This window comes from Flagellimonas sp. (assembly GCF_965222555.1).
In the GTDB taxonomy this organism is placed as follows: Bacteria; Bacteroidota; Bacteroidia; order Flavobacteriales; family Flavobacteriaceae; genus Flagellimonas.
Genome location: NZ_CBDCUG010000005.1, coordinates 1,441,173 through 1,498,843, shown reverse-complemented (window position 1 = coordinate 1,498,843; position 57,671 = coordinate 1,441,173). Strand labels below are relative to the sequence as shown.

The following is a 57,671-nucleotide window of genomic DNA, read 5'->3' as shown; positions in this document are numbered from 1 at the left end:
TTGCGTAGTAATTTCTACTTCCCTCATATTTACCCTGCCCGATAAATAAAGGTATTTATTGAGCACATCACCATGCCTGTTTTCTTCTGCGGTCCATGCTCTTACCCATTTGCTCCAGCCGTTTTCACGTCCATCATGTTGATCAATCCCTTCAACATCCATCAACCATGATTCATAGGTTGGCAATGCTTCCTCGGTTATGGTATCTGCCACAAGTGTGACCCAAAAATCATATCCCAACTCTTTGGCTTCTTCCCTTATTTGCTCTATCTCAGTAAAAAAATCATCACTTTGGGAGTCTGGTAAAAAATCGCTTGGTTGCCATATTTTTTCTATAGGAACAAGGAATGAATCCATAAAGCCCTGTACCTGAGGTTCAATCGCCTGCATCACCTCCAAGCGGACATTTTTTAACGCCATAAATTATTTTTTGCAAAGGTCTTTATTAATATTCGATAATCTAGTGGATTGTTTTAGTTTCTTCCCTTTTCTTTTGGGTAGAAAGTATGAACCGGGTCACTTTGCCAAAACTCCTTGGTTTCCACATCCATTGCAGTCAATGCTCCCATAAAAGCAGCCCCAGTATCAACATTCCAAACATTAGCTCCCTTTTGTGGTGCTACTACCTCTTTTTTAGATATCGGAGTATGTCCAATGAATATCTCCTTGTAATGAATCAACCTTTTAGGGAAATCTTTGTGGTTGATTGATAGCGTAGGGTCCAATGCTCTCGCCAATTCCCACAACGTACGGTCCCAATAGAAAAGTTGGTCAAAATATTCATATTCGACTCCATTTAAATTGGTGTACCCTGCATGAAGGTAAAGTCTATTGTCACTATCCAAAAAATAGTTTTCCAGTCCTGCGTAAAACTCCAAATGGCCCTTCCAATTTTCTCTTTTATCCTTGAGATATGAATCTCTGGTTGCCATACCCCCATGGGCCAACCATTGCGGATTTTCCTTTTTGGTCAACAACCATTCCCTGCAAAGTTCATCATGGTTTCCACGGATAAAAGTACACTTGTATTCTTCTTTTAATTGAATTAAAAAATCAACGGTCTCAACAGCAGTGCTCCACCCATCCACATAATCTCCTAAAAAAATTAGATGGTCTTCCTGTTTAACATTCGCGCGGAGCAACAGCTGCTCCAATGCTTTTAATCCGGAATGCACATCACCAATAACTAATGTTCGCATGGTAAATTTTTCGCAATGATACATACAAACCAACTTATTCAAGAAAAATTAATGTAAAGTTTTGGTATTATCCACAGGTGTTTGCTCAATAAAAAACAGATAACTTTTGGTTGCTGGATGATTTTCTGTGTACATTGTAATACTGTATTTATAGTATGAAGAAGGTTTTTTGTGTTGGGGAACTGCTCATAGACTTTGTGGCAGAAAAACAGGGAAGCGATCTTTCCAGAGCAACTGAATTTACCAAAAAAGCTGGAGGTGCACCCGCCAATGTTGCCTGCGCAATAGCAAAACTTGGAGGAAAAGGGGTTTTTGTGGGAAGTGTAGGCAAAGATCCTTTTGGGAGTTTTTTATTGGACACACTTAAAAAAGAAGGTGTCGATATTTCTTTGACACAAGTTTGTGACACATTTACCACGCTGGCCTTTGTTTCTTTAGCAGAAGATGGCGAGCGTGACTTTGTTTTTAGCAGAGGTGCGGATAAGGAACTAAGCTACGACCCACTGGTTAGAAAAACTTTTCAGGGAAATCTTTTGCATTTAGGTGCCGCCACAGCCCTTTTAGGAGGTTTTTTGGAAAAAGCATACAGCAAATATTTTTTTGATGGACTTATGAAGGAAATGTTCATAAGCTTTGACCCCAATTTTAGGGTTGATCTATGGAAAAATAACCAACAACAGTTTATTAAAAAATGCATGCCTTTCATTGAAAAATCCCATTTGTGCAAATTCAGCCTTGAAGAGGCGCAATTGCTTTCCGGGAAAACCGATCTTGATGAAGCTTGCGATTTTTTTCATGAAATGGGCGCTAAAATTATAACAGTCACCCTTGGCGGGAAAGGCACTTTGTTGAGTGTTGAAAATTTCAGGGAAATTGTGCCCAGCACAAAAGTAAAACCCATTGACACCACAGGTGCCGGTGATGCATTTATTGGATGTTTGTTATATCAAATTGCTAACCTGGATAACTTCGATAAAGCGCTAGAAGATTATCAATTACTGATAAAAATGGTGGAAACAGCCAACAAAGCAGGAGCCATTACTACAACCAATTATGGGGCCATTCCCGCTTTGCCAACCAAAGCCCAGCTTGAGACCCCATGAACCAGGCAACAGCACATAGACTGATTTCCTCAACAGTGGAAGAAAAAAACCCCGGGAATCTTTTTGACCTTAGGTTTTATGCCAATCTGGGTTATGTGCAACATCTGTTTTATTCGTTGTATCCGGAAGAAAAATATAAAGCTGTATTCCAGGACTTACTTTCCCTACTTCCAAAGCTATTTGCATCAAGACCGGAAGAATTAAAATTTCAGGATTTACAGAGACTTTCTGATGGAAATTGGTATCAATCTGAACAAATGGTAGGCATGCAACTTTATGTTGAGCATTTCAACAAAAACCTGAAAGGACTAAAAGAAAAGCTCCCTTACCTTAAAGATCTGGGCATAAATTTTCTTCATCTCATGCCAATTTCTCCGCGACCAAAAGGGGAGAACGATGGAGGTTATGCCGTAAACAGCTATCATGGTGTAGATAAAAAATATGGCACAACAAAAGAGCTTTTGTCCCTTACAAAAGAATTAAGGAAACAAGATATGTTTCTGATGTTGGATTTTGTGGTAAACCATACCTCCGATGAATTTTCTTGGGCAAAAAAGGCCAAAGCCGGAAATAAAAAGTATCAGGAGTACTATTATACCTTCAGTGATGATACTATTCCCAAAGAATATGAAAAATGCATGCCCGAGGTCTTCCCCGAAACTTCTCCAGGAAACTTCACCTATGATCTAGAAATGAATAGATGGGTCATGACAGTATTTAATAGCTATCAATGGGACCTAAATTATACCAATCCCGAAGTTTTTCTGGAAATGCTGACCAATCTGGTCAAAATGATTAATCAGGGAGTAGATGTGGTTCGTTTTGATGCCCTCGCTTTTTTATGGAAAAAAATGGGAACCATTTCCCAGAACCTTCCAGAGTCCCATACTTTGATTTCCTTGTTCAGAATGTGCCTTCAAATAATTGCCCCTGGAACAATATTCTTGGCCGAAGCAATTGTAGCTCCAACAGAAATTGTAAAATATTTTGGAGAGGATTTTGGCGCTGGAAATGAATGTGAGATTGCTTACAACGCATCTTTAATGGCTCTTCTGTGGAATTCCATTGCCACTAAAAAAACGGGGTTACTTTATGAGAGTCTTACCAATATCCCCAACAAACCTCAAGATTGTACGTGGATAAACTATATCCGTTGCCATGATGATATTGGTTTGGGTTATGAAAATGACTTTATTAAAAAGATGGGATGGGACCCACAACAGCACCGTACATTTTTATTGGACTATTACTGTCAAAATCTGGATTGGTCCCCTGCAACGGGCATGCTGTTTATGTACAATCCAAAAACTGGAGATGGAAGAATAACGGGTAGTGCTGCCTCGCTTTTGGGATTGGAAAAAGGAATTTCCTCAAAAAACGGGGAGCTTATTGAAGAAGCTGTTTCAAAAATTATACTGCTTCATGGCATTGTACTGGCCTACGGAGGTATTCCCATGATCTATGCAGGGGATGAGATTGGCACTTTAAATGATTATTCCTTTCAAGAGGATGCTGACAAAAAGGGCGATAGCAGATGGGTGAACAGGCCTAAACAGGATTGGAACATGATTTCAAACCTTGATGATAAAAAACTGCCCCAGTCCAAAATATTCCATACTCTTAAAAAGTTGATTGCCATACGGAGAAAAAATTCTGTTTTTGCGGATCAAAACAATTTGGTCATTCACCACACGGGCAACAATCATGTTTTTGCTTTTGAAAGAACTGGCGAAAATGATGGTTTATTGGTCCTATGTAATTTTGATGAAAAACAGCAAGTAGTGGAATCTAGTTGGATGATGAAATTGGGTTATTTTACCAAAGGTGAACCAAAAGATTTGGTTTCGGGAAAGAAAGTTGCCTTTAATAGTGGTTTGTTCACCTTAAGTCCTTATCAAGTTTTATGGTTGAAAAGGGACTAATTGTATCTCACTTTTCTGAGCACCCTTAAAGACTCCTTCAAAGATGCATACACCTTTTTATTGCTTGCCTTTAAAATTGGTCGCGCCAATTCCATTTGTTCTTTTGCCTCCTCAAATCCGTTTAGGTAACATATAAGGTATGTTGCGGGTAAGTGGGCAAGATCTATTTCTTCCGCTTTACTTAAAGTAATTTGTTTTTCAACCTTTTGTAAAAGTGAATTGTTTGAGTTCAATACGTGGTGAAGTGTCTTTTTATCGTATTGCGGAGGTTCAAAAATCAATTCGTTGTTAATGGTATAATTTCCATTTTCAGAAAACGTAATGACCATCTCTTCCAAAGGATAGTACTTTTGCTGAGCGCCCAAACCAAGTTGTACAAATTCCAAAGTGGTAAAAGAATCTTCATCATAGGTAATGGTAATCTCATCCAAAGCGGAATAAAAAAGTTTTACCTGCTCATTGATCAATTCAATATCTACCCTAGAATAGTAGGTTTTGTTTTTAATGGTTTTTTTGTTTCCTGCCCAACAGACCACAAATTGTTCTTTAAAAACTTTATAATCACTTGTTAAATCTGCATGCCTGTTATTGATAAAGTCAATCACTCCATCCAGTGTCAATTCAATATTGTTGCGGGCGTGCTGTTCAATGGTGGCAACGATCTCCGAATTTATATCCCTTAACTCAATATCGAACGCTTTGGGCAGGCTAATACTTCCTTCCCTAAAAAATACCGCCCCTCCATAATACTTCCATATATTTTTTCTGAGGGCACACACTTTACCATTAGATCTAATGGTCACCAGCCCAACAACCTTCCCTTCGGGAAGATGTGGAAAGGGTATGTTTTCATAAGAAATTAACGGTGGATTGTCCAGATAGGCGTTGACCAAATTTTGGATTTTACTATCATCAAAAAAATCGACCCCAACAATTTCATTATCGGCATCCTCAACCCCTATAACAATGAAAGAATTGTTTTTTGGATTACTATTTGCGAGTGCGCAAACGTGCTTTAAAAATTTGGCCTTCCCTTCCTTTTCACCTATTGATATAAATCTTTTTTTGTCATAAAAACTGTTCTCATCATTATGCGCTAAAAGATTTTTTACCAGTAGGCGTTTATTGATCATAGTTCTTTCTTCACAATGGTACTGCTGGCTTGTGCGGTGGGCATAACAACCAAATCGGCAATGTTAACATGATAGGGACGGGTGATGGCAAAATATATAATATCGGCAATATCTTCTGGTTTTAGGGGCTGATATCCTTGATACACTTTTTCGGCCTTATTGGAATCTCCCTTAAAGCGAACATCACTGAATTCAGTTTCCACTAAACCAGGATTAATTGCTCCTACTCGTATCCCATGTGCATTCAGGTCCAAGCGCATTCCTTGGTTAATCGCATCCACCGCATGCTTGCTGGCACAATACACATTCCCTTTGGGGTATACCTCTTTTCCCGCTGTGGAGCCAATATTGATAATATGCCCAGATTTCCGTTTCACCATTTGCGGAACTATTGCTTTTGAAACATACAATAGCCCTTTAACATTAATATCCAACATCGCATCCCAATCGTCCATACTCCCTTCATCAATGGTGTCAAGTCCGTGGGCATTTCCTGCATTATTGATCAAGATGTCAATTTTAGAAAATGGGATGGGCAATGATTCAACAGCTTTGAACACAACTTTCTTGTCCCTAACATCAAAATTTAGGGTGTGAACTTCGGTAAGGCTCCCAAGTTGTTGCTGTAATTCATCCAATCGTTCCTGTCGCCGTCCGCACAGCACCAAGAAAAATCCATGTTTGGCCAACAACTCCGCAGTAGCTTTTCCTATGCCGCTCGTTGCGCCCGTAATCAGTACTGTAATTTTATTTTCCATTTTGTTGTATTCTAAGGCATCGTCTATCTCTAACCAGCCTTCAAAAATTCAAGTCAATTTACCAATGAATCTCCTTAATAAATATCTGCATATTCCAATAAAACCACCTCGCCCTAAATTCAGTGGTGCATTGAATCAATTATTTTATTTATAGGAAATTTTATCCCAACTTACTCAGATTATGCCTCCAGCTATAATTCTAGAATATTTATCTGTATTTTGCATTAGGAGTGAAAGTATAAAATTAAACCCTTAAATCCTTCACAAAACTGGGGCTTCAGCGTTTTTTTTAACCATTAATTAACAGACGGATTTTAAATAAATTTTCATTTTGCACTTCTAGAAAAAAACTAACATTAACATTTAACGATAAAAGTTAATATGGAAGAAAACACTACTATTGATATTAGTGCTGTGAATGAAAAAATTGAAAAGGAAAGTGCTTTTATTGATTTGCTTACCCACGAAATGAACAAGGCCATTGTAGGTCAAAAACATATGGTGGAACGGTTGCTGATCGGTCTTTTGGGCCAAGGCCATATTCTTCTTGAAGGTGTTCCTGGGCTTGCAAAGACCTTAGCAATAAACACTTTGGCAAAAGCAGTAAAAGGTAGTTTCAGCAGAATACAATTTACTCCTGACCTTTTACCCGCAGATGTTGTGGGTACATTGATCTACAACATAAAAGAAAATGATTTTTCCATTAAAAAGGGACCCATCTTTGCAAATTTTGTGTTGGCAGATGAGATAAACAGGGCCCCCGCCAAAGTACAATCCGCGCTACTTGAAGCCATGCAGGAAAAGCAAGTGACCATTGGAGATGAAACGTTTAAATTGGCACCTCCTTTCTTGGTAATGGCCACCCAAAATCCGGTAGAACAAGAAGGGACCTATCCATTACCTGAAGCACAGGTTGACCGTTTTATGCTAAAAACGGTTATAGATTACCCTAAACTAAATGAGGAGCAGCTTATTATAAGACAAAATCTAAAAGGTGCAACCGAACCGGTAAAACCTGTAGTGACCCTAAAGCAGATATTGAGTGCGCAACAAGCCGTACGTGAGGTCTACATGGATGAAAAAATAGAAAAATACATCTTGGATTTGGTGTTCGCTACCCGATATCCGGAAAAATATAATCTTGAAAATCTTAAACCCCTAATCAGCTTTGGTGCCTCCCCAAGGGGAAGTATCAATTTAGCAAGTGCCTCCAAATGCTATGCATTCATTAAACGAAGGGGATATGTTGTTCCTGAAGATGTTAGAGCCGTTGTTCATGACGTGTTAAGGCATCGTATTGGGATAACCTATGAGGCCGAAGCTGAGAACATCACTTCTGAGGAAATCATTAACAAGATTGTCAACGAGGTAGAAGTACCTTAAAAAGTTGATATTTGGCATCATGGAGTGATGGCACCTCCCTAAACAACCCACCACTTTGAAACATTGATTGCTGAACACTGTTTGCTTGCAGATGGATACAAAAGAGTTACTAAAAAAAGTACGCAAAATTGAGATAAAGACCAGGCGTCTTTCCGACCATATTTTTGGTGGGGAATACCATTCTACCTTTAAAGGTAGAGGTATGACCTTTAGTGAAGTACGACAATATCAATTTGGGGATGATGTAAGAAATATTGACTGGAACGTAACTGCCAGATACAACGAACCTTTTGTAAAAGTCTTTGAAGAAGAACGGGAACTCACCATGATGTTAATGGTGGATATTAGTGGTTCAGAACTCTTTGGAACCTCCAATCAGTTCAAAAAAGAGGTCATTACCGAAATATCTGCAACCTTGGCTTTTTCGGCATTACAAAACAATGACAAAGTAGGATTGATTCTGTTTTCCGATGAAGTGGAGTTGTTCATTCCTCCAAAAAAAGGAAAAAGCCATGTCCTGCGAATCATCCGTGAACTTTTGGAATTTACCCCAAACAGTAGTCAAACCAATATTGCGGAGGCATTAAAGTTTTTGACCAATGTAATGAAGAAAAAGGCCATTGTCTTTATGCTCTCCGATTTCATTGCCGATGATTATGACAATACGTTGCGCATTGTGGGCAACAAACATGATGTTACGGGTATTCGAATTTTTGATGAACGCGAAGAATCCATCCCTAATTTGGGAATGGTGCAGATGCAAGATGCAGAAACTGGCGTGTTGCAATTGGTAAATACGCGCTCCAAAAAAGTACGTAATGCCTATGGGCAATTTCATAAGGACAAGGTCGCATACTTTATGGATTCATTTACCAAATCTGGTTGTGGTGTAATCAACTGCCGAGTAGATGAGAGCTATGTGAAAAAATTGTTGGGCTATTTTAAACGCAGAGGGTGATGCAGATTGAAAAGTTACATATCAAACACTTGCTGGTAATAGCATCTATAACATTGCTGATGCTTTTACCCTTTGCCGGGTTTTCTCAGGATGATTCCAAAATCACCTCAACAATTGATACCACTTCCATAAAAATTGGGGAGCAGATACAATATACCATTACCGTTGAAACAGATTCCCTGAACGTTGTCCATTTTCCGGAAGGGCAAACTTTTTCTCCCTTGGAAACCGTAGAGGCCATTATGCAGGACACGGTCAAAAACGATAATAAAGTCATTCTTCAACGTGTTTATGCCCTTACACAATTTGATAGCGGAGCATACACTATACCTGCTCAACGGATAGCAATCAATGAACAACCTTTTTTCACTGATTCGTTCCGCATACAAGTTGCCGATGTAGTAGTGGATACCACCAAACAGAAAATGTTCGATATAAAGCCCCTCATCGAAGTTGAAAAAAGCAATGCCAAAATTTGGAAAGCTATCCTATGGATACTTCTTGCTCTTTTGATCATTGGCGGGTTGGTATATTGGTTCTTCCTAAGAAAAAAACCGCTTACCGAAGAGGAAAAAGAAGCTTTGCTCCCTCCCTATGACAGAGCCTTATTGGAGCTTAAAAAATTGGAAAACTCCAAATATCTCATCCATGATGAGTATAAAAAATACTATTCAGAGCTCACGGATATTGTCCGTTCTTATTTAGAGGAAGATGTTAATGTTTCTGCCTTGGAAAGCACCACTGGACAATTGATCACAAAATTGGAAATGCTCAAAGATTCTGGAGAACTCAACCTGGATGATGATACCATAATCCAGTTCCAGAAAATATTGCAGACAGCAGATTTGGTCAAATTCGCCAAATCAAAACCTCCAACTTCCATTGCAGAGCAAGATCGCAAAGCCGTGGAACAAATTGTGGTTAAAACACATGATGCCCTGCCGGAACCCACTGAAGAAGAGTTGTTGCAAAATGCAGAGTATTTGGAAGAACTCGCCAAGAAAAAGCAACGTAAAAAAATCTACTGGGCTGCTGCCATTTTTGTTGGCGTCCTGCTTTTAGGAGGCGCGTTCTCTGTGGCTTATTTTGGATTTAAAGAAGTCAAGGATACCGTTTTTGGTCATCCCACAAAAGAATTATTGGAAGGCGAATGGGTAGCCAGTTCTTATGGATTTCCGCCAATAGATATTGAAACACCGGATGTACTCCTCCGCCAAAAAGTAGAACTCCCCCAACAGATACTGGACAGTATTCAGGATATACAAACTTTTGCTTATGGCAGTTACCTTCAGAATTTCTCTGTGAGCAGCACCTCAGTAACTTTCAAAAACCAGGGAGATCCTGATTTTGAAGGAGCCATTGGTTCCGCCCTAGGTATTTTTGAACAGGTGGGTGTAAGGAACATCATTACCAAACAAGAGGAATTTACCACCCAATCTGGTGTCAATGGGCTCAAAGTGTATGGCTCAGGTAATTTTAAGAATCCTCTAACTGAAAAGTCAAAAAAATTAAAGTATAATATTCTAATGTTCGGCGGCAAGGGGTTCATACAGCAAATTGCCATTACCTGGGAAGATGGCGATGATTATGCAGAACAGATCGTGAACCGAATATTGAACACTTTGGACGTAAAAACGAAGACATAAATGTTTGAGAATATAGAATTTGCAAATCCACAGTTTTTTTGGTTGCTGCTTTTGCTTCCGTTGGCTTTGCTATGGTATTTTTTCAAACGAAAAAATGAAGTGGCATCTTTAAAGATTTCGAGCATAAAAGGATTCTCGGTGAAAAATATTGCTTCGCAACTTAGGCCTGTCCTTTTTGCACTACGTCTTTTGGCTCTTGCGGCCATTATTACAGCATTGGCAAGACCTCAGACGGAAGACATATCAACACGCACCAAAACCACCAAGGGAATTGATATTGTAATGGCCATTGATGTTTCGTCGAGTATGTTGGCTCGTGATTTAAAACCAAATAGGCTCTCCGCACTTAAAGAGGTGGCCGGGGATTTCATCAAACAACGCCCCAATGACCGTATAGGACTTGTGGGTTATGCTGGCGAAAGCTATACCAAGACTCCAATAACAAGCGATAAATCCATAGTATTGGGAGCGTTGAGGGAGATAACCTATGGCGAGCTGGAAGATGGCACCGCCATTGGGATGGGGTTGGCAACCGCCGTAAATAGATTAAAAGAAAGCAAAGCCATAAGCAAAGTCATTATTCTTTTAACAGATGGGGTTAACAACTCGGGGTTTATAGAACCTAAGACCGCTGCAGATTTAGCAGTGGAATTTGGCATAAAAGCCTATACCATTGGACTTGGCACCAATGGGAATGCACTTACCCCTATTACTTACAATCCTGATGGGTCGTTTAGGTATGGAATGCGTGAGGTAAAAATTGATGAAAAGCTGTTGAAAGAAATTGCAGAGGTGACGGGCGGAGAATATTTCCGGGCTACGGATAATGAGAAATTGGAGGAGATCTATGATGAGATCAATAAATTGGAAAAGACCGAGATAGAAGAATTCAAATATTATAAATACGAAGAAAAGTTTAGACCCTTGATATTATTGGCAGGAGCCTTATTATTGATCGAATGGGTGTTGCGAAACTCAATTTTTAAAAGTTTTATTTAGAGAAGAATGATTCAACTTGATGAAAAAATGTATTTCTACCTATTGGCCATCATCCCGGTTATGGTCATGGCTTTTTTCTTTCTTCAAGTTTGGAAAAAAAGGACCCAACGCCAGTTTGCGGAGACCAAGCTTTTAAAAAGATTGGCGCCTAATAGGTCTAGTTTCAAATCAGCTTTAAAATTAATTTTCCTTTTAATAGGATTGGCCTTTTTGATTATTGGTCTGGTCAACCCAAAAATTGGAACCAAACTGGAAACCGTAAAACGAGAGGGAGTGGACATTGTTTTTGCAGTGGATGTTTCCAAAAGTATGTTGGCAGAGGATATTGCTCCAAACCGATTGGAAAAGTCCAAAAGATTGGTTTCGGAAATCATTAACCAACTGGCCAGTGACCGAATTGGTATTATTGCCTATGCCGGCCAGGCATATCCACAATTGCCCATCACCACTGACTATGGAGCTGCCAAAATGTTCCTGCAGGGAATGAACACCAATATGCTTTCCTCACAAGGAACAGCCATTAATGCGGCAATAGATTTGGCAAGTACTTATTATGACGATGATGACCAAACCAATAGGGTCTTGTTCATAATTTCGGATGGAGAGGATCATTCAGAACAATCAACCATCGGCGCTGTGGAAAATGCCGTGCAAAATGGCATACGCATCTTTACCATTGGGGTGGGAAAACCTAAGGGAGCTCCCATTCCCATCAAAAGAAATGGTGTTGTCCAAAGTTTGAAAAAGGACAACCAAGGCGAGGTTGTCATCACAAAATTGAATGAGACGGTTCTTTCAGAAATCGCCAGTGAGGGCAATGGGGAATATATTGAAGGCTCCAATACGGAAAATGCGGTAGAATACATAAAAGAGCAGCTGAACCAGATGGACAAAAAGGAATTTGAGGCCAAACAGTTTGCTGAATATAAGGACCAATTTCAGTGGTTTCTGGGCTTAGGCCTTTTATTTCTATTTTTGGATATTTTCGTTTTGGACAGAAAAACGAAGTGGTTGAAAAAACTAAATCTTTTTAATGAACATGACGATGTATAAGATAAGATGTGTGTTTGGTCTATTGCTGTTTATCGGTTTAGCTGGTCAAGCACAGGAAGACAAAGTAATCAAAGACGCTGAAAAAGCCCTTCAAGCCTCTACAAACCTTACTTGGGAGGCCAATAAGGAACTTACCACAAATGACTTTACCACAGCAGAATCCAACTATAGAAGGGCCATTTCAAAAAGTGGTGAAAATACAGTGGCCCCATTCAATTTAGGTACGGCCTATTATAACAGGGAAAGTTATGGTGAAGCTTTTGGTCGATTTAAGCAAGCGGGTGAGAAAACCACTGAAAAACCCAAAAAACATAAGGCATTCCATAATATGGGCAATGTTTTTATGAAGAACAAAGAGTATCAAAAAGCTGTTGAAGCATATAAGGAAGCTTTACGTAACAATCCAACTGATGAAGAAACCCGTTATAATTTAGCATTGGCCAAAAAGATGTTGGAAAAACAACAGGACGAGCAGAAAAACGATCAGAACCAAGACAACAAGGACAAACAGGATCAGGAAGATCAAAAGGATCAAAATAAGGATCAGAACGACGAAGGAGACCAGAACAAGGAAAATGAAGGAGAGCAAAATGAAGATGAGAACAAGGATAAGGGAGATGAAGGTGATAATGGAGAAAATAAGCCTGAGGAGAACACCGAAGGAGATGGTGACAAAAAGAAAGAACAAGAGAAAAAACCTAGTGAAGGAGATCAACCCGAAGAACAAAAACAACAACCTAGACCCAACCAGCTTTCCAAACAGCAGATTCAAAATTTGCTAGAGGCCATGCAAAATGAAGAAAAGAAAGTACAAGAGAAAATGGAAGCAAAAAAGGTAAAAGGCAAAAAGATTAAAAACGAGAAAGATTGGTGATGCAAAAGGTTTGGGGTAAATTTTTGTTGTTTTTAAGTGTGTCCTTATTTTTTGGACTCTCTTCCTACGCCCAAGAAAATGAGGTCACTTTCGAGGTAAAGGTCAGCAAGGAAAAATTGGGTATAAATGAACGTCTGCGAGTAGAGTTCACAATGAACAAGGACGGGGACAACTTTAACCCTCCTCCCTTTGAAGGTTTCAAAGTGGTCATGGGACCATCACAATCCATAAGTTCATCATGGGTCAATGGAAAACGAACTTTTTCCAAATCATATATCTATATATTGGTGCCTACGGCAAGAGGCCAGTTTACCATTAAACAAGCTACTATTGAAATAAGTGGAGAAACCTATAAAACCCTCCCAAAAACTATAGAGGTCACCGCTGCGGTAGATAAGCCCAATGATCAAAAAACTGTGGATGATGTTGCAGATGAAAGTCTTCATTTGGTTGCAGAAGTTTCCAAAGGAGGTCCATATTTAAATGAAGCGGTAACTGTTATTTATAAATTATACGTAAGTCCCAACATCAGTGTTACCAATTATCGTCAGTTGGACAATCCCAAGTACCATAATTTTTGGAGCCAAGAAATCCCTGTTACCAAACACACCGCCCAAAATGGAACCTATAAAGGAAAATCATATCGTTACGTAGTCCTAAAAAGGGTGGTACTGTATCCGCAAAAATCCGGAAACCTGGAAATTGAACCCCTTTCTTTGGAAATATTTGTGGACGTTCCAACGAATAGAAGAGATTTCTTTGGAGGTCGTATTTATACGCAGACCAGTAAAACTGTTTCCGCAGGGAGGCGTACCATAAATGTTAAACCATTACCGGAAGCTGGCAAGCCTGCCAATTTTGGGGGAGCCGTAGGAGATTTTGACTTTTCGGTTACAACAAGCAAGAAACAGTTAAATGCTTCAGAATCACTCCAGGCAAAGGTACAGGTTACCGGAAAGGGAAATTTGAAACTCTTTCAATTGCCAGAACCGGAACTCCCCAGCGCCCTGGAAGTTTACGAGCCGGAATATGATGAAAACGTCCGAACCATTAGTTCAGGAATGGAGGGTAAAGTAGCCAACAATTATACCATCGTGCCCTCTTACAGGGGGAAATACCCCATTCCAAGTATTTCCTTTAGTTATTTCAATCCTAAGACTGCCAAGTATGTTACACTAAATTCCGATGAAATCAATATTGAAGTATTGGAAGGACCTCTTGGAGCTTCGGACAACGCGGTAATCCCATCAAGCAGTAAGCAATTTGTGGTGCCCACTGGAAAGCAGTTCCATTTTATAAAACTAAACCCTAATTTAAGTAAGATAGGAGTCAACTATTTCTTTGGTTCAAGCAAATTCTACCTCATGCTTTTTGCGCCTTTATTGTTGATTCCCATAGCAGTTTTCTTTTTTAAGAAGCGAGAGGCCATAGCTAGTGACGTGGTTGGAAATAAGATAAAAAGAGCCAATAAACTTGCTAAAAAATACCTGTCAACGGCAAAAAAGGAATTGGGCAACAAAGAAGCGTTTTATGTGGCTTTGGAGAAAGGTTTACACAATTACTTAAAAGCGAAGCTCAAGATTGAAACTTCAGAGTTCAGCAAGGAAAAAATCACGACTATTTTAACGGATAAAAATGTTGAAGCCTCATATGTCGAAAGCTTTATTAGCCTGTTAACAAGCTGCGAAATGGCTCGTTACAGTCCTTTTTCGGATGTGCAAATGCAAAATGACTATGAAAAAGCAAGTGAAGTAATCTCTAAAATGGACAAGCAGTTATGAGCATTAAAAAACTAAGCACATTTCTTTGTCTTTTTGCGTTCTTTTTTGGGGTGTCGCAGAACAACTCCGTATTTGAACAAGCTACGGAACACTACAATAAAGGCGAATATTCAAAGGCCATTGAAAACTACGAGCAAATTTTAAAAAATGGAGAACACTCTGCGGAGGTATATTTTAATTTGGGTAATTGCCATTACAAGTTAAATGCCATTGGCCCAAGTATCTATTATTATGAAAAAGCCCTCCTTTTAAAACCAAATGACGGTGAAATCTTGAACAATTTAGGATATGCCCAAAACATGAGATTGGATGCCGTGGAAGAAATGCCAAAAACCGAAATTGCACAACTATATGGCAACTTTGTAAATATTCTCTCCTTTGACCAATGGGCCTATTTGGCTGTACTACTGGTTATTTTATTTGTTTTGGCTTACTTGGCCTATTTCTTTTTACGTTTCGCATCCAAAAAACGTATTGCATTCATTGCCAGTATCGTTTTCTTATCGGGAGGAGCCTTAAGTGTTTTATTGGCCTATCTGCAGTACCAGGATTTTAAAAACGATAATCCAGCGATCATCTTTAGCAAGGAGGTAAAAATCAATGCGGAGCCGAACAACAATAGTGAGGTTGTCTTTATGTTGCATGAGGGGACCAAGGTAAATGTTCTGGATCAGCTCAACGATTGGAAAAAAATCAGACTGGCAGATGGGCAAACCGGCTGGCTTCCCAAGAATAATTTAAAATTGTTGAAAGATTTTTAAAGTTTCCTTAACAGAAAAAATATTGTTTCACCTTATTTTTGTCGCAAAGTGCCCAAATGCTTAAAACTATAGCACATCCTCTAATCTGTCTTATGTTGATATTCTCCATATTGACTCCATCCATTATTCCATTATTAGACAAGGATTGTGCGGTTGCTGTTCTTTTGGACACCAATGACGAAGAAAAAAAGGAAAAGGAAGCTGAAAAAAAAATAGGGGAAAAAGATTTGTTCTCTGGACCCTTTTCAATGGACGGTGATTTTTTTCTTCAACTAGCAAATGCCGAAAATACTGAATATCTTTTCCTCCATTCGGATTTTATGGCCGAAATACTACTTCCTCCCCCAGAGAAATTGACTTAAACCCTCATTTTTTTAATCAATTTCTAATCGTCTCCAACCTAAAAACATTGTTGGGGGCAAAACTATTTTATTATTATGTTCAAGCATATTAAAAACGACTTGCCTGCAAGTATCGTTGTATTTTTTGTAGCCTTACCCCTATGTTTAGGAATAGCATTGGCCAGTGGAGCTCCTTTATTTTCAGGTTTAATTGCCGGAATTGTTGGAGGAATCCTTGTAGGCTCCCTAAGTGGGTCTCAAATCGGCGTGAGTGGTCCAGCGGCAGGTTTGGCAGCAATTGTATTGACAGCTATAGGAAGCTTGGGAGGTTTTGAAAACTTCTTGGTTGCTGTTGTTCTCGGTGGCCTGATTCAAATTGTTTTTAGCATTCTAAAAGCAGGGGTCATTGCATATTATTTTCCATCTTCAGTCATCAAGGGAATGCTTACGGGAATCGGGATTATCATTATTCTAAAACAAATCCCTCATTTCTTCGGCTATAATTCCAATTTTTCCTTTTTCCAAACAGATGGCGAAAGTACTGTTAGCGGCATTGTCAATGCTTTCAGCTATATCAGTCCAGGAGCTACTTTAATTGCAGTAATCGCTCTTGCAATCCTTATTTTATGGGATAAGGTTTTGAGCAAAAAATCGAAAATATTTCAGCTGATACAGGGTCCTTTGGTGGCCGTAGTGCTCGGGATATTATATTTTGTGTTCACCAAGGACAGTGCTGCATGGGGAATAAATGAGAAGCTATTGGTAAGTGTTCCTATTCCAGAGAGCATAGAATCTTTGGGCGGTTTATTGAGCTTTCCAAATTTTGCTGTAATAGGTAATTCTGAGGTATGGATTACCGCTTTTACCATTGCCTTGGTAGCGAGTTTGGAAACTCTTTTGTGTGTTGAGGCAACGGATAAGCTAGATCCGCACAAAAGAATTACCCCTACCAACAAGGAGCTTTTTGCCCAAGGAGTAGGCAACAGTGTCTCAGGTCTTTTGGGAGGATTGCCCGTTACACAGGTTATCGTTCGTAGTTCAGCAAATATTCAATCAGGTGGAAGAACAAAAGCATCTGCCATCATACATGGCTTCTTCCTGTTGATTTCTGTCCTTTTGATTCCAAGATTACTCAATATGATTCCTTTGTCTGTGTTGGCATCTATCCTATTGATTGTCGGTTATAAATTGGCCAAGCCTGCTTTGTTCAAAAAAATGTATGATCTAGGTTGGAAACAGTTTATCCCTTTTACGGTTACTGTTTTTGGTATTGTCTTTACCGATTTGTTGATCGGTATCGGACTGGGTCTTATGGTGGGTATTGTTGTGATTTTATTGAAAAGTTACCAAAACTCACATTTCCTTCATATTGAGGACAAAAGCAATGGCAAGCACAAAATAAAAATGACCTTGGCTGAAGAAGTGACCTTTTTTAACAAGGGAGCTATTCTAAAGGAGTTGGACAGTCTTCCGAATGACACTTACTTGGAGTTAAATCTTTTAAACACAAGATTCCTTGATAATGATATCATCGAAATTCTTGAAGATTTTGCATTAAAGGCCAAGCAGCGGAATATAGATATTCAGTTGGTCTCTAAGCGTGGGGTGGAAGAAAACCCTTCAAGCTATATTGAGTTCTTTAGAACTCGTCCAAAATCAAAACTAAGTTTAAGTTAAAACATAAAATCATGGAAACTAAAAATTATAGAATACTGGTACTCTCAGAGTTGAGAAAGACCACAGAAACAATTCTGAAAAATACCGCTAGTTTAGCAAAAATGATTGGTGGTGAAATTGCGCTATTGCATGTAAAACAACCTCTGGGTGTAATAAAGCAAGACAATCAACTATCTGCCGTTAGGTCCATTAACGATACTTATACGTCAACCAAAAACCAAATCAATGCTTTGGTAAATCCAATTACTGAAGAGTATGGGGTAGACATCAGCACCACTTTTAGGGTAGGTAACGTCAAGGAGGAAATCAACAAAAAAATAGAAGAATTCCATCCTGACATTATCGTTTTGGGGCAGCGAAAATCCTCCCCAGTAAAGTTTTTAGGCAACAACATAACAAAACATATTATGTCAACTTTTGATGGTTTGGTTATGATCGCATCCCATGAGCAAGTGATTGGAAACAATAAGGACCTTTCCCTAGGCACTTTAAATGGCTCAAAGAATTTGATGAAAATGGAGCTAATGGAGCAACTGATGAAACAAAGCTCCCAACCCTTAAAATCATTTAAAATCAATCATGGTAAAAGTGAGTCCATTCAAGAAGAACCTTCCAACAAACGTATGGTAGAGTATGTTTTTGAACCACAAGATAATGCCATCAATAATATGTCAACATATCTCACCAGAACAAACGTAGATCTTTTGTTCATGGATTTAGATGACGAGGTCAACGCCAACATCAATGTTAAAAATGTAATTGGTAAATTTAATGTACCTTTTCTCTTGGCTGGAAAACAAAGATCAAAAATTAATAACTCTTTAAACTAAGAACAATATGAATGCACATACCAAAGAAACGCAGGCCGCCATATCTCCCCAAAACGCTCTCGAGCTTTTAAAGGATGGCAACAAACGATTTGTAGAAAAGAATCAAGCGGATAGGGATTTGTTAGAACAGGTTTCACAAACTGCCTCAGGACAGTACCCTTTCGCCACTATACTAAGCTGCATTGACTCCAGAGTTTCGGCCGAATTAATTTTTGACCAAGGGGTTGGCGATATTTTCAGTGCCCGTGTAGCTGGAAATATTGTAAACGAAGATATTCTTGGTAGTATGGAATTTGCCTGTAAATTGGCTGGCACCAAGATCGTTGTTGTCTTAGGCCATACCGCTTGTGGTGCTGTTAAAGGAGCTTGCGATGATGCAAAAATGGGTAACCTAACCGAGTTATTGAGCAAAATAAAGCCCGCTGTAGATGCTGTTCCAGAGCCTGCCGATGCTTCACAACGAAATTCAGGTAATATTGATTTTGTAAATACCGTGGCAGAAAAAAACGTTCAAATGACCATTGACAATATTAGAACCCAAAGTCCTGTGCTCAAAGAAATGGAGAACAATGGAGAAATCTTGATTGTGGGTGGTATGTATGATATTTCCAATGGAAAGGTTAGCTATATGTAAGCTATAAATCATATGAAACTGATGATTAAGGCCAGTGTTTAACATTTCATTGGCCTTTTTTAATTTCCTAAAATTAGTATCTTACCTGTGCTACAATAAATAAACCACAAATAAACCATCACCATGTTCAAACATTTTAGAGGAGATTTATTCGGTGGCATCACCGCAGGTATCGTTGCATTGCCATTGGCCCTTGCTTTTGGGGTAAGTTCAGGATTAGGCCCAAGTGCAGGACTTTATGGAGCAATTTTTATCAGTTTTTTTGCTGCCCTTTTTGGTGGTACAAATACCCAAATATCGGGGCCTACAGCGCCAATGACCGCTGTAAGTATGGTCATCATTGCTGGTATTTTGGCGGTTCATGATGGCGATGTGGGCAAAGCCCTTCCCATTATATTGGCAGTTTTTCTTTTAGCTGGATTAATGCAGATTGGGTTGGGACTCATTGGCCTTGGAAAGTACATCAAATACATTCCATATCCAGTGGTATCTGGGTTTATGACCGCAATTGGCGTCATTATTCTAGTGACCCAGATTCTTCCAGCAGTGGGATATTATCCCAAGGAAGATGCCGAATATGTGAATGAATTCAAAGCCGCGGCCGAAGAAGAAATTTTGGAAAACATCCTCAAGGAAGAAGCCGGAGAAGGAATTTTAGTGCTCGAAGATTTTGAAGAGACCATCCGAAGAGCAGGGAAAATCACTGAGGCGGATATGCAAAAAGAAGCCAAAACTTTGGCTGCCAAGGATGCCTCTGGGGTTTTGGGAACCATAAAAGTACTCCCCAAGGCGCTACAAAACATCAATTGGTTGGAACTAGGTTTAGCTCTGGCCACCATTATTATCATCTACGGCTTTAAACGGATAACCACGGCTGTTCCCAGCACTCTAGTTGCCTTAATTGTCGTTTCTGGTGTGGCTGTAGGATTTGGTCTGGATTATAGGCCCATTGAACAAATCCCAGAAGGCCTCCCGATTCCTCAGCTTGGAATTTTTACAGAATTTAAGTTTTCAGCCCTTACCCCCTATATATTTACAGCTCTTACGCTGTCGCTTTTAGGTGCCATTGATTCGTTGTTGACCTCAGTTGTAGCAGATAACATGACCCAAACCAAGCACAAACCGAACAAAGAACTCGTAGGACAAGGTATTGGTAACAGTATCGCTGCCGTATTCGGAGGAATCCCGGGAGCAGGTGCAACCATTAGAACCGTCGTCAATATCAACTCAGGTGGAAAAACACGTTTGTCGGGTATGATTGCGGGTATACTTTTACTTGTTATTCTTTTGGCACTTGGACCGATAGCTTCCCAAATTCCAGCAGCTGTGCTGGCAGGAATCTTAGTCACAGTGGGCATTGGAGTAATGGACTATAAAGGTCTTAAGGCCATTCCATATTTGCCAAAAGACATGAAGCTTGGTCCATTAAAATTAAGTTCAGAGGTAATCATTATGCTAACTGTTTTAGTCCTTTCCTCTATTTGGAACCTTGTTTATGCTGTAGGTATCGGACTGGTAATCGCATCGTTGATGTTCATGAAAAAAATTGGGGACCTTACCGCTACACGATCCAATGTTAAGCCATTAAAAGAACAACCTTGGGCAGATGAGAAAGGCTTTCCTTCAAAGTTGAAGGAAGAAGTTTTTATCAAACACATTAAAGGTCCTTTGTTCTTTGGTTCAACCAGTGAATTTCAACAATTGGCAGAGCAAATCCCGGACACGGCTTCAACAGTGGTCATAAGATTAGATCGTATGCAATATATGGATCAGTCAGGCTTATATGCCATGGAAGATATTTTGCAAGACTTGAACAAAAAGAATATTAAGGTATTGTTTGTAGGTCTTCTTGACCAACCTAAATACATGATGCAACGTATTGATATTATTCCGGATCTTATACCGAAGGAAAATATTTTTGAGGACTTTCAGCACTGTATGGACTGGATCTTAGCCAATATTGAAGACACCCATGCAAGTTGATTCCTTTTTTTGGCAACAATGTGATGCTTTTTTTCAAGTTTCCAAATGATTCAGGGCCCATTTACTTGGAGACCTTAGAGGGAAGGTTCCCAGTGGAACCCTTCAATACCTATAGTAATTTGGTCTTTGTTGCCCTCCTAATTTATTGGGGAATAAAAATCTACAAGAACCCAAGACAACACCTTTTCCTGTCTTGGGTTCTTCCCATTATTGCCATAAGCTATATTGGTGGTACGGTCTTTCATGCAACCAGGAGCCATGAATTTTGGCTTAGGCTGGATTGGATGCCTATCATGCTTTTATGTTTTGCGGTCGTTATCTATTTTATTTTTAAACTGACATCCCATTGGTGGAAGCGTGTTTTACTTATCATTCTCATTTTTAGTGCTTCGTTTCTACTCAGAATCCTTCCCATTCCTATTGCACTCCGTATTTCTTTGGGCTACATAATTACAGCGGCAACCATTCTTTTGCCCCTAGGTTGGTACTTGGCAAAAACCAAATGGCATAACCTTAACCTCGTGCTTTTGGCCTTTTTCATTTTTGGTTGTGCGGTTTATTTTAGAAGTATCGATTTAACCCAAAGCTTTTTGAGTATGGGAACCCATTGGCTGTGGCATCTTTTTGGCGGTATTGCAGTACATTTTCTGATTGCCTACATATTCAAAGACAATTTGCTAAATTTGTCGGCCAATAGCGCCAATAACAATGATTGAGACCATTAAGGAACATTTGGTTGAAGTAGAAAGTTTTACTTCAACTTCAAAAGATGAAATAGAAGCTTTCCGAATCAAGTATTTAGGAAAAAAAGGGCTGTTGAATACCTTCTTTGCAGAATTCAAAAATGTTCCAAATGAGCAAAAGAAAGAGTTTGGGCAGGTTATCAATCAATTGAAGGGTGCTGCCACGGAAAAGGTAAATTCACTAAAGATCGCTCTTGAGAGCCAGGCAGATTCCAAGGGAAAATTTGGAGATCTTACCCGGCCGGGTGAACCCATAGAAATTGGAACAAGACATCCTATTTCCATTGTGAAAAATCAGATTATCGATATTTTTTCACGAATAGGTTTCAATGTTTCTGAAGGTCCCGAAATTGAAGATGATTGGCACAATTTTACAGCATTGAACTTGCCGGAATATCACCCTGCTCGCGATATGCAGGATACTTTCTTTATCCAGACCGATCCGGATATTTTGCTTCGCACCCATACTTCTTCGGTACAAGTACGCTATATGGAGAACAACAAACCCCCGATCCGTACCATTTCTCCCGGCAGGGTGTACAGGAATGAGGCAATTTCAGCTCGTTCCCATTGTTTTTTCCATCAAGTTGAAGGGTTGTATGTGGACAAGGATGTTTCATTTGCCGATTTGAAGCAGACGCTACAATATTTCACCTCACAGATGTTCGGAAAATCAAAGATCAGACTAAGACCTTCCTATTTTCCGTTTACGGAGCCCAGTGCAGAGGTTGATGTGTACTGGGGATTGGAAACCGAAACCGATTATCGCATGACTAAGGGAACCGGATGGTTAGAGATCATGGGTTGCGGTATGGTTGATCCCAACGTGCTTCAAAATTGTGGTATAGACCCTGATGTATACTCAGGTTTTGCGTTTGGAATGGGTATTGACCGCATTGCGCTGTTATTGCACCAGATATCCGATATTAGATTGTTGAGCGAAAACGATATTAGGTTCTTGGAACAATTTAAAAGTGCACTTTAGCATATTGTTCTATGCAGCCTAGCATAAAATTGCTCGAGGAAAAGAAGTTGGTCGGCATGCATCTTGGTATGAGCCTAGCCAGCAATAGAACCTTTGAACTTTGGAGCAATTTCAGACCTCGAGCACATGAAATTAGAAATAGGGTTTCTGCTGATTTCATCTCCATGCAGCTTTATGATGCTTCCCATTTTATAAACTTTGACCCCTCCAACCAATTTACGAAGTGGGCCGCGGTTGAAGTTTCAAACTGCGATACTATTCCGGAAGAAATGGACTGCTTTACCCTTGAAAGCGGAACCTATGCCGTATTTCACTATAAGGGTTCCAGCGCAGATTCGTCCATTTTCCAATACATTTTTACCCAATGGCTTCCCAATTCGGAATACCAATTGGACCATAGACCGCATTTTGAAGTTTTGGGCAGTAAATACAAAAACAACGACCCTAACTCTGAAGAAGAGATTTGGATTCCAATAAGGAACCGTAAATAAAAACCGTATTTGCTGTTCCGTATCAACAGCAACCACATGCTGTTTTATGGTTATATTTATCTAGTTTATCCCAACCGTTTGATGTTTTTCAATCAGTTAACCCATTAAAATTCACAGTATGGCTGCTAGACTAATCCTGTTTTTGTTTTTGTTCCCTTTTAATATTGCCATCGCTCAAAAGACACATCTTAGAGTTGATCAAAACCGTTTGGAAAACCGAATTTTGGAACTTGCAAAATTTGGGCTTCAAGAAAATGGTGAGACGGAACGGGTTGCTTTTAGCGACGCAGATATTGAAGCTAGAACATGGATTATGAACACTTTGGAGAGTTTTGGTCTAGAAACATCCATTGATTTTGCCGGAAATATTGTTGGGGTTAGAAAAGGTACTGGCAAAACTGCCAAACTTATTTCTTTTGGTTCACACATAGACCGTGTTCCCAATGGTGGCAACTATGATGGATGCGTGGGCTCCATGGCCGCTTTGGAAGTCATCAAGACCTTAAACGAGAACAACATCAAGACCAAACATCCTTTGGAGGTCATTATTTTTTCCAATGAAGAAGGAGGCGTAATGGGTAGCAGGGCCATGTCCGGTCATTTGAGCAAAAAAGCTTTTAAGGTGGTTAACTCAACCGGATTCTCAATGGGTGAAGGTATAATGCGATTGGGTGGAGATACCACTCGAATTGCAGAAGTGCAGCGTAAAAAGAACGCCATGGCGGCATTTCTGGAATTACATATTGAACAGGGTGGAATTCTTGAAAAAGAAAATATCAATATTGGCATTGTTGAAGGTATTGTAGGATTGAAATGGTGGGATGTGGTTTTTACCGGATTTGCCAACCACGCTGGCACCACTCCAATGAATGCCAGACAGGATGCCCTATTGGCGGCGGCCAAATTTACCGTTGCCGTAAACGAAATCACCAACAGTTTTGAAGGAAACCAAGTGGGTACTGTGGGCCGTATTAAAGCTGAGCCGGGAGCGCCCAACGTAATTCCTGGAAAAGTAGTGGCCAGTTTGGAAATTCGTGACCTATCTTCCAAAGTAATCGAAAAAGTATTCCACGCCATTAAAGCCAAAGCAGCTGAAATTTCCGCTGCATCCAATGTATCCATTGAGTTTAAGCCTCTGGATACTACTGCAGACCCTGCCTTAACGGATAAGATCATCCAAAAGGAAATAGAAACTGTAGCCTCAAAATTGGGACTTACTTTTAAATACATGCCCAGTGGAGCAGGACATGATGCACAGGATATGGCCACCATTTGCCCCACAGGAATGATTTTTGTGCCAAGTAAAGGAGGTATCAGTCATTCTCCAAATGAATTTACTTCTGCGGAAGATATGGCCGATGGTGCCAACGTTCTTCTCCAAACCATCTTGGCTTTGGATAAAAAGTTGGATTAAAAAACATCAAATTCAGCTTTTCTTTCCCAAAATTAAATAGGAAGCATTTGAAATTAATGCAATGCTCATCCAATACGTACTCAATATGACCAAGCCAGACAGGTTGAAAGGGGATTTAAATTTGTTGATGGCAATCATGGTATCGGAAAACATAAACAATAAAACCGCCAGCGCTATTAGTAGATAGGCTCTTTGTTTTTGTCTTAAAAAAAGACCCAAGCCTTGCCACGCCATAAAAATGATGACAATAACATAAATCGTCACGGGCAGTTCAAAATCACCTAAGTCGGGTCTCAGCCAAAATAAAATACCTCCTCCTATTGCTAGAAAAATAAGCAGTGAAACCCAATGGAAATGAAATCCTTCCAATTTGATAAAAGCCGATGCAAACAGCAAATGACCTATTAAAAATGACCCTAGACCAAAAACAAAGTAACTGTCCTTAAGTAAAAATATATCTCCCAGTAAACAGAATACCAAAGCTACAATTATGAGGCTCCTGTATTTGGAGAGTGTGCCGCTTTGCACAAAAAACAAAAGTGACAGTATTAAAATTGTGGTCAAGGGTTTAAATACGGAAAACAGAATTTTATCTGCAGCATAGTCAAAATAAATCGCCAAGCATGCAGAAATAAAACTCAATATGTTGATGGCCCTTTGGGTTTTAGAATTTTTCATTACCAATCTTTAAATGGCTTTTTGCTCAATTGGGAATTATAGTATTTTACATCTCCTGTTACTTCTTTTCCCAACCATTTAGGTTTGTCAAACGGTTCATCTTCATGTTGCAGTTCGACCTCGGCAACAACAAGGCCTTTGTTCTCTCCCAAAAATTCATCTACCTCAAAAACATGGTTGCCAAAAAGTACTCTAAATCGGTTCTTTTCCAAAATGACCTCCTCACATAGGTCAATTAAATTGGTGGCTTCCGACACACTGATCTCCGTTTCCCACTCAAATCTAGTAGTGCCCGCCTGGTTACTTTTTCCCTTTACTGTCATAAAGGCCTTGTTTCCCTTAATTCGAACACGGACCGTGCGGTCTGGATGGGTATTCAAGAACCCCTGTACAATTCGCTCTTGCGAATCTGATTCAAATTTATATTCGTCCGATTTTACCAAGAACTTACGTTCAATTTCCAAGTGCTCCATCAAACTAAATATACCCTAAATTTGGGTATGGACTTCGATTTTCCTTTACGAAAAATCATTCATGTAGATATGGATGCGTTTTATGCCTCCGTGGAACAACATGACAACCCAGAGTTAAAGGGAAAACCTGTGGCCGTTGGTGGGGGATCAAAACGGGGAGTGGTATCAGCTGCTAGCTATGAAGCCAGAAAATTTGGGGTCCGTAGTGCCATGGCAGGATACATTGCCCGAAGAAATTGTCCTGATCTGATTTTTGTAAAGCCTCGTTTTGACCGTTATAAAGAAGTATCCCAACAGGTACGTAAAATCTTTTTTGAATATACCGACCTGGTAGAACCCCTTTCGTTAGATGAGGCCTATTTGGATGTTACCGAAAACAAAAAGGGAAATCCATCTGCAACACTTATTGCCAAAGAAATTCGTGAAAAAATATTGGAATCCACAGGCTTGACGGCTTCCGCTGGAATCTCCATAAATAAATTTATTGCCAAAGTCGCCAGTGATTACAATAAGCCCAATGGACAAAAGACAGTGAACCCAGAGGAGGTCATTGAGTTTTTGGAAGATCTCGACATCCGAAAATTTTATGGAGTGGGAAAAGTGACCGCCGAAAAAATGTATAAGCTGGGTATTTTTACCGGTAAAGATCTAAAGCAAAAGCCCATTGAGTTCTTGGACAGCAATTTTGGAAAGAGTGGAAAATACTATTATTATGTGGTTCGGGGAATCCACAATAGTGAAGTTAAGCCACATCGTATCCCAAAATCCGTTGGTGCGGAACGTACTTTTTTTGAGAACTTGAGCAGCGAAATCTTTATGCTGGAAAAGCTGGAGAATATTGCGAACGAACTCGAAAGAAGGCTTAAAAAATCCAAAATTTCGGGAAAAACCATCACGCTAAAAATTAAATACAGTGATTTTACGCTACAGACCCGTAGCAAAACGCTTCCCTATTACATCGCGGACAAGGAACTTATTCTAGAGACCGCCAAAGAGCTGCTCTACCAATCATCTTTGGAAAATTCGGTAAGGTTGCTGGGTATTTCACTGGCCAACCTCAACACTGAAAAGAAAGAGAAAAAGGAAAAAGAGGAATTTGTATCTGTACAGCTTAAATTCGATTTTTAAAAATCTTTATATCAGACACTATATCTTGTTCATGGAAACGGCAACTGTCCAAACAAAAACCGAGGAGATAAAAATACCTATGGTATTGGCCAAAAACGCCTTCTTTTTTTCAATTCCAAACAAATAGGAAGCTATACTACCAGCATATACTCCGGTACCTGGCAACGGAATCATCACAAAGAACATTAAACCAAAGAAACCAAATTTTTCAATTTTCTTGCCCGATCCAGTTTTGGCGCGTTTGGCAACATAAATGGCCGATTTTTTATAGAATCGCCACTTAATCAGGTAGCGATTAATATGCTCTAGAAAAAAAAGCATCAGTGGAAATACCGCAACATTTGCCAGAAAACAAGCAACAAATACCACATAGCTATTAAGACCTTTCATGATACCATAGGGTATCCCCACTTTGGCTTCACCAAAGGGAGACAAGCTCCAAAGTATAGCGGTCAATAAATCTAGCATTGCAATTTTTTTAGTTTGCAAAATTAAGCCAAAACAGCTAGTCCGCTAGTTAAAAAATCATCAACCTCTGTAATTGCACAAAGAATTCACATTTTAGAATAAAATAAGCCAGACAGACCAGTCTTTTTTATCTTTGGCATATGGAAAAAGCCACACTTCGCGAAAAAATCATCACAACTGCTGGCAAGCTGTTCTATTCAAACGGGTACAATTCAACGGGCATCAATGAAATCATCGCCAAAGCAGATATTGCAAAGGCTACCTTATACAGTCATTTTAAGTCCAAAGAAGATATATGCATTGCATATCTAAAACAACGGAATGATGATTTTTTGGAGTCCTTGAAAAGCTATGTTTCCAGAAGAAAAAAGGGAAAAAACCAACTCTTGGCCATTTTCGACCTTTTACAGGATATGTACCGAGAAGAAGATTTTCATGGTTGCTGGGGACTTAAAACATTAGGTGAACTCTCACCAAAACAGAAAAAACTATTGACCGAAATACAAAGACAAAAGAAAGAGTTATTGCTGTATTTAGGTGAGGTTGTGAATGACAATATCTTGAATATTTCCAAAGCGGAGACCGAAAAAATATCCGGAGGGCTTTATCTTTTGTATGATAGTGCCATTACAGAAAGTCATTTGTTTAAAAACGATTGGCCAATTTATATGTCCAGAGGTATTGCCCCATCCCTTTTTGCAAATTCAGAATTGGTATGAATAAAAAAAGCTCCTTGAATCAAGGAGCTTTTTTTGTCGACCATTCTATCCTTATTTTACAATCAAGGTATTGTCTGTTGAAGTTGGATTCAATGGGCAGAAATATACGTACTCCCCTTTTTCCAATTTTGTAGGCTTTGAAGTTTGTGACATTCCCGTTTTAACTGGTTTTGTCACATACGCCGTCTGAATGTGATTTTCGGGCTTGCTAACATCTTTCCCTTTTTTGACCAATACAAAACCAACATCATGACCCACTCCATTATTGGTAATATCAAAAACGTAGGTTCCTTCGGAAACAGTAATCTGTTTTTGTGTGAATTCTCCAGAAGTCTGCTCCAACGCAACAGTTTTTACAGCTGCATCCTTCATCATCTTATCTTGGGCATTTGTGGAAAAAACGGTTCCAACGGCCAATACTAAAATTGCAATTACTTTTTTCATTTTATTCTATTTAAATTATTTAAGGTTATTGTTTATTTATGCTTCAACAGTTTGTAAGGGTTGAGCTACTGGAAAATCAACAGGTATTTCCGTGGTGTTGTTGATATAGTTTGAAATGGTTTTGTCCCCTACCAAAACTATAGTGTCAATCAAATTTTCCTTAGTCCACCCAGCAGCAAAGAAATTGTCTACAACTGTGGCATCCGTAGCTCCTCTATTTTCTGTGATATTTTTGGCCAATTTTGCCAAAGCATCCAGTTTATTATCAAAAGATGCCCTACCAGCTCTTAATTCCAATATTTGGTCTTCTGTAAAACCGTTCATTTTACCAATGGCAGTATGCGCAGACAAACAATACAGACAATCATTGACTTCGCTCACGGCAAGGTTAACTGCTTCTTTCTCTTTTGCCTTCAATGATGTTTTGGCATTGGCAAAGTTTAAATAATTGCCCAATGCATTCTCTGAATATGCATATGTGGCATACAGGTTGGGAACAAAGCCCACAGCTTTTTCCAAATTGTCAAAAATTGCCTGGTTGGCTGTACTTACCTCTTCTCTTTTAGGTACATTAAATGTGCTCATAGTTCTAAAAATTTTATGTGTTGTTATATGGATTAATAATTCTTTACAAATGGTTTTTCTGTATCACAATAAAAATCGTGATGGTGTTTTTGCTCACAATGTGATGCAGGTATGACAGCCTGATTAGCGGATTTCTTTGAAGTCCTAAAAATCTCTATGAGATTAAAAATTGATTTTTCTATTGCTTTCATCTTTACCTTACTTTTAATTACTGAGCAAAGATGTGACGAAAAAGAGGGGAGGTGTTAGCAAGAATTTCCCGATGGCTTGCCCAAATTTCCCTTAGGCATTGGCAAGCAGGTTTTCTCGGTATTCGGAAGGTGTCATCTGGGTCATTTTCTTAAAGAAACGGCTAAAGTGTGCCGGATCGTTGAACCCAAGATCAAAAGCAATTTCTTGGTTTTGCTTATCGGTAAAATGTATGAGGCGTTTGGCTTCCAGTCCTAAACGATCCAAGATAATTTGTTGTGGGGATTTCTGATTGTATATGGAAAACAAATTGGACAGGGTCTTGGGCGACTTGAACAACATTTCCGCGTAATCGCTGACCTTTCTTTTGGTCTTATAATGTATGTCCACCAAATAGTTGAACTTCCTAATTGTATCTATCTGATCGTTTTTCAATGTTTTTACAATAAGCTGTTCCTTGGCCAAACGGGTACTCATGATTATCAATCGCTTAAGAAGCATTTGTAGCATATCCCCCTGAATATTATCGGGAGTTGAAAATTCCTCAACGAAAACTTCAAACCAAAGATTGAATTTTCTGATTTGCTCCTCCGGGATGGAGACAATGGGAAGGTTCTGGGTGCCAAAAAACAAAATTCCATTACATGAAACCTCGCTATCATGGTCAGAGATGCAATAAAACTCCCTATTAAAAAGTATTGCCGAGAGCGGCAGATCAGTTTTGGAAAAAGAGACATTTTGCAGATAAGTAACCGTCACCAACTGATTGGGTTTCAATTCCAGTTCCATATCATCCACATTGATGACTAGCGGTTCATTATTCCTGTTCCACAAAAATTTTATGGTATTGGCGGTTATGGAGAAACGGTCATTATCATTTTTAATATCATCACTAAGTCCTAAAATAGCACCCAACTTTGTATCCTTATATTCGTGTCTCATCTAACTTTTGTTCCTTAAAATTGATTGTTCAGGTTGAATTAATTTAGCAATTAGTCCTTCTATGTTGTTTATACTTACAAGGGGTTTAGAGCCTCTTTCCACCCAATTTCTTAAACAAGACTGTTAATATATTGACCAAATTTTACCTATTCCCGTGTTTTTCATAGTATTGGGTATGGAAAATACCAGGTTTTACGATGAAGCTGTAAGCAATTTCTATAGTGACAAGGAAATAAATGGATCTCCTTTGATTGCTTTGGATATTTATGCACAACACTTTGGTAGAGTATGTAAAAATCTAAATGACCTTAAAAATCTTAATGATTTGGCCAAAAATGAAAAGTGGGAAAGAAGTTTGCCGCTACGCACCGAAATTTTGGACAAAGAACATGTAGTGGTTGTCACCGATACTGACTTGAATATTGTTTACGCCACCCAAAACATGCATCAAATGAATGGGTATATGCCAAATGAGGTTCTGGGCAAAAAGCCCAATATGTTTCAAGGTGAAGCGACTTGTAGAAAAACCACTAAACTTGTTTCGCAAGCAATAAAGGACCTTAAACCTTTTGAGGTAACATTGGTCAATTACCGAAAAAACGGAAGCACTTACAACTGTAAAATTAAAGGAGCTCCGGTTTTTGACATTACCGGAAAGGTTGTCAATTTTATAGCTTTTGAAAAAGAGGTCGCCTAAGCTTAAACTTGTTAAAAGTTGCAGGTTTCTATTTCCGTAACCCGAAGGGTGTTCACCATACCCTTATCTTTAATGGGCATAGCTGCAAGACTGATCAACATATCTCCAACATCCAAGAATCCTTTTTTACATGCAATTTGGTTTACATCATCAATGGTCTCATCTGTTGAAACGTACCTGTCATAATAAAAGGCCTTGACTCCCCACAATAAATTCAATTGTGTCAAAATTCTTTTGTTGGAAGTAAACACAAGAATATGTGCACTGGGCCTCCATGCCGATATCTGAAAAGCCGTATATCCACTGTTGGTAAGTGTAGAGATGGCTTTTGCCTGAATTTCATTGGCCATGGTTGCAGCGTGATAGCAAACAGACTTGGTAATGTATCTTTTGGTACGGATATGTGGCGGTGTTTGTGGCACGCTGATCAAGCTTGAACCTTCCACACTCTCCAAAATGCTGGCCATTTTTTCTATCACTTGCACAGGATAGTTTCCTACGGAGGTTTCCCCTGAAAGCATAACCGCATCGGCACCATCCATTACCGAATTGGCAACATCATTCACCTCTGCCCTGGTTGGTGTTAAACTCGTGATCATGGTTTCCATCATCTGGGTAGCAATAATCACAGGAATTCTTGCCTTTTTGGCACGCAGCACTAATTTCTTTTGAATAAGTGGAACTTCATGAGCAGGAACTTCCACTCCTAAATCTCCTCTGGCCACCATTAGCCCATCGCAATAGGCAACAATCTTATCAATATTTTCAACGGCTTCGGGTTTTTCAATTTTGGCGACTATGGGAATCTTATGCTCCGAGTGTTGATTGACCAAATTCTGCAAATCCATAAGATCTTGGCTATGGCGAACAAAGGAAAGGGCTATCCAGTCTACTTCTTGCCCTATGGCAAATATGGCATCCTTGATATCTTTCTCCGTGAGCGCCGGCAAAGAAATATCCGTATTGGGTAAGTTTACTCCTTTTTTAGATTTTAAAGGACCGCCCTGAATAACTTCGGCCTTCACCTCATCTTTACCATTAGTTGATTTTACCTCGAAAATCAATTTTCCATCATCCAACAAAATACGTTCCCCTGGTTTTACATCCTGTGGAAAGCTTTTGTAGTTCATATAGACCTTCTTGGCACTTCCCTCAAAGGGTTCCCCGGTGGCAAATACAATTTCATCTCCAGGGGCCACCACAGCTTCGCCTCCCATTACACCGACTCTAAGTTTTGGTCCTTGTAAGTCGGCTAGAATAGACGTGTTGACCTCCAATTCTTCATTCAGTTCCCGAATCAATTTAATACGTTCTGCAACATCATCATGTGAAGCATGGGAGAAATTTATTCTAAAAACATCCACCCCTGCTTTCATCATTTTTCTGAGAACTTCTTTCTTACTGGTCGCTGGCCCTAGGGTAGCTACAATTTTTGTCTTCTTTCTGGTTGGCATTGTTAAAAGATTAGGTTTCTTTTTGATTTCAAGGTTTGTACATCTATTGGATAAGCGGTAATAACCTTCGGTATCTTATTAATGGATTTTATTTGTTGTTCCAAGGTGATCTCGTCTCCGGCATCAACTTTCAAAAAATAATCCACCTCCTTTTGCTCTTTGATCAGATAGTCTGTCCTAAAAGAGGTGTTTTTTTCAAAAAGACCATCAGAAGGAATATCCACTTGAATCGCACATTTATTAGAAATAAGGGTCCAATAGGTATCGTTCATCTCATCATCCCACTCAAATACGGAAAAAGAAAGGTTTTGATTAAATAACAAATCCTTTTCCAGCCTTTTTAAATACAGTCCGCAATTGGAATTTATGGCATAACCTATGGCATAATCTTCCAAATCGCTGTGTATTGCGATGAGTTGAAAGTCGTCATCATAGAAGTCAGCTGATATCTTATGTGTCGTAGACATGATCCAAAAGCGAACTGCAAATATACTCTTAATACCTTAGCCAGCCTAGCCCAAATAGGACAATGGCCCTTGAAACACTACGAAAACGTTTGAGTTTACCTCTATTTAAAGTCACTCATTTTCTATTCTGCTCTGTAAAGCAAAATATGCTCTTCTTGAGGCTTTTTCTTCAGCTTTCTTTTTGGAGGTGGCCCTTGCTTTTGCCATAATTTTATCTCCAATGGTAAGTTTTACCGCGAAGTGCTTTAATTCATCATTGCCGGTATCTTCGTAAACTTCATAGTTAAAAGTCTTTTTCTGCTTTTGGCACCATTCTATTACCAAACTTTTATAGCTGATGACTTTTCCTTCTAACTGTTCAATGTCCACATAAGGCCTTATCACCTTTTCGTTGATGAATTTTTCGCAATAGGCATAGCCTCTATCCAAATAAATGGCCCCTACCAATGCTTCAAACACATTGCCATGAATGTTCTCTCCAAAGTGCGATTTAGGGATTCTGCTCTCCACATAGCGCAAAAGCTCCAAGTCCTTGCCCAATTCATTCAAATGTTTTCTGCTCACAATTTTGGAGCGCATTTTAGTAAGGTATCCTTCATCCCCTTCGGGGACTTCATTGTAAAGGTGTTTTGAAATTATAGTGCCGAGCATGGCATCTCCCAAAAACTCCAACCGTTCATAGTTCATGGGGTTGCCATCTGCATCCCTTTTGTTTACGGAGCGGTGAAGGAATGCCTTTTTGTATATATCCAAACCTTTAGGTTTGAATCCAAGAATTGCTTTGACGCCCAAAAAAAAATCCCCATCCGATTTTGGATGGGAATTGAATATTTTTGAGGTTAGTTTCATCTTTTACAAAACTATCCTATTTTTTTGAACAATACACATGCATTGTGTCCACCAAAACCAAAAGTGTTGCTCATGGCCACGTTCACCTCACGTTCTTGAGCCTTATTTAAGGTCAAGTTTAACGATGGGTCTATATTTTCATCAACTACACTATGGTTTATTGTAGGTGGCACCAAACTATGTTCCATGGCCAATATGGAGGCAATGGCTTCAATAGCTCCTGCAGCACCCAACAAATGTCCTGTCATGGACTTTGTAGAGTTGATATTAATGTTGGAAGCATGTTCCCCGAATACTTTGGATATAGCTATTAACTCGGCCACATCTCCAAGTGGGGTTGATGTTCCGTGTGTATTTATGGCATCTACATCCTCCGGTTTCATGCCAGCGTTTTGCAGGCAATTTTCCATCACTTTTACCACTCCAATTCCTTCTGGATGAGGAGCGGTCATATGGTGGGCATCACTAGAAAGTCCTCCACCAACAACTTCTGCATATATTTTTGCTCCCCTGGCTTTGGCATGTTCGTATTCTTCAAGAATCAAGGCACCTGCACCTTCTCCCAAAACAAAACCATCCCTTGTAGCATCAAAAGGTCTTGATGCCGATTCTGGGCTTTCGTTTCTTGTGGACAAAGCATGCATGGCATTGAACCCGCCCATACCAGCTATGGTTACAGCGGCTTCACTTCCACCGGTAACAATTACATCACAATGGCCTAGTCTGATATAATTGAGAGCATCAATCATTGCGTTGGCAGATGATGCGCAGGCCGAAACCGTGGTATAGTTGGGGCCCATAAATCCATGTTTTATGGAAATATTTCCTGGTGCGATGTCTGCTATCATTTTAGGGATGAAGAACGGATTGAACCGAGGAGTTCCATCACCACCTGCATATCCCATCATCTCATTTTGGAAGGTTTCCAAACCTCCAATTCCGGCACCCCAAACAACACCGACCCTAAATTTGTCGATTTTGTCCAGATCTAATCCAGAATTTATAATAGCCTCATCTGAAGAAACCAAAGCATATTGTGCAAACCTGTCCAGTTTTCTGGCCTCTTTTCTATCAAAAAAGTCTTCAGGTTTATATCCTTTAAGCTCACAGGCAAATTTGGTCTTGAACTTTTCCGTATCAAAATACGTAATTGGAGCGCATCCACTTTTACCATTCTTTAGTCCTTCCCAATAAGCCTCCAAATTGTTACCTATAGGTGTAAGTGCACCCATTCCAGTAACCACTACTCGCTTTAACTGCATTGAACTATATTTTTACCTTTAGAACCTAAATTAAAAAAAAATTATCCATGCGATGATCATCACATGGATAATTTAAAATCTTTAGTAAAATATCATAAAATTACTTCGCTTCTTCTATATAGCTAATGGCTTGACCAACAGTTGCAATGTTTTCTGCTTGATCATCTGGAATTTGAATATCAAATTCTTTCTCAAACTCCATGATAAGTTCAACAGTGTCCAAGGAATCCGCACCCAAATCGTTGGTAAAGCTTGCCTCAGCTACTACTTCATTTTCATCAACACCTAGTTTATCAACGATGATAGCCTTTACTCTTGATGCAATGTCTGACATAATTATATCGGTTTTAAAAATTTAATCGTTGGCAAAAATATAAAACTTTGGATTAAATACACCATTTGTCGATAAAATGTGCCTCAAATTAAACATCTTAGGCCATAGTATACTACTTTAGCCTGATAAATTTAATGCAAAAACCCTAGTAGCAGTCCCATAATGAAGCAAATAGTGATCTTAGCCTCGGGCAGTGGTTCAAATGCGGAAAACATTATTTCTTATTTCAATGAAAACAGTACCGTAACGGTGGCCGCAGTCTTAACTAATAAAAAAAACGCCAAGGTGCTGGAAAGGTGTGAAAGATTGGAGGTTCCGGCCTACTATTTCAACAAAAAGGCATTTTCTAGCTCTGGGAACCTCGTTCAAATGCTCCAAGGCTTAAATCCCGATTTAATAGTTTTAGCCGGGTTTTTATGGAAAATACCTCTTACGCTGATCAATGCGTTCCCCAACCAAATCATCAATATCCACCCTGCACTGCTTCCAAAATATGGTGGAAAAGGTATGTATGGGGCAAAAGTGCATCAAGCAGTGAAAGACAATTCAGAGCCCGAAACTGGGATCACCATACACTATGTAAACGAAAATTATGATGAGGGTGCTATCCTATTTCAAGCAAAGACTAAAGTGGGTCCTACGGATGATGCGGACACTATTGCCCAGAAGGTACATCAATTGGAATATGAGCATTTTCCAAAAGTGATAGAAAAATTGTTGCTAGAAGATGGCGAATAAGAAGAAGAAGTTTTATGTAGTCTGGAAAGGGAAACGCCCTGGCATCTACGAATCGTGGGATGATTGTAAAGCGCAGATTGAAGGTTTCAAAGGTTCCCAGTACAAATCTTTTTCAGCTTTTGACCAGGCCAAAAAGGCTTTTAACGGCAATTATTTGGAGTACAAGGGCAAATCCAAGGATAAAAGTGAACTATCCCCAGAAGAATTGCTGAAAATTGGAGAACCCAACTACAATTCTATTTCTGTGGATGCTGCATCCAGCGGTAATCCGGGTAGAATGGAATACCAAGGTGTGGACACCAAGACCAAAAGAACTCTTTTTAAACAAGGCCCTTTTGAGCAAGGAACCAATAATATTGGTGAGTTTTTGGCCCTTGTGCACGGTCTGGCATTTTTAAAACAGAAGAAAAGCAATCGTATAATTTATTCAGATTCCAGAATTGCCATTGGCTGGGTACGAAAGAAGAAATGTGGCACCAAACTGAAAAAAAATTCCAAAAATGCGGCAGTTTTTGAGCTGATAGAACGTGCTGAGGATTGGCTGAAAAAAAACCGTTACAACACCCCAATCGTAAAATGGGAAACCAAAGCATGGGGAGAAATTCCTGCCGATTTTGGAAGAAAATAATCCCTATAAACCCAATTTTCCAATCTTTATCTTAAAAACAGCTTCAGTTGATGCAAATGGATTGGCTAAAGTGTATATTTGCAGCAAATTTCAGGAATGGGCAAGTTGTTGATTGTTGGAAGTGTGGCCTTTGATGACATTGAGACACCTTTTGGCAAGAGCGATAAAATATTAGGTGGAGCGGGAACTTTTATAGGCTTGGCCGCTTCACAATTCAAAGTACAATCATCCGTAGTATCTGTTGTGGGCGAAGATTTTCCGCAAAGCTATCTTGATATTTTCACTGACCATAAAATCGATATCTCGGGAATAGATATTGTAAAAGGTGGAAAAACCTTCTACTGGAAAGGGAAATACCATAACGACCTAAATTCTAGGGATACTTTGATTACGGAACTCAATACCATGGCAGATTTCAATCCTGTTGTTCCAAACAACTTTAAGGATGCCGATGTGGTCATGTTGGGCAATCTTCACCCTAATATACAATTGGGTGTAATTGATCAAATGGAAAAACGACCAAAACTTATTATAGCGGACACCATGAATTTTTGGATGAACAATACATGGGACGAGTTGATGGAAGTTGTTAAACGGATTGATGTAATTACCATAAATGACGAAGAAGCGCGCCAGATGACCAATGAATATTCATTGGTAAAAGCCGCTGCTAAAATCCAGGAAATGGGTCCTAAGTATGTGGTCATTAAAAAAGGAGAGCACGGAGCACTTTTGTTCCACAAGGAGCATATTTTCTTTGCGCCCGCATTACCTTTGGAAGAGGTTTTTGACCCAACAGGTGCAGGAGACACCTTTGCGGGAGGGTTTGCAGGCCATTTGGCCGAAACCAAGAACATTTCTTTTGAAAGCATGAAGAATGCAATTATACACGGTTCCAATCTTGCTTCTTTCTGTGTTGAACGATTTGGCACAGAACGGATGATTAACCTGGAAAGGCAAGAGGTTGACAGCCGCTTATTACAGTTTAAAGAATTGACACAGTTCAATATTGAATTAACATAAATACACGCCCTGAAAATTTTCGGGGCTTTTTTTATTTTGGTTAGTTATGAGTGATGCGATTAAGCACGAATGCGGAATATCAATGATCCGTTTGCTTAAACCCTTAGAGTATTACAAAGAAAAGTACGGTACAGCTTTTTACGGAGTGAACAAAATGTACCTGATGATGGAAAAGCAGCACAACAGAGGTCAGGATGGTGCTGGTTTTGCAAGTATTAAGCTGGACATGAACGCCGGAGAACGCTATATGAGCAGGGTACGCTCCGCACAACAGCAACCCATTCAGGATATTTTTGCCCAGATCAATGACAGAATCAATACGGCCATTGAGCAAAACCCAGAATATGAAAACGATGTTGCCCTTCAAAAAAAGAACATTCCCTATATAGGAGAATTATTGATGGGTCATGTTAGATATGGAACCTTTGGGAAAAACAGCATCGAAAGTGTCCATCCATTTCTACGCCAAAACAATTGGATGCATCGTAACCTTATTGTTGCAGGTAATTTCAACCTAACAAACGTCAACGAGCTTTTCAATAATTTGGTAGAATTGGGACAGCACCCTAAAGAGTTGGCGGATACCGTTACTGTAATGGAAAAGATAGGACACTTTTTGGACGATGCGGTAGCCAAACTCTACAAACAAATAAAAAAGGAGGGGTATAACAAAAGAGAAGCATCCCCCTTGATTGCCGAGCGATTGAATGTTGCCAAAATATTGAGAAAATCTTCCAAGAATTGGGATGGTGGATATACCATGGGAGGTCTTCTGGGACATGGAGACGGATTTGTGGTTAGAGATCCCGCAGGTATCAGACCTGCCTACTTTTATAAGGATGATGAAGTTGTAGTAGTGGCGTCCGAACGACCCGTGATACAGACCGTGTTCAACGTTCCTTATGAAGATATTCGTGAGTTAGATCCAGGACATGCCTTGATCATAAAGAAAAGTGGATCCACCCGTATTGAGCAAATAAAAGAACCGGTTGAGCGCAAGGCTTGCTCTTTTGAACGCATTTATTTTTCAAGGGGAAGTGATAAGGAAATCTACCAAGAAAGAAAGATGTTGGGAAAATTGGTGTTCCCTCAAATTTTGAAATCCATTGAAGATGATTTGGGCAATACTGTTTTCTCATATATTCCCAACACTGCTGAAACCTCCTTCTTTGGAATGGTGAAAGAGGCCCAAAACTATCTCAATAAAAGAAAGGAAGAACAAATTTTGGCTCTTGGGCCAAATATTACAGGAGAAGAGTTACATAGAATCTTGGCTGTAAGGCCTCGTATTGAAAAGGTAGCCATTAAAGATGCCAAGTTACGTACCTTCATCACCCAAGATAGTAGCAGGGACGATTTGGTGGCCCATGTCTATGACATCTCTTATGGTTCTGTCAAGAAAAATGACAATCTTGTTATCATTGATGATAGTATAGTGAGAGGAACAACCCTTAAAAAGAGTATCCTCAAAATTCTAGACAGATTATCTCCTAAAAAAATCATAGTGGTTTCCTCTGCACCGCAGATTAGATATCCCGATTGTTACGGTATTGACATGGCCAAGCTGGAAGACTTTGTAGCTTTTAAAGCTGCCCAGGCGCTTCATGAAGAACATGGCACCACACATAAAATAAAGGAGATTTATGAAAAGTGTTTGACCCAGACAGAATCAAAGGATAAAGAGGTTGTGAATTATGTTCAGGAATTTTATGCTCCATTCACCGCTAATCAAATCTCTAAAAAAATTGCAGAAATACTCAGTCCTGAAGGAATAAACGCAGAGGTAGATATTATTTACCAGAACATAGAAAACCTGCACGAGGCCTGTCCCAAAAACTTGGGCGACTGGTATTTTACCGGTAACTACCCCACACCAGGCGGGAACAGGGTTGTAAATAGAGCTTTCATCAACTTCTACGAAGGAAAGAACGAAAGAGCATATTGATGCCTTGCATAAATTAAAGTTAATCCGTGCATTTCATCGATGAAATACGCAGATTATCGTGTTTTTGTACAATGGGCAAATGTCGCACCTACTTTAGTATTGCCATAGCATAAGTAGGTTAAGTTCATGGTAAGATTTGGGGCAAAAAAGGTGGAAGCTATTCCACCTTTTTTATTTTGCAGTAATCCAAACGCATCTTCTCGTAATCCTTTTCTTTAACAATAGTACTCCCTGCTGACAAGGTTGGCAATTCAACCAAATAAAAGGGGTTTCATCTAAAAGCTTTTTCAACTAGCACTCCCTTGGCTTACATTTGGAGGACCATAGCATAAGTAGGTTAAGTTCATGGTAAGATTTGGGGAAAGAAGGCGGAGAATACTCCGCCTTCTTTATGTTTGAACCTCAACGATTTATCAAATTTCCCGTCCAAAATCCATTTTGTTTTTTCTTTAAAACACAAAAAATTTCCTCAAAAACTTTTGTTATTTCTCACAATACCAGTAATTTAGTTTTGCCATAGCATAAGTAGGTTAAGTTTATGGTAAGATTTGGGACGAAAAGGGTGAGGGCTTCCTCACCCTTTTCTATTACTACATATTTATACAATAAAAAAGGGGTGCCGTAAAGGCACCCCTTTTTTATTCAGACATCTTTTGCCTATTTGTTCGATTCGTAATTTTCAGAAACTTTATCCCAATTAATTACGTTGAAGAATGCCGCAACGTAATCTGGCCTTCTGTTCTGATAGTTCAAATAATAAGCATGCTCCCAAACATCCAATCCAAGGATGGGATGACCTCCACAGCCTATTTCTGGCATAATCGGATTGTCTTGGTTTGCTGTTGAGCAGATTTCAAGTTTTCCTCCTTTGTGAACACAAAGCCATGCCCAACCAGATCCAAATCGGGTTCCTGCAGCTGCACTGAATTTCTCCTTGAAAGCATCAAAGGAACCAAACGCATCATCAATGGCAGCAGCCAAGTCTCCGCTAGGTGCGCCTCCACCGTTTGGCGACATTACTTCCCAAAACAAGGCATGATTATAAAATCCTCCACCATTGTTTCGTACTGCACCATTGGACATATCCAAATTGGATAAAATGTCCAAGATATCTTTTCCCTCTAAATCCGTTCCTGCTATGGCACCATTCAATTTAGTGGTGTATCCGTTGTGATGCTTTGTATGGTGTATTTCCATGGTCCTCGCATCTATATGTGGCTCCAAAGCATCGTATGCATAGGGCAAATTAGGTAATTCAAAAGCCATAATTATTCTGTTTTTAAGTTAATAATGATAACTGTAAAAATACGGTTTTAAGACTTATTTTTAATGCCTTTGCTAGTTAAGTTCATGTTCGTAATCCGTAATTTGCAATAAAAACATTTTTGGAGGTTTCCAATTTCGAAATATACAGTGCTTCCGCAGGTTCCGGCAAAACATATTCTTTGGCCAAAGAATATCTTAAACTATTATTGTCCAATAATTCTCCATTGAAGTTTCGCCAGATTTTGGCCATTACATTCACCAATAAGGCCGTTGGTGAAATGAAAGCTCGAATTCTTGAAAACCTTTATGCTTTTGGTATTCCCAAGGATCCAGAGAATCAAAGCAACTTGTTCAAAGAGCTTTGTCATGATCTTTCAATGAATGCAGAAGAATTGCAGCAACAAGCAAAGCTTGTGCTGAAAAGGATTTTGCACAATTATTCTTTTTTTGAGATCTCCACCATTGACAAGTTCAACCATAAAATCATAAAAACATTTGCTAGGGACCTCCAACTTTCCCAAAGTTTTGAGATTGAACTGGACACCGAACTATTATTGGAGGAAGCAGTAGGCCGATTATTGGAGCGTGCAGGAACCGATAAAGAACTCACCGAAGTTCTATTGGCATTTTCACTTGAAAAAATTGACGAGGACAAAAGTTGGAACATTACCTATGATCTAATGGAAATTGGGAAATTGCTCTTTCAGGAAAACCATTCCTCACCTATTGAAGCATTGCAATCAAAATCACTCCATGATTTTAAGGAAATCCAGCAGAAAATTGCATCACTACTAAAATCAACTGAAGCTTCGGTCATTGAAGAAGCACAAAAAATACTAGTGGAAATGGACAATCAGGGATTTGCCCCCTCTGATTTTCCAAGACAGACCTTGCCCAATCATTTTAAAAAAATAGTTGCCAAAGAGTTTAAAATCAAAATACTTTACAATAATAAATTGGGGCAAAACCTTTTAGAAGGAAAAATTCTGAAGTCCACAGATAAAAGAGATGTATCCCATTTGGCGGGTTCGGTTTTAGAATCTTTTCTGTTCATCAAAAAGAAGCTATACAAGCGAAGCTACCTTAAAAACATTTACGACAATATTGTCCCGTTGACCGTGTTAAATGAAATTGCCAAAGAAATCAAGAACATAGAAAACGAAAAGGATATTATTCCCATTTCATCCCTAAACTCTTTACTGTCCAAAGAAATTAAGGACCAACCTGTTCCATTTATTTATGAGCGAATGGGTGAAAAATATCGACATTATTTTATTGATGAGTTCCAGGACACTTCCCAAATGCAATGGGAAAATCTGATTCCGCTTATCGGCAATGCCCTTGAAAGCGAAAGCGAAAGAAAAGAATTGGGCTCTTTATTTCTTGTGGGAGATGTAAAACAGGCCATTTACCGATGGCGAGGTGGAAAGGTGGAACAGTTTCTTGATCTTTTAAATGGGAAGTCGCACCCTTTTGTGGTGGAACCAATCATTAAAACATTGGACACCAATTGGAGAAGTTACAGTGAAATCATCCAATTCAACAATGACTTTTTTACCAAGATTGCTCCATTCCTGAAGCGGGAAGACCATAGAAATCTCTTTTTGGAAGGTTGTAACCAAAAAACCAACAGCCGCACTGGAGGCTATATCCAATTATCTTTTCTGGACAAAGAAATCAAAGACAAAGAAGAAGCATACTGCCATCAAGTTTTAAAAACAATTAATGGAGTTACATCAAAAAAATATGCGTATTCGGACATCTGTATTTTAGTGCGCGACAATAAAAAAGGAATGCTTCTTGCCAATTTCTTATCACAAAAGCAAATTCCCGTTGTGTCCTCAGATTCCTTGTTGCTGAGCAACAATGAGACTGTAATTTTTCTAATTTCAATTTTAAAGGTTATTGAAAATACGAATGATAAAGAGTCCTCTTATACCATTCTTAATTTTTTAGCAAAAGAAGACACTAAAAAGCATGATTTCATAGCATCTTACATAAATAATTTAGAGGAGCTGCTTTCTAAAGGATACGACTTTCATCTTCAGAATCAAAAAGGCAGATCGGTCCTGACAGTTTTGGAGAACGCCATCATTCAATTTGATCTCCACACCAATGTTGCAGCTTACCTTAACTTTTTAATGGATGAGGTTTTAAATGTTGAGAAAAAAGATGGCCCGGGCATATATGCTTTCTTAAAACATTGGGAACTAAAAAAAGGTGTTCTTTCTATTGCCGCTCCGGATAATGCATCCGCTGTAAAGATCATGACCATCCACAAAGCAAAAGGGCTCGAGTTTCCTATTGTGATCTTTCCTTTTGCCAATTCCATTATTGATGACAAACGAAAGAAAAAGAAATCCTGGGTGCCTGCCACAACTTCAGAACAAGATTTAGGGTTGGATGAATTCCTCATCAATACCAACTCAGAAATGTTGGAGTACAACGATAGCACGGCTGAAGTATATACTGATGAAGTTGTAAAAACAGAGTTGGATGCCTTAAACATTCTTTACGTGGCCTTGACCAGGGCAGAAAAAGGCTTGTACATTATTTCCGAAACCGGAAAACCAATAAACACATTGGCCAATGCCAATTCATATTCAGATCTGTTTCAATACTTTTTGCAAGAAAAAGGCCTTCAACAAAATGACCTGGGCATCTATACTTTTGGTGATTTGGACGAAAACAGCACTCCATCGAACTTGAAAACAGATGGACAATATCACATTCAATACACAACAAGAGATAAAAAGGACAGGGATTTTACTATTTCCACCAGGTCTAGCGGGTTATGGGATGATGAAAAAAGGGATGCTATAGAAATGGGAAATTTGATTCATTTTGCACTTAGCCAAGTCAAAATAGCTGACGATGTTTCCCTGGTTCTTGAGGAACTTGAACTACTGGGGCGTATTCCAAAGGATTCTGTACAGTATGTCAAAGAAAAAGTGCTGAGTGTTGTCAACCATCCGCAATTGAACCAATATTTTTCCAATACCTATGAAATATTAAATGAACAGGAAATTTTAACCGTAAATGGTGCATCTTTGCGCCCTGATCGGGTAGTGATATCCAATAACGAAGCGACAATAATTGATTATAAAACCGGAAAACCATCTCCCTCCCATAAAGAGCAGATAACACAATATTCCATTGTATTAAAAGAGATGGGTTATAAAATTAAACATTCCATAATTGTATATATTGACCAAAAAATTAATACCATTTTTCTTTAAATAAAAACACTATGTACGGTAAAATAAAAGAACACCTGACCAATGAACTGGACGCCATAAAAGAAGCGGGGCTATTTAAAAAAGAACGTATTATAACCTCTCCGCAAGATGCGGTGATTAAAATATCTACCGGGCAAGAAGTCATCAATTTTTGTGCAAATAATTATCTTGGACTTTCTTCTCATCCAGATGTGATCCAAGCGGCTAAAGATACGCTGGATTCACATGGTTTTGGAATGTCCTCGGTTCGATTTATATGTGGCACACAGGATATCCATAAAGAACTGGAACAAAAAATAGCTGATTTTTATGGCACTGAGGACACCATTTTATATGCTGCGGCCTTTGATGCCAATGGTGGGGTTTTTGAACCTTTGTTGACCGCCGAAGATGCCATAATCTCAGATTCATTGAACCATGCTTCCATTATTGATGGGGTTCGCCTATGTAAGGCCAAGAGATATAGGTATGCCAATAATGATATGGCCGATCTGGAAGCTCAGTTAAAACAAAGCCAAGAAGACGGAGCTCGATTCAAAATCATTGTTACTGACGGTGTTTTTTCTATGGACGGACTATTGGCTCCTTTGGACAAAATTTGTGATTTGGCCGATAAGTATGATGCCCTTGTTATGATAGACGAGTGCCATTCAGCTGGGTTTATTGGAGAGACCGGAAGAGGCACACTAGAAGAAAAAGGGGTTATGGACAGGATTGATATTATAACGGGGACCTTGGGCAAGGCTCTGGGAGGTGCTATGGGTGGATATACCACCGGCAAAAAGGAAATTATAGAAATTCTCCGCCAAAGGTCGCGCCCGTATCTATTTTCCAATTCCTTGGCACCAGCCATAGTTGGGGCTTCCATAAAGGTGTTTGACATGTTGGACAGGGACACTTCATTGAGGGATAAGCTTCAAAAAAATACAGAATACTTCAAGAAAGGTATGAAAAAAGCCGGGTTTGATATTATTGATGGGGACTCCGCCATTGTTCCAGTTATGCTGTATGATGCCAAGCTATCCCAACAAATGGCAGATATGCTTTTGGAGAAAGGCATATATGTCATTGGGTTTTTCTTTCCGGTGGTGCCAAAAGGTAAGGCCCGAATCCGTGTACAGTTATCTGCTGCACATGAAAAGCATCATCTAGACCAAGCGATAAATGCATTCATTGAGGTGGGAAAAGCTCTGAAAATCGTTGAAATGCAGTAAAACTTCCATGTAATGCAGCAAAAAAAAAGAAAATTTGATTTTGTTAATAAGTCTTAACAACTTACATTTGCTGCTGATAAACACTTAAACTTAAAATTTTGAGCATGAAACATCTTAGCAAATTATTGGTTGTTGCCCTAGTCTTTTTGGGCGTAAACAACATACAAGCGCAAGACGAGAATAATCCATGGCAGATTAGTTTTGGTATAAACGCAATTGACGCTTATCCAACTAACGACGAAAACAACGCGTTTTCGAGCACAACACTATTTGACGAGTACTTCAACGTCTCTGACCACTGGAACATCTTGCCTTCTGTTTCTTACGTATCCGTATCCAAATATATTGGAGATGGTTTTTCTGTAGGTGCTAAAGGTTCTTTAAATAGAATTGAAAAAATAGGCGACCAAGGAGTTGATGATTTATCTCACTACGCTATAGATGGAACCATCAAGTACAACTTCCTAAAGAACACTACTATTGACCCTTTTGTTGAGATTGGTGGTGGTTACACTTGGGTTGATGAAATTGGAGCTGGTACCGCTAACGGTGGTGTAGGTGTAAACTTCTGGTTTTCAGAAAACATTGGTCTTACCCTACAAACACAGTATAAGCATGCCTTTGAAGATTACTTGATCAAGCATTTCCAGCACATGGCAGGTATTAGCATCAAGTTTGGTGGTACAGATACTGATGGTGATGGAATCTATGACAAAGATGATGCTTGTCCAGAGGTTGCTGGTCTTGCTGCTTTCAACGGTTGTCCTGACGCTGACGGTGACGGTATCGAAGATAGCAAAGATAGCTGCCCTAACGAAGCTGGTTCTAAAGAAATGAACGGTTGTCCTGATGCTGATGGTGACGGTGTTGCTGACAAAGACGATGCTTGTCCTAACGAAGCTGGTCTTGCTGCACTAGCAGGTTGTCCCGATGCTGACGGTGACGGTGTTGCTGATAAAGATGATCAGTGTCCTAACGAAGCTGGTCCTGCCGAAAACAACGGTTGCCCTTGGCCAGATGCTGACGGTGACGGTGTTCTTGACAAAGACGATCAGTGTCCACAAGTAGCAGGTACTGTAGCTAACAATGGTTGTCCTGAGGTTACTGAAGAAGTTCAGAAGCAATTGAACGACTACGCAAGAACTATCTTGTTTGATACTGGTAGATCTTCTATCAAAGCAGAATCTACTTCTGTAATGGTTGATATCATCCAAATCTTGAACGAGTATCCTAACGCTAAGTTTACTGTTGAAGGTCACACTGATAGTGTAGGTAGTGGTAAATTGAACCAGTCACTTTCTGAAAAGAGAGCTAACGCTGTTAGAGATTTCTTAGTTGACAAAGGAATTTCTGCTAACAGATTGACTGCAATTGGTTATGGTGAAGACAAGCCAATCGCTACCAACAACACAAGAGCTGGTAGAAAGCAAAACAGAAGAGTTGAAATCAACTTGGTAAAATAAGAAGAGAACTTTAGTTTTCTTTTCAAAAAAAGGCCTTGCAATTGCAAGGCCTTTTTTATTTTTAATCCATGCACCAAAGTTTTCTTGAATATGTTTTGGATGACCTAGAGGGAAAAAGCATTCCTATTGAGGCGTGTACTTATGTTCTTCCAAGTAAACGTTCCGGAACATTTTTAAAAAAGTACATTTCAAGTCGGTTCACCAAAAACATTTTTAGCCCGGAAGTCTTATCCATTGAAGATTTTGTGGCCCAAATTGCCGGCATTACCACTGCTCCAACCATAGACCTCCTCCTTGAACTTTATAACGCGTACCAAGCTTCCAAAATTGAGGTACATGACGACTTTTTAACGTTCTTAAAATGGGGACAAACATTATTGCAGGATTTTAATGAAATTGATAGATACCTCATTCCTGCAAAAGATATTCTCAACTATCTATCCGCTATAAAAGAATTGAACCACTGGTCGCTAAAAAAGGACAAAACCAATCTGGTAGAAAACTATCTATTGTTCTGGAATCATCTAGAATCACTATACGCTGCGTTTTCAAAAAGTCTCTTAGCACAGCAAAAAGGATATCAAGGCCTGGTTTATAGAACCGCTGTCAACAAACTACAAAATAGCCTAGAAAGCAACACGGAAAATCCGATTGTATTCGTTGGATTCAATGCCCTTAATACTGCCGAATCCCAAATAATTCAAAATTATCTTGAGCAACCTAATAATCATATCTATTGGGATATTGATTCTTACTTTCTAGATGATCCTTTTCATGATGCGGGACTTTTCATCAGAAATTATAAACGGGAATGGCCATACTACCGCACAAGAAATATTCTTGGTGCCCAGAGTAGTTTTTTATCCCCAAAAAGTATTTCCGTAACGGGTGTTCCCAAAAGTATTTCCCAAGCCAAATACGCAGGGAAATTATTACAGGATATTCATATTTCATCCAAAGAAGGAATTCAGAACACGGCACTTGTCCTAGCAGATGAATCTTTGCTAAATCCAATGCTTCAAGCCATCCCGTCCTCGATTGACCAAGTAAACATAACAATGGGGTTGCCCCTTAACAAAACCGTTCTTTATTCTTTTTTTCTATCATTTTTGGAGCTCAGTATTTCCAGAACAAAAAAAGGATGGTTCTATAAAGATGTCCTTAAATTCATTGCCAATCCCTATAGCGAAACCATTTCAGCATCTGAAAAAAATAATCCAGTAAAAGTTATTGGCAAAAACATCAAAGAGCTCAATTGGGTCTATATTACTTCAAATGACCTGTCGGACCATACCTCCTCAAATTATGTAGAAGCCGTATTTCCTAACCAAAGTGGCTCTCCTTTACAATGGATTGAAAATTGCTTGTTGCTTGTCAAAATGTTGAAGGACATTTTTCAAGAGGAAAAGAATGCCATGGAGTTGGAATATTTATACCGATTCTATACACTATTTAACCAACTAAAACAACAGGTAAGTACTCTTGATTTTATTACAGACCTAAAATCCATCAAGAGCTTTTTTAAACAACTTGCATCAACAGAAGCATTGGATTTTATAGGAGAACCGCTCTCAGGTCTTCAAATAATGGGGATGCTTGAGAGCAGAAACCTTGACTTTGAAACGGTTATAATAACTTCGATAAATGAGGGCATTCTACCCTCGGGAAAATCCAACAATTCCTTTATTCCTTTTGATGTAAAACGGGAATATGGCCTTCCCACCTATAAAGAAAAAGATGCCATATACACCTACCACTTTTACAGATTATTGCAGCGGGCAAAAAATATATATCTTATCTACAATACCGAAACAGATGTGCTGGAAGGTGGTGAAAAAAGTAGGTTGATATCCCAATTGCTAACGGATCAAAATATAGCATATAACATTACCCATACTATTGCATCACCAGAGGTTAAAATTTCCCCTTTGCCATCCGACAGAGTCCTTAAAACATCCTTGTTACTCCAAGACATAAAAGAACTGGCAAGCCATGGGTTTTCACCAACATCACTTAGCAATTACATCAGAAACCCAATCGAGTTTTATAAAAAGAGTATTCTTAAAATCCGTGACCTGGATGAAGTGGAAGAGAATATCGCGGCCAATACTTTTGGAACCATTGTACACGACAGTTTGGAACAACTGTACCAACCGTTTATTGGCAAGCTATTGACCATCCAAAATATTTCCTCATTAAATTCTATAGTTCCAGAGGTTGTTAAAATTCATTTTCAAAAGAATTTACCTGGCATTGATATCAACAAAGGAAAATTTCTATTGGTGTACAGCGTAATTGTAAAATACCTCAGAAATTTTATCGATAAGGAGAAAGAACAGCTCTCAAGACATGAAATTAGAATTCTAGGTCTTGAAGAAAAGTATGAAGTTGCATTGAATATTCCAGGGCTGGATTTCCCCATAAAACTCAAAGGAACTTTGGACAGGGTAGACGAGGTTAATGGCATTATACGAATTGTGGACTATAAAACAGGGAGGGTTGAACCTAGAAATGTCAAAATTGCCGAATGGGAAGAGTTGATTTCCAATTATGATAAAAGTAAGGCTTTCCAGCTTTTATGCTATTCGTATATGTATTCGGAAAAAAATCCTGCCCGTGAACTCCAGGCTGGGATTTATTCTTTCAAAAATCTGAACCAAGGCTTTATGTCCTTTTCTTCAAATGGAAATATAATCACAACCGAGGTCTTGAAAACGTTTGAAACGTATCTGCAAAAGTTGATTCTGGAAATATGCAATCCCGATATCCCATTTATGGAAAAGGAGGTTTGAATTATTTTAAATCAGGTCGTGTAGGCCGGACTTCTATCTTGCTTGGCAATGTACGTGGGTGCATCTGTAATAAATCCACCACAAGTTTTCCAATGTCCATTGGTTGTATTTTCCAAGCATCCTTTTCCGAAGGTTCATTGTCATTAAAATAAGTCGCAACCGAACCGGGCATAATGGTGGTCACCTTAATATTATATTTCCGTAAATCCAACATGGCTGCTTGGGTAAAACCTACAACTCCAAACTTGGTAGCATTGTAGCCAGCTCCCTGTGCAAAAAAGTTGGTTCCCGCCAAACTTGCCAAGGTCATATAATAGCCTTCTGAAACCTTCAACGCCCCAACCGAAGCCTTCAACGTATGGAAAACCCCATTAAGGTTGGTATTTATCATTTGGTGCCACTTCCCTTCTTCCATCTCATCAATCGGTGCAAAATGACCAACTCCCGCGTTGGCCAAAACCAAATCCAATTGACCCCACTTGTCCAATATTTGCTGCACTGCTTTTTCTTCATCACCCAAAACAGTTACATCAGAACATATTCCAAGGACATTTTCATTGGCATCCAATCCTTTGATTGCTCCTTCAACACCATCCCAATTTCTCCCGCTTATGGCAACTTTCATTCCCTGATCAAGAAGACATCTGGCCACACCAAGCCCAATTCCTTTCGTGCCTCCTGTAATGTAAGCAACTTTGTTCTCTAGTTTCATATCTCATCATTTTTTATAAATGTATAAAGATTTTAGGCAGATTAAAGTATATCCCGGTTTAAGCAATAATAATATTGAGATGGGCAAAATAACTTCTTGCCATTTGGGGCTTGCTGGTCTAAATTGGTCAGACTATTTATCAATATCATAAATGAGACTGTCGATTAAAATATTTTTCATTCTATTGGCAATGCATTTTATAAGTTGTCAAACAAAAGAATACCATTTGTATGTAGGTGATAGTTCCCTGGAATCTACCGACCTCTCATTCAATAAAATACAGGATGCCCTTACCAAAGCAAGACAAATTCGTGAAGACAACAAAACATCCAAGCTTATCATTCATCTGTCTTCAGGAAACCATTATTTGGAATCTCCCCTGTCGATTACACCCAAGCTCAATGGACTACAAATAATTGGGCCAAAGGACGGTATTGCAGTAATTAAAGGGTCCCAAAAATTAGTATTTGACTGGAGAAAATACTCTGATGATATATGGATGACCACATTTCCGGAAAGCCTCTCCTTTGATCAAATGTTTGTAAATGGCAAAAAGCAGATTTTGGCCAGATATCCCAACTATGATGAAAATGGTGGGCATTGGCATGGCCATGCCGAAGATGCTTTTGCACCTGAACGTGTTGAAAGTTGGAATAATCCCATTGGAGCTATTATCCATGCTATGCATGGTGCCGAATGGGGTGGCTACCATTATATGGTTTCAGAAATTGATGAAAACGGAAAACCGGTTCTAAAAGGAGGGCATCAAAACAACCGTCCCAGTGCGGGAATGCACAAAAAATATCGAATGGTCGAAAATGTATTTGAGGAATTGGATGCCCCTGGAGAATGGTTTTTGGACAGCAATACCCAAACCCTTTATCATTGGCCAGAAAAAGATGTTGACATCAATAGTGCTATTGTAGAGGGGGTACACCTTAAACATTTAATCAATATAAAAGGAGAAGAGAAAAATCCGGTAAAAGATATCTCAATTGAAGGAGTACAGTTTGAGCATGCAAAAAGGACCATTATGGAATCTTATGAGCCCTTATTGCGCAGTGACTGGACCATATATAGAGGTGGAGCAGTATTCATTGAAGGGTCAGAAGGAGTTACGATCAAAGATTGTGAATTTTCCAATCTAGGGGGAAATGCGGTTTTTGTTAGCAATTATAACAACGGAACCCGTCTTATTGGAAACCATATCCATGATTGTGGGGCTTCTGCCATTAGTTTTGTTGGAAACCCATCGGCCGTGCGTTCTCCCTCTTTTCAGTATCGCGAATTTGTATCATTTGAGGAACTGGACACCATCAAAGGCCCGGCAAACAATGCCTATCCCAGAGCCGGTTGGGTAGATAACAATCTCATATACAGAATAGGAAGATTAGAAAAACAAACAGCTGGGGTGCAGATATCCATGGCCATGGATATCACTGTAAGCAATAATAGTATTTATGATGTCCCAAGGGCTGGAATAAACATCAGTGAAGGTACCTGGGGAGGTCACGTGATAACCTATAACGATGTTTTCAATACCGTGTTGGAATCTGGTGATCATGGGTCTTTCAATTCTTGGGGAAGAGATCGGTTTTGGCATCCAAATAGAAAAATCATGGATCAGATGGTCCTCGAAAATCCTGACATGCCTCTCTGGGATGCCATAAAAACCACGGTCATCAAAAATAATAGGTTTAGATGTGATCATGGATGGGATATTGATTTGGACGATGGCTCCTCAAACTATGAAATCTATAATAACCTATGTCTGAACGGTGGTCTCAAATTGCGGGAAGGGTTTTACAGAACCGTTGAGAACAACATTATGGTTAACAATGGTTTTCACCCACATGTGTGGTTTAAGAACAGTGGTGATGTATTTCGTAAAAACATTGTGCTAACAGATCACAAGGATATTCGTTTACAGGAATGGGGAAAGGAAGTGGACTATAATCTTTTTCCAGATGAAGAGGCCCTCTTGGATGCACAAAAGAACCGTGTTGACATGAACAGCATTTTTGGTGACCCAAAGTTTGTTGATCCAGAAAATGGCAATTATTTGGTGGAAGAGGGCTCCCCTGCCTTGACACTTGGCTTTAAGAATTTCGCGATTGACAGCTTCGGGGTGAAAAAACCCGCTTTGCGGAAATTGGCCAAAACACCTGAAATACCCACACTATGGTCCATTTCTAATTCAAAAAAATCAGGAAGCACAACCATGGTATGGCTTGGAGGACATCTAAAAAACATCGAGACCCTAGCAGAAAGATCTGCCTCAGGACTTGATAAAACCTCTGGAGTGCTAATCACTAGGATTGACCCACAAAGCATCCTGTCCAACTCTAAACTGGAAATTGGAGATGTCATTATCAGTGGCGAGGGAGCAGAGATAAACACCATAAAGGATTTGATGAAACTATATCAACAGCACAGTTGGCGAGGTGCTCTTAATCTTGAAATCTTTAGAAATCAAAAAAAGAACGAAATTAGAGTACAATTGAAAAAATAGTGCGATTCAGCATACATCTCCTTGACCCATGAGCTAACCAAGGGTATATGCGTTAGCGCATAGTGTAGTTTGAGCAAAATATAATAGGTAACCATTTAAATGGATAACAGTAGACGAAACTTTGTCAAGAAAGTTGGAGCGGCTTCCACCTTTACCATTTTACCAGTAGGAAGCATCTTTGCCAATCAGATGACCATCTTTGAAATGGAAAATGGGATTCCAACCCCAACTCCAGCACAACTGGTCTGGCAGGACTGCGAAGTGGGTGTCCTGTTTCATTTCGATATATCCATACTCGCCGGAGATTATTCACCGAACAATACTTCAAAAAAGGTTTTCGACCCGCAAGTGTACAACCCCTCAAAACTTGATACTGATCAATGGGTGAAAGCCGCGAAGGCAGCTGGTGCAACATATGCCATTTTCACCGCCACCCATTTCAACGGCTTCATGCAATGGCAAAGCGACCTTTATCCATATGGACTAAAACAATCACCATGGCGTAATGGAAAAGGTGACATTGTTGGCGATTTTGTGGCTTCGTGCCGTAAGGCTGGTATCAAACCGGGAATCTATATAAGTACCCATAGAAATTTCTATCAAGGTCTTTGGGGCCATTTTGTTGACTGGGGAAGTGGGAAGGGCACAGAAAAGCAGAAGATATTTAATCGTTTGGCGGAAAAAATGACCGAAGAAATTTGCTCAAAATATGGTGAGCTTATACAGATTTGGTATGACGCAGGGGTAAAGTTGCCCCATGAAGGAGGTCCGAACGTATTGCCCATTTTTGAAAAACACCAGCCCAATTCCATATTCTACAACTCTTCCAAAAGAAGTGACCATCGTTGGGTGGGAAATGAAGCAGGTTATGCCGCTTACCCATGTTGGTCCACAATGCCCGTAGGGGAAAATCAATCACACAACGGCAAAAGCTGGAAACCTATACTTGATACGGGAGACCCCAATGGAAAAATATGGTCCCCCGCAATGGTCGATGTTCCGTTACGGGGGGCAAATGGAATTCACAATTGGTTTTGGAATCCCGATCAGGAACATGGGATTTACTCTACTGAAAAACTGGTGGACATGTATTACAAATCAGTAGGGCATAATAGCAATCTTCTTCTAGGAGTAGTCGTAAATCCTGATGGGCTCGTTCCAGAGCCTGATCTTATAAGGTTACAAGAATTCGGAAGTGAAATAGAACGTAGGTTTTCCACCCCTGTGGCAACGACTTCAGGTTCGGGAAAAAAGCTAAATCTGAAAATCGGGAAAAAACAAAAGATAGACCATATAGTGCTCATGGAGGACATTACCCATGGAGAACGCGTACGAGCATTTAAGGTCGAAGGAAAAACCAACAAGGGTTGGAAAACCCTAACAAAAGGAAGTTGCATCGGCCATAAGTATATCGCGAAGCTCGATGTGACCGAAGTGTCATCGCTGAGGCTGATTATAGATAAAAGTATCGCAACTCCAATGATCAAAGAATTCTCCATATATAAAACCGACTGAATGTAGGTTTTATGAAAACAGTGAGTTATCTATTGAAGTTTAAAGGTTAAACCAATCCTTCGTTTTTTCAATCATTTCCTGATCTCCACCATTTACATATTCAAACTCATTGTTTAGAGGGTTGTATTTATAATTCTTTTTCCAATCATGGGCATTTTGCGAAACGGATTTAACAGCTTCGCATATATAAATTACCTCTTCATTTGTAGTTATAGGATGGAGGGATAAACGTACCCAACCCGGCTTGGTGGCCAAATCTTTATTTTCAATATCCTCCATAATTTCATTGGAGGCATTTTTGTCTATATTGAACAAATGGTGACCATATGTACTGGCACAAGACCAGCCACCACGTACCTGAATTCCAAAATAATCATTCAATAATCGTACAATCAGGTTATAGTGGATGCCTCCAATGCCAAAGGAAACGCATCCAATACGTTTTTCATCATTATCGCCCAATATGTACAATCCCTGTATTTGCTTCAGTTGTTCAAAACACAGAGCCAATAATTCTTCTTCTCTCTCCGCTATTTTATCCTCGTCCATTTTTTCTTTTAACCGAATCGCCAAAGCGGTACGCATTACTTGTAGAAATCCTGGGGTACCCCCATCTTCTTTGGTTTCTATGTCATCATAATACCCATATTCTCCCCAAGGATTGGTCCACTTTACATTACCTCCTCCAGGAACATCGGGGCAATTGGTATTGTATAGCTCTTTATTGAACACGAGTACTCCACAGGTGCCTGGTCCTCCCAAAAATTTATGTGGTGAAAACAAGATGGCATCCAAACGTTCTTCCTCATCTTCCGGATGCATATCTATCTTAACATAGGGCGCTGAGGCTGCAAAATCCATAACACAATATCCTCCATGCTTATGCATGAGCTTTGCTAATTTTTGATACGGGGCAATAATTCCAGTTACATTGGAACAGGCCGTAAAAGCGCCTATCTTAAGCAATCTGTCCTTGTATTTATCCAGCTCTTTTTCAAGTTCATTGGGACATACCAACATTTGGTCATTGCACTTTAAGATCACTACATCGGCGATGGTTTCCATCCATGGGACTTGATTGGAATGATGTTCCATATGTGTAATAAACACCACAGGTCTTTCCTTTTCGGGTATTTGCACCTTGCCCTTTACAGTATCGGGAAATCGTAACCCCATTATTCTCTGCAATCGGGACAATACGCCCGTCATACCCGTCCCTGCCGTAACCAAAACATCATTTTCATTGGCATTTACGTGTTCTTTAATGATTTGGCGTGCATACTTGTAGGCATAGGTAGATGCCTTTCCGGTTTCACTTGAAAATGAATGGGTGTTCGCCACCATTGGTCCAATGCTATCGCGCATGGTGTCTTCTATCTGCCCATATAAACGTCCACTGGCTATCCAATCCGCATATAAAAGCTTCTGTTTACCATTTACCGATTGAAAAACAGAACCATCTCCAATGATATGTTTCCTGAATTGCTGAAAATGGTTTTCTAAAGAGTTTTTCGATGAAATCAGATTATCTTTTAATTGTTCCATTTCTAAAAATAACTTTTAAAATGTTTTTCCCGTAACCATCTGGAAAATTGCGGACTAAAGTAAACAAACCATCATAAATTCGTTTAAAAAACCAAAACAATTTATCGGACAAATCTGGCTAATCTTTAAAATTTACTGATTGATAATGATAAACAATGTTGTTCCGTTGTTCATATTTAAAATAACAAATAGGTTTTTGTTACCGATGACCATTTTAGAAACTACGTCCCTTTTTCCTTTTTCCATGTCATCATGACCAATACAATACAGATAACCGCAGACAATGCACATGTCGCGTACATACCACTCCAGCCAAAAGTCTCTGTTATTTTGGCCAAACCTATACCGGAGAATGTAGCGCCCACATAACCAAAAAAGCCAGTCATCCCACATGCCCCAGAGATAGCCTCTTTAACAGTAACCCGTGATGCCTGAACCCCGCTCACCAAATTTTGTGGTCCATCTATCAAAAACCCAATAAGTAATAGAAAAACTCCAGTGAAAACAATGTTATTTGGCCCGGAATAGATATAAAACCCTATTATACTAAGTGCAAGTAAACTTAAATAGATGACATTGATTGGTACACACCTTCCGTTCCAAAATCGATCGGCCAAATAGCCCGCAACAATTCCCCCCGGAATACCCGCCAACGGCATTAACGTCCAAAATATGGCAACACTAACTTGATCTATTCCTTTTACATCGTATAAAAATATGGTCGCCCAATCCAATGTTCCGAACCTAATAATATAGATGAACATATTGGCAAGGCTCAATATCCAAATCTCACGATTGGTAAATAAGTATTTCTTTAGGATTTGCCAATGGCTCAAATCACTTTTAGTGAGCTCTACCACTGGTTTGTCCTTCTTATACTCTTCAATTGTGGGCAAGCCCAAAGAAACAGGTCGGTCTCTTAATACGATCAACAGAAAAAGCGCCGTAATGCAGCCCAAAATTCCAGGAACGTAGAATACCGCTTCCCACCCAAGAATCCCCTTGTTGTATAAATTAAGTATTCCTGCTACCAGCAAACCAATACCAAAAGTTCCCGCGGTATGGGACGAAGCAAGAATGGTCCACTTGGTCGCTCTTTCTTTTGGGGAAATCCAATGCACCACACCTTTGGCAATAGGCGGAAAACCCATGGATTGAAAAGCTCCATTCAATCCCCAGAAAAAGACAATTAAATACAGGCTGTTCAGATAACCCAAGAATAAATGAATTATAGATGCCGCAAAAAGGCCTATGGCCATAAACGTTCTAATATTGGCTCGATCTGCCAAAAGCCCACTGATGAATTTCCCAATTCCATAAACTACATAAAACACACTGCTCAATATTCCCAGCTCAATGATATTGATATCCAATTTTTCACTTATCAAAGGCAGGGCAGGTGAAATATTCTTTCGTGTAAAATAGAAAATGGTATACCCAATGTACATGCCAATGAACATTCTCCATCTCCAATGTCTATACGTTTTGGCTATTAAAGCATCAGGAACTTTTTTTACAGAAGGCTTAACTTGTTTTAAGGGAGGTATTATTTTTTGAAACATTGAATCCTACATAATTATAAGGCAAGTGCGTCCACAAGTGGACGCACCTATCCAATCAAAACTAACTCAACTTACTAATTGTTAATGTATTACATGCTCACCCCTACCATCCTTCATTTTGCTGGATGGTTCCTTCACTTGTAGCAATTACCAAGGGTGG

At 39.4% G+C, this 57,671-nt stretch carries 52 protein-coding genes (2 of these 52 cut by a window edge); 32 read left to right on the top strand and 20 right to left on the bottom strand.

Features of this window, described 5'->3' with window-relative positions; translation table 11 throughout:
- Together ACOQO1_RS15115 and ACOQO1_RS15110 are read right to left on the bottom strand one after the other, a co-directional pair.
- Positions 1-420 carry the start of an acyl-ACP desaturase gene (locus tag ACOQO1_RS15115; protein ID WP_420603716.1) on the bottom strand. The gene continues 576 nt to the left of window position 1, outside the view, so 420 of the gene's 996 nt are visible here — the first part of the coding sequence; it begins with the start codon at positions 418-420; its stop codon lies beyond the left edge, outside the window.
- A gap of 53 nt (positions 421-473) precedes the next feature.
- Positions 474-1,199, bottom strand: coding sequence for a metallophosphoesterase family protein (locus tag ACOQO1_RS15110; RefSeq protein ID WP_420603715.1), 726 nt, complete (start codon positions 1,197-1,199; stop codon positions 474-476).
- Positions 1,200-1,354: 155 nt separating this feature from the next.
- On the opposite strand from ACOQO1_RS15110, the gene ACOQO1_RS15105 reads away from it, so the two are divergent.
- Both ACOQO1_RS15105 and ACOQO1_RS15100 read left to right on the top strand, forming a co-directional pair.
- Positions 1,355-2,302, top strand: coding sequence for a carbohydrate kinase family protein (locus ACOQO1_RS15105; RefSeq protein ID WP_420603714.1), 948 nt, complete (start codon positions 1,355-1,357; stop codon positions 2,300-2,302).
- Positions 2,299-4,224, top strand: a complete 1,926-nt coding sequence (locus tag ACOQO1_RS15100) for an alpha-amylase family glycosyl hydrolase (RefSeq protein WP_420603713.1) — start codon at positions 2,299-2,301, stop codon at positions 4,222-4,224. The genes ACOQO1_RS15105 and ACOQO1_RS15100 overlap by 4 nt, the downstream gene beginning before the upstream one ends.
- Here the strand turns inward: ACOQO1_RS15100 and ACOQO1_RS15095 are convergent.
- Together ACOQO1_RS15095 and ACOQO1_RS15090 are read right to left on the bottom strand one after the other, a co-directional pair.
- Positions 4,221-5,357 (bottom strand): ATP-binding protein, encoded by a 1,137-nt coding sequence (locus ACOQO1_RS15095; protein ID WP_420603712.1) that lies wholly within the window; start codon positions 5,355-5,357, stop codon positions 4,221-4,223. The two genes, ACOQO1_RS15100 and ACOQO1_RS15095, sit on opposite strands and share 4 nt — an antisense overlap.
- Entirely contained in the window at positions 5,354-6,115 is a 762-nt protein-coding gene (locus ACOQO1_RS15090; RefSeq protein ID WP_420603711.1) for an SDR family NAD(P)-dependent oxidoreductase, read from the bottom strand. The genes ACOQO1_RS15095 and ACOQO1_RS15090 overlap by 4 nt, the downstream gene beginning before the upstream one ends.
- A 381-nt stretch (positions 6,116-6,496) precedes the next feature.
- On the opposite strand from ACOQO1_RS15090, the gene ACOQO1_RS15085 reads away from it, so the two are divergent.
- The 17 genes from ACOQO1_RS15085 (at position 6,497) to ACOQO1_RS15005 (ending at position 24,668) form a co-directional block, all read left to right on the top strand.
- Positions 6,497-7,498, top strand: coding sequence for an AAA family ATPase (locus ACOQO1_RS15085; RefSeq protein ID WP_420603710.1), 1,002 nt, complete (start codon positions 6,497-6,499; stop codon positions 7,496-7,498).
- A 91-nt stretch (positions 7,499-7,589) separates the two neighbouring features.
- Positions 7,590-8,456, top strand: a complete 867-nt coding sequence (locus ACOQO1_RS15080) for a DUF58 domain-containing protein (protein WP_420603709.1) — start codon at positions 7,590-7,592, stop codon at positions 8,454-8,456.
- Positions 8,456-10,102 (top strand): BatD family protein, encoded by a 1,647-nt coding sequence (locus ACOQO1_RS15075; RefSeq protein WP_420603708.1) that lies wholly within the window; start codon positions 8,456-8,458, stop codon positions 10,100-10,102. Before ACOQO1_RS15080 ends, ACOQO1_RS15075 begins: the two co-directional genes overlap by 1 nt.
- Entirely contained in the window at positions 10,103-11,101 is a 999-nt protein-coding gene (locus tag ACOQO1_RS15070; protein ID WP_420603707.1) for a vWA domain-containing protein, read from the top strand.
- A gap of 6 nt (positions 11,102-11,107) precedes the next feature.
- Positions 11,108-12,154 carry a VWA domain-containing protein gene (locus tag ACOQO1_RS15065; protein WP_420603706.1) on the top strand — a complete coding sequence of 349 codons (1,047 nt, stop codon included), beginning with the start codon at positions 11,108-11,110 and terminating at the stop codon, positions 12,152-12,154.
- Complete coding sequence (locus tag ACOQO1_RS15060; RefSeq protein ID WP_420603705.1) at positions 12,147-13,028, top strand: tetratricopeptide repeat protein; 882 nt, start codon at positions 12,147-12,149, stop codon at positions 13,026-13,028. Before ACOQO1_RS15065 ends, ACOQO1_RS15060 begins: the two co-directional genes overlap by 8 nt.
- Positions 13,028-14,809 carry a BatD family protein gene (locus tag ACOQO1_RS15055; RefSeq protein WP_420603704.1) on the top strand — a complete coding sequence of 594 codons (1,782 nt, stop codon included), beginning with the start codon at positions 13,028-13,030 and terminating at the stop codon, positions 14,807-14,809. Before ACOQO1_RS15060 ends, ACOQO1_RS15055 begins: the two co-directional genes overlap by 1 nt.
- Positions 14,806-15,570 (top strand): tetratricopeptide repeat protein, encoded by a 765-nt coding sequence (locus ACOQO1_RS15050; protein ID WP_420603703.1) that lies wholly within the window; start codon positions 14,806-14,808, stop codon positions 15,568-15,570. The genes ACOQO1_RS15055 and ACOQO1_RS15050 overlap by 4 nt, the downstream gene beginning before the upstream one ends.
- A 56-nt stretch (positions 15,571-15,626) precedes the next feature.
- Positions 15,627-15,932 carry a hypothetical protein gene (locus ACOQO1_RS15045; RefSeq protein ID WP_420603702.1) on the top strand — a complete coding sequence of 102 codons (306 nt, stop codon included), beginning with the start codon at positions 15,627-15,629 and terminating at the stop codon, positions 15,930-15,932.
- Between the two features lie 75 nt (positions 15,933-16,007).
- Positions 16,008-17,588, top strand: coding sequence for a SulP family inorganic anion transporter (locus tag ACOQO1_RS15040; RefSeq protein WP_420603701.1), 1,581 nt, complete (start codon positions 16,008-16,010; stop codon positions 17,586-17,588).
- A gap of 11 nt (positions 17,589-17,599) precedes the next feature.
- A complete protein-coding gene (locus ACOQO1_RS15035; RefSeq protein ID WP_420603700.1) occupies positions 17,600-18,418 on the top strand; it encodes a universal stress protein in 819 nt (272 codons plus the stop codon).
- A gap of 7 nt (positions 18,419-18,425) precedes the next feature.
- Positions 18,426-19,052: a carbonic anhydrase family protein gene (locus tag ACOQO1_RS15030; RefSeq protein WP_420603699.1), complete on the top strand. Its 627-nt coding sequence runs from the start codon at positions 18,426-18,428 to the stop codon at positions 19,050-19,052.
- Positions 19,053-19,175: 123 nt separating this feature from the next.
- Positions 19,176-21,035: a SulP family inorganic anion transporter gene (locus ACOQO1_RS15025; protein ID WP_420603698.1), complete on the top strand. Its 1,860-nt coding sequence runs from the start codon at positions 19,176-19,178 to the stop codon at positions 21,033-21,035.
- Positions 21,036-21,058: 23 nt separating this feature from the next.
- Positions 21,059-21,751, top strand: coding sequence for a hypothetical protein (locus tag ACOQO1_RS15020; protein WP_420603697.1), 693 nt, complete (start codon positions 21,059-21,061; stop codon positions 21,749-21,751).
- Entirely contained in the window at positions 21,744-22,763 is a 1,020-nt protein-coding gene (gene pheS / locus ACOQO1_RS15015) for a phenylalanine--tRNA ligase subunit alpha (RefSeq protein WP_420603696.1), read from the top strand. The genes ACOQO1_RS15020 and pheS overlap by 8 nt, the downstream gene beginning before the upstream one ends.
- 11 nt (positions 22,764-22,774) lie before the next feature.
- Positions 22,775-23,254: a GyrI-like domain-containing protein gene (locus ACOQO1_RS15010; protein WP_420603695.1), complete on the top strand. Its 480-nt coding sequence runs from the start codon at positions 22,775-22,777 to the stop codon at positions 23,252-23,254.
- Positions 23,255-23,372: 118 nt separating this feature from the next.
- A complete protein-coding gene (locus tag ACOQO1_RS15005; protein WP_420603694.1) occupies positions 23,373-24,668 on the top strand; it encodes a Zn-dependent hydrolase in 1,296 nt (431 codons plus the stop codon).
- Positions 24,669-24,680: 12 nt separating this feature from the next.
- Here the strand turns inward: ACOQO1_RS15005 and ACOQO1_RS15000 are convergent, their stop codons facing one another.
- Together ACOQO1_RS15000 and ACOQO1_RS14995 are read right to left on the bottom strand one after the other, a co-directional pair.
- Complete coding sequence (locus ACOQO1_RS15000) at positions 24,681-25,346, bottom strand: lysoplasmalogenase (RefSeq protein ID WP_420603693.1); 666 nt, start codon at positions 25,344-25,346, stop codon at positions 24,681-24,683.
- Positions 25,346-25,819, bottom strand: a complete 474-nt coding sequence (locus ACOQO1_RS14995; protein WP_420603692.1) for a CYTH domain-containing protein — start codon at positions 25,817-25,819, stop codon at positions 25,346-25,348. The genes ACOQO1_RS15000 and ACOQO1_RS14995 overlap by 1 nt, the downstream gene beginning before the upstream one ends.
- A 27-nt stretch (positions 25,820-25,846) precedes the next feature.
- On the opposite strand from ACOQO1_RS14995, the gene dinB reads away from it, so the two are divergent.
- Positions 25,847-26,947 (top strand): DNA polymerase IV, encoded by a 1,101-nt coding sequence (gene dinB / locus ACOQO1_RS14990; protein WP_420603691.1) that lies wholly within the window; start codon positions 25,847-25,849, stop codon positions 26,945-26,947.
- Between the two features lie 18 nt (positions 26,948-26,965).
- Here dinB and ACOQO1_RS14985 read toward each other — a convergent pair whose 3' ends face one another.
- Positions 26,966-27,415 carry a COG2426 family protein gene (locus ACOQO1_RS14985; protein WP_420603690.1) on the bottom strand — a complete coding sequence of 150 codons (450 nt, stop codon included), beginning with the start codon at positions 27,413-27,415 and terminating at the stop codon, positions 26,966-26,968.
- A 140-nt stretch (positions 27,416-27,555) separates the two neighbouring features.
- On the opposite strand from ACOQO1_RS14985, the gene ACOQO1_RS14980 reads away from it, so the two are divergent.
- Complete coding sequence (locus tag ACOQO1_RS14980) at positions 27,556-28,134, top strand: TetR/AcrR family transcriptional regulator (protein ID WP_420603689.1); 579 nt, start codon at positions 27,556-27,558, stop codon at positions 28,132-28,134.
- Positions 28,135-28,185: 51 nt separating this feature from the next.
- Here ACOQO1_RS14980 and ACOQO1_RS14975 read toward each other — a convergent pair whose 3' ends face one another.
- From ACOQO1_RS14975 to ACOQO1_RS14965, 3 genes are all read right to left on the bottom strand, one after another.
- Complete coding sequence (locus ACOQO1_RS14975; RefSeq protein ID WP_420603688.1) at positions 28,186-28,578, bottom strand: cupredoxin domain-containing protein; 393 nt, start codon at positions 28,576-28,578, stop codon at positions 28,186-28,188.
- A 36-nt stretch (positions 28,579-28,614) separates the two neighbouring features.
- Positions 28,615-29,163, bottom strand: a complete 549-nt coding sequence (locus ACOQO1_RS14970; protein ID WP_420603687.1) for a carboxymuconolactone decarboxylase family protein — start codon at positions 29,161-29,163, stop codon at positions 28,615-28,617.
- A gap of 282 nt (positions 29,164-29,445) precedes the next feature.
- Positions 29,446-30,294 carry a helix-turn-helix domain-containing protein gene (locus ACOQO1_RS14965; RefSeq protein WP_420603686.1) on the bottom strand — a complete coding sequence of 283 codons (849 nt, stop codon included), beginning with the start codon at positions 30,292-30,294 and terminating at the stop codon, positions 29,446-29,448.
- Positions 30,295-30,469: 175 nt separating this feature from the next.
- On the opposite strand from ACOQO1_RS14965, the gene ACOQO1_RS14960 reads away from it, so the two are divergent.
- On the top strand, positions 30,470-30,991 hold the full coding sequence (locus ACOQO1_RS14960) for a PAS domain-containing protein (RefSeq protein ID WP_420603685.1): 522 nt from the start codon (positions 30,470-30,472) through the stop codon (positions 30,989-30,991).
- An 11-nt stretch (positions 30,992-31,002) separates the two neighbouring features.
- Here the strand turns inward: ACOQO1_RS14960 and pyk are convergent, their stop codons facing one another.
- From pyk to ACOQO1_RS14935, 5 genes are all read right to left on the bottom strand, one after another.
- The gene (gene pyk / locus ACOQO1_RS14955; RefSeq protein WP_420603684.1) at positions 31,003-32,445 is read right to left on the bottom strand and encodes a pyruvate kinase; all 1,443 of its coding nucleotides are present in this window, start codon (positions 32,443-32,445) and stop codon (positions 31,003-31,005) included.
- Positions 32,446-32,447: 2 nt separating this feature from the next.
- Entirely contained in the window at positions 32,448-32,912 is a 465-nt protein-coding gene (locus ACOQO1_RS14950; protein WP_420603683.1) for an IPExxxVDY family protein, read from the bottom strand.
- Between the two features lie 111 nt (positions 32,913-33,023).
- Complete coding sequence (gene rnc, locus ACOQO1_RS14945; RefSeq protein WP_420603682.1) at positions 33,024-33,761, bottom strand: ribonuclease III; 738 nt, start codon at positions 33,759-33,761, stop codon at positions 33,024-33,026.
- Positions 33,762-33,772: 11 nt separating this feature from the next.
- Positions 33,773-35,023 (bottom strand): beta-ketoacyl-ACP synthase II, encoded by a 1,251-nt coding sequence (gene fabF, locus ACOQO1_RS14940; protein ID WP_420603681.1) that lies wholly within the window; start codon positions 35,021-35,023, stop codon positions 33,773-33,775.
- A gap of 100 nt (positions 35,024-35,123) precedes the next feature.
- Entirely contained in the window at positions 35,124-35,357 is a 234-nt protein-coding gene (locus tag ACOQO1_RS14935) for an acyl carrier protein (protein WP_009778413.1), read from the bottom strand.
- Between the two features lie 162 nt (positions 35,358-35,519).
- On the opposite strand from ACOQO1_RS14935, the gene purN reads away from it, so the two are divergent.
- From purN to ACOQO1_RS14915, 4 genes are all read left to right on the top strand, one after another.
- Positions 35,520-36,095 carry a phosphoribosylglycinamide formyltransferase gene (purN, locus tag ACOQO1_RS14930; protein ID WP_420603680.1) on the top strand — a complete coding sequence of 192 codons (576 nt, stop codon included), beginning with the start codon at positions 35,520-35,522 and terminating at the stop codon, positions 36,093-36,095.
- Entirely contained in the window at positions 36,085-36,723 is a 639-nt protein-coding gene (locus ACOQO1_RS14925; RefSeq protein ID WP_420603679.1) for a viroplasmin family protein, read from the top strand. Before purN ends, ACOQO1_RS14925 begins: the two co-directional genes overlap by 11 nt.
- 96 nt (positions 36,724-36,819) lie before the next feature.
- Positions 36,820-37,746: a PfkB family carbohydrate kinase gene (locus tag ACOQO1_RS14920; RefSeq protein ID WP_420603678.1), complete on the top strand. Its 927-nt coding sequence runs from the start codon at positions 36,820-36,822 to the stop codon at positions 37,744-37,746.
- A 46-nt stretch (positions 37,747-37,792) separates the two neighbouring features.
- Positions 37,793-39,691 (top strand): amidophosphoribosyltransferase, encoded by a 1,899-nt coding sequence (locus ACOQO1_RS14915; protein ID WP_420603677.1) that lies wholly within the window; start codon positions 37,793-37,795, stop codon positions 39,689-39,691.
- 657 nt (positions 39,692-40,348) lie between these two features.
- Here the strand turns inward: ACOQO1_RS14915 and ACOQO1_RS14910 are convergent.
- The gene (locus ACOQO1_RS14910; RefSeq protein ID WP_420603676.1) at positions 40,349-40,957 is read right to left on the bottom strand and encodes a superoxide dismutase; all 609 of its coding nucleotides are present in this window, start codon (positions 40,955-40,957) and stop codon (positions 40,349-40,351) included.
- 119 nt (positions 40,958-41,076) lie between these two features.
- On the opposite strand from ACOQO1_RS14910, the gene ACOQO1_RS14905 reads away from it, so the two are divergent.
- The 4 genes from ACOQO1_RS14905 (at position 41,077) to ACOQO1_RS14890 (ending at position 49,665) form a co-directional block, all read left to right on the top strand.
- Positions 41,077-44,196 (top strand): UvrD-helicase domain-containing protein, encoded by a 3,120-nt coding sequence (locus ACOQO1_RS14905; protein ID WP_420603675.1) that lies wholly within the window; start codon positions 41,077-41,079, stop codon positions 44,194-44,196.
- Between the two features lie 11 nt (positions 44,197-44,207).
- Positions 44,208-45,410, top strand: coding sequence for a glycine C-acetyltransferase (kbl, locus tag ACOQO1_RS14900; protein WP_420603674.1), 1,203 nt, complete (start codon positions 44,208-44,210; stop codon positions 45,408-45,410).
- A gap of 104 nt (positions 45,411-45,514) precedes the next feature.
- Positions 45,515-46,873, top strand: coding sequence for an OmpA family protein (locus ACOQO1_RS14895; protein ID WP_420603673.1), 1,359 nt, complete (start codon positions 45,515-45,517; stop codon positions 46,871-46,873).
- Positions 46,874-46,941: 68 nt separating this feature from the next.
- On the top strand, positions 46,942-49,665 hold the full coding sequence (locus tag ACOQO1_RS14890; RefSeq protein ID WP_420603672.1) for a PD-(D/E)XK nuclease family protein: 2,724 nt from the start codon (positions 46,942-46,944) through the stop codon (positions 49,663-49,665).
- Position 49,666: 1 nt separating this feature from the next.
- Here the strand turns inward: ACOQO1_RS14890 and ACOQO1_RS14885 are convergent, their stop codons facing one another.
- Positions 49,667-50,377, bottom strand: coding sequence for an SDR family oxidoreductase (locus tag ACOQO1_RS14885; protein ID WP_420603671.1), 711 nt, complete (start codon positions 50,375-50,377; stop codon positions 49,667-49,669).
- A gap of 190 nt (positions 50,378-50,567) precedes the next feature.
- Here ACOQO1_RS14885 and ACOQO1_RS14880 point away from each other — a divergent pair, with 190 nt between their 5' ends.
- Both ACOQO1_RS14880 and ACOQO1_RS14875 read left to right on the top strand, forming a co-directional pair.
- The gene (locus tag ACOQO1_RS14880) at positions 50,568-52,889 is read left to right on the top strand and encodes a right-handed parallel beta-helix repeat-containing protein (protein ID WP_420603670.1); all 2,322 of its coding nucleotides are present in this window, start codon (positions 50,568-50,570) and stop codon (positions 52,887-52,889) included.
- Positions 52,890-52,988: 99 nt separating this feature from the next.
- Positions 52,989-54,404 (top strand): alpha-L-fucosidase, encoded by a 1,416-nt coding sequence (locus ACOQO1_RS14875; RefSeq protein WP_420603669.1) that lies wholly within the window; start codon positions 52,989-52,991, stop codon positions 54,402-54,404.
- A gap of 39 nt (positions 54,405-54,443) precedes the next feature.
- Here the strand turns inward: ACOQO1_RS14875 and ACOQO1_RS14870 are convergent, their stop codons facing one another.
- From ACOQO1_RS14870 to ACOQO1_RS14860, 3 genes are all read right to left on the bottom strand, one after another.
- Entirely contained in the window at positions 54,444-55,949 is a 1,506-nt protein-coding gene (locus ACOQO1_RS14870; protein WP_420603668.1) for an aminotransferase class V-fold PLP-dependent enzyme, read from the bottom strand.
- A gap of 221 nt (positions 55,950-56,170) precedes the next feature.
- Entirely contained in the window at positions 56,171-57,511 is a 1,341-nt protein-coding gene (locus ACOQO1_RS14865) for an MFS transporter (protein WP_420603667.1), read from the bottom strand.
- A 103-nt stretch (positions 57,512-57,614) separates the two neighbouring features.
- On the bottom strand, positions 57,615-57,671 hold the 3' portion of the coding sequence (locus ACOQO1_RS14860; protein WP_420603666.1) for a RagB/SusD family nutrient uptake outer membrane protein. 1,482 nt of this gene lie beyond the right edge of the window; 57 of the gene's 1,539 nt are visible here — the last part of the coding sequence; its start codon lies beyond the right edge, outside the window; its stop codon occupies positions 57,615-57,617.

Coding starts and splice junctions, on each gene's coding strand:
- ACOQO1_RS15110 (WP_420603715.1), bottom strand. CDS start 1,199: ATGCGAACATTAGTTATTGGTGATGTGCATTCCGGATTAAAAGCATTG.
- ACOQO1_RS15105 (WP_420603714.1), top strand. CDS start 1,355: ATGAAGAAGGTTTTTTGTGTTGGGGAACTGCTCATAGACTTTGTGGCA.
- ACOQO1_RS15100 (WP_420603713.1), top strand. CDS start 2,299: ATGAACCAGGCAACAGCACATAGACTGATTTCCTCAACAGTGGAAGAA.
- ACOQO1_RS15095 (WP_420603712.1), bottom strand. CDS start 5,357: ATGATCAATAAACGCCTACTGGTAAAAAATCTTTTAGCGCATAATGAT.
- ACOQO1_RS15090 (WP_420603711.1), bottom strand. CDS start 6,115: ATGGAAAATAAAATTACAGTACTGATTACGGGCGCAACGAGCGGCATA.
- ACOQO1_RS15085 (WP_420603710.1), top strand. CDS start 6,497: ATGGAAGAAAACACTACTATTGATATTAGTGCTGTGAATGAAAAAATT.
- ACOQO1_RS15080 (WP_420603709.1), top strand. CDS start 7,590: ATGGATACAAAAGAGTTACTAAAAAAAGTACGCAAAATTGAGATAAAG.
- ACOQO1_RS15075 (WP_420603708.1), top strand. CDS start 8,456: ATGCAGATTGAAAAGTTACATATCAAACACTTGCTGGTAATAGCATCT.
- ACOQO1_RS15070 (WP_420603707.1), top strand. CDS start 10,103: ATGTTTGAGAATATAGAATTTGCAAATCCACAGTTTTTTTGGTTGCTG.
- ACOQO1_RS15065 (WP_420603706.1), top strand. CDS start 11,108: ATGATTCAACTTGATGAAAAAATGTATTTCTACCTATTGGCCATCATC.
- ACOQO1_RS15060 (WP_420603705.1), top strand. CDS start 12,147: ATGTATAAGATAAGATGTGTGTTTGGTCTATTGCTGTTTATCGGTTTA.
- ACOQO1_RS15055 (WP_420603704.1), top strand. CDS start 13,028: ATGCAAAAGGTTTGGGGTAAATTTTTGTTGTTTTTAAGTGTGTCCTTA.
- ACOQO1_RS15050 (WP_420603703.1), top strand. CDS start 14,806: ATGAGCATTAAAAAACTAAGCACATTTCTTTGTCTTTTTGCGTTCTTT.
- ACOQO1_RS15045 (WP_420603702.1), top strand. CDS start 15,627: ATGCTTAAAACTATAGCACATCCTCTAATCTGTCTTATGTTGATATTC.
- ACOQO1_RS15040 (WP_420603701.1), top strand. CDS start 16,008: ATGTTCAAGCATATTAAAAACGACTTGCCTGCAAGTATCGTTGTATTT.
- ACOQO1_RS15035 (WP_420603700.1), top strand. CDS start 17,600: ATGGAAACTAAAAATTATAGAATACTGGTACTCTCAGAGTTGAGAAAG.
- ACOQO1_RS15030 (WP_420603699.1), top strand. CDS start 18,426: ATGAATGCACATACCAAAGAAACGCAGGCCGCCATATCTCCCCAAAAC.
- ACOQO1_RS15025 (WP_420603698.1), top strand. CDS start 19,176: ATGTTCAAACATTTTAGAGGAGATTTATTCGGTGGCATCACCGCAGGT.
- ACOQO1_RS15020 (WP_420603697.1), top strand. CDS start 21,059: ATGCTTTTTTTCAAGTTTCCAAATGATTCAGGGCCCATTTACTTGGAG.
- pheS (WP_420603696.1), top strand. CDS start 21,744: ATGATTGAGACCATTAAGGAACATTTGGTTGAAGTAGAAAGTTTTACT.
- ACOQO1_RS15010 (WP_420603695.1), top strand. CDS start 22,775: ATGCAGCCTAGCATAAAATTGCTCGAGGAAAAGAAGTTGGTCGGCATG.
- ACOQO1_RS15005 (WP_420603694.1), top strand. CDS start 23,373: ATGGCTGCTAGACTAATCCTGTTTTTGTTTTTGTTCCCTTTTAATATT.
- ACOQO1_RS15000 (WP_420603693.1), bottom strand. CDS start 25,346: ATGAAAAATTCTAAAACCCAAAGGGCCATCAACATATTGAGTTTTATT.
- ACOQO1_RS14995 (WP_420603692.1), bottom strand. CDS start 25,819: ATGGAGCACTTGGAAATTGAACGTAAGTTCTTGGTAAAATCGGACGAA.
- dinB (WP_420603691.1), top strand. CDS start 25,847: ATGGACTTCGATTTTCCTTTACGAAAAATCATTCATGTAGATATGGAT.
- ACOQO1_RS14985 (WP_420603690.1), bottom strand. CDS start 27,415: ATGCTAGATTTATTGACCGCTATACTTTGGAGCTTGTCTCCCTTTGGT.
- ACOQO1_RS14980 (WP_420603689.1), top strand. CDS start 27,556: ATGGAAAAAGCCACACTTCGCGAAAAAATCATCACAACTGCTGGCAAG.
- ACOQO1_RS14975 (WP_420603688.1), bottom strand. CDS start 28,578: ATGAAAAAAGTAATTGCAATTTTAGTATTGGCCGTTGGAACCGTTTTT.
- ACOQO1_RS14970 (WP_420603687.1), bottom strand. CDS start 29,163: ATGAGCACATTTAATGTACCTAAAAGAGAAGAGGTAAGTACAGCCAAC.
- ACOQO1_RS14965 (WP_420603686.1), bottom strand. CDS start 30,294: ATGAGACACGAATATAAGGATACAAAGTTGGGTGCTATTTTAGGACTT.
- ACOQO1_RS14960 (WP_420603685.1), top strand. CDS start 30,470: ATGGAAAATACCAGGTTTTACGATGAAGCTGTAAGCAATTTCTATAGT.
- pyk (WP_420603684.1), bottom strand. CDS start 32,445: ATGCCAACCAGAAAGAAGACAAAAATTGTAGCTACCCTAGGGCCAGCG.
- ACOQO1_RS14950 (WP_420603683.1), bottom strand. CDS start 32,912: ATGTCTACGACACATAAGATATCAGCTGACTTCTATGATGACGACTTT.
- rnc (WP_420603682.1), bottom strand. CDS start 33,761: ATGAAACTAACCTCAAAAATATTCAATTCCCATCCAAAATCGGATGGG.
- fabF (WP_420603681.1), bottom strand. CDS start 35,023: ATGCAGTTAAAGCGAGTAGTGGTTACTGGAATGGGTGCACTTACACCT.
- ACOQO1_RS14935 (WP_009778413.1), bottom strand. CDS start 35,357: ATGTCAGACATTGCATCAAGAGTAAAGGCTATCATCGTTGATAAACTA.
- purN (WP_420603680.1), top strand. CDS start 35,520: ATGAAGCAAATAGTGATCTTAGCCTCGGGCAGTGGTTCAAATGCGGAA.
- ACOQO1_RS14925 (WP_420603679.1), top strand. CDS start 36,085: ATGGCGAATAAGAAGAAGAAGTTTTATGTAGTCTGGAAAGGGAAACGC.
- ACOQO1_RS14920 (WP_420603678.1), top strand. CDS start 36,820: ATGGGCAAGTTGTTGATTGTTGGAAGTGTGGCCTTTGATGACATTGAG.
- ACOQO1_RS14915 (WP_420603677.1), top strand. CDS start 37,793: ATGAGTGATGCGATTAAGCACGAATGCGGAATATCAATGATCCGTTTG.
- ACOQO1_RS14910 (WP_420603676.1), bottom strand. CDS start 40,957: ATGGCTTTTGAATTACCTAATTTGCCCTATGCATACGATGCTTTGGAG.
- kbl (WP_420603674.1), top strand. CDS start 44,208: ATGTACGGTAAAATAAAAGAACACCTGACCAATGAACTGGACGCCATA.
- ACOQO1_RS14895 (WP_420603673.1), top strand. CDS start 45,515: ATGAAACATCTTAGCAAATTATTGGTTGTTGCCCTAGTCTTTTTGGGC.
- ACOQO1_RS14890 (WP_420603672.1), top strand. CDS start 46,942: ATGCACCAAAGTTTTCTTGAATATGTTTTGGATGACCTAGAGGGAAAA.
- ACOQO1_RS14885 (WP_420603671.1), bottom strand. CDS start 50,377: ATGAAACTAGAGAACAAAGTTGCTTACATTACAGGAGGCACGAAAGGA.
- ACOQO1_RS14880 (WP_420603670.1), top strand. CDS start 50,568: ATGCATTTTATAAGTTGTCAAACAAAAGAATACCATTTGTATGTAGGT.
- ACOQO1_RS14875 (WP_420603669.1), top strand. CDS start 52,989: ATGGATAACAGTAGACGAAACTTTGTCAAGAAAGTTGGAGCGGCTTCC.
- ACOQO1_RS14870 (WP_420603668.1), bottom strand. CDS start 55,949: ATGGAACAATTAAAAGATAATCTGATTTCATCGAAAAACTCTTTAGAA.
- ACOQO1_RS14865 (WP_420603667.1), bottom strand. CDS start 57,511: ATGTTTCAAAAAATAATACCTCCCTTAAAACAAGTTAAGCCTTCTGTA.